Below are 56,670 nucleotides of genomic sequence, written 5' to 3'. Positions count from 1 at the left end.
CCGGGTGGCGGTGCCCGCGGACGCCGATCTGCACTCCCGGGCGACCGAGCTCGCGCGCACCGTCACCCTGCGCCCCGAGGACGGCGAGATGGTGCGGGCGGTGTGGCTCGACCCCGGCCCGGACCGGCCCGGTGCCCTGCTGCTGACCGTGCACCACCTGGCCGTGGACGGGTTCTCCTGGCGGGTGCTCGGGCAGGAGCTCGCCGCGGCGCTGGACGGCGGACCCGGGAGCGACGCCGCACCCGCGAGGACCGCCTCGTTCACCCGGTGGGCCCGGCTGCTCTCCCAGGAGGCCGGGCTAAGGATCGGCGAACTCCACTGGTGGGAACGGCAGTTGGCGGATGATACGGCCCGGCTCACCGATGGCCGGGGAGCGGCTGGCCGGCGGGAGACCCTCACCTTCGATCTGAACCCCGGGCTCACCCGCAGTGTGCTCCTCACCCTGCCGGGCGCCTTCAACTGCCGCCCCGACGCGGTGATGCTGACCGCCCTGACCGCCGCGGCCGTCCAGCGGCGCGGCACCGGTTCCTCGCTCGTCGTCCATCTGGAGGGCCACGGCCGCGAGGCCGTCTCCACCCCAGTTGACGTGTCCGGCACCGTCGGCTGGTTCACCACGCAGTACCCGGTCCGCCTGGACATCGGTGCGGCGGCGGTGGCTCCCGGCGGCCGGCCGGGAGAGGCCCTGAAGTGCGTCAAGGAGCAGCTGCGGGCGGTGCCCGCCGGCGGGCTCGGCTGGGGTCTGCTGCGCTACCTCCACCCGGAGACCGGCCCGGCACTCGCCGCGCTCCCCGCGCCCGATGTGCGCTTCAACTATCTGGGCCGGTTCGCCGGGACCGACGCGGCGGGCGGGCGGCTGCTGGAACCCGGCCCGGACGCCGTGCCGCTGGCGCACGCCCTGGAGGTGGATGTGCTGGCCCGTGAGGAGAACGGTGAGCCCGTGCTGGAGGCGAGCTTCTCCTACCCGTCCGGGGTGTTCACCGAGGACGAGGTGCTCGCGCTGGCCGGGGCGTGGTCCGAGGCGCTCGGCGTCCTCGCCGACCACTGCGGGCCGGACGGCGCGGCCTCCCACGCCCCGTCCGACTTCCCGCTCGTCGACCTGACCGGGGACCAGCTCGAACTGCTGGCGCAGGAGATGGACTTCGGCGACCTCGACGCGACCGACGGGGAGGGACGGCGATGAACGCGCGCATCGCGGACGTGCTGCCGCTCTCCCCGCTCCAGGAGGGCCTGCTGTTCCACTCCGCCCGGCAGACCGAGGGCCCGGACCCGTACCTGGTGCAGGCCCGCTTCCTGGTCGGCCCCGCGATCGCCGGGGACACGGTACGGGCCTCGGTCGCCGCGCTCCTGGACCGGCATCCGAATCTGCGCGCCTGCTTCCGGCACGAGCGCCTGGACCGGCCGGTCCAGGTCGTGCCGAAGGCGGTCAGGGTGCCGTGGACCGAGGTGGACCTGACGGGTCTCACCCCCGACGGGGCGGCCACGCGGACCGAGGAGGTGCTGCGGAAGGACGCGGCGCTCCGCTTCGACGTGGCCCGCCCGCCCCTGGTCCGTGCCACGTTCCTGCGTCACGACACCGGCGCCGAACTGATCGTGTCCTTCCACCACATCCTGCTGGACGGCTGGTCGATGCCGGTCGTCGAGCGGGACCTCGCCGCCCTCGTGGCGGGCCGGCCGCTGCCGCCCGCCGCGCCCTACCGGGACTACCTGGTGTGGCTGGGCGGTCAGGACCGGCAGAAGGCCGAAGCGGCGTGGTGCGAGTCGCTGGAGGGCCTGGGACGGCCCGCGCTGCTGGCCCCGGCCGGACCGGACACGGCGCCCGACCGCTCGCGGCTGTGGCTGACCACCGGCCTCACCGAGCGGCTGGTCCGGCGGGCCGCCGAGGCGGGCGTCACCCTCAACACCCTGGTGCAGGTCTCCTGGGCGCTGGTCCTGGCCCGGCTGACCGGCTCCCGCGACCTGGTCTTCGGCGCGGTCGTCTCGGGGCGCCCGCACGATTTGCCGGGTGTCGAGTCCATGGTGGGCCTGTTCATCAACACCCTGCCGGTACGGGTCCGGCTGCGGGACGGCGAGCAGGTGGACGAGTTGCTCCGCCGGATCCAGGACGAGCAGTCCCGGCTGCTGGAACACCACCACGCCCGCGCCGCCGAGGTGCAGCGCGCCGTGGGGGCCGGTGAGCTCTTCGACTCGATCATCGCCTTCGAGAACTTCCCGCGCGGTTCCGGGAGCGACGACGGTCCCGGTGCCGTCCGCCTGGTGAGCGTGAACGACGCCACGCACTACCCGGTCACGATCGCGGCGGTCGCCGAGGACCGGCTGCTGCTGTCGGTGAGCTGCCGCCGGGGCATCCCGGCGGCCGCCGTCACCGAGCGCCTCGCGCACGTGCTGGAGCAGCTGGCCGGCTCGCCGCGGACCCCGGTGGCGGACATCGACGCCCTGCCCGTGGCGGAGCGGCACCACCTGCGGGCCCTGGCCGACGGCCCGGCCCGCACCCCCGCCGGACCCGCCACGCTGACCGGGCGGTTCGCCGACCGGGTGGCCCGCACCCCGGACGCACCGGCTGTCGACACCGACGGCGAGACGCTCAGCTACGCCGGGCTCGACGCCGCTTCGGACCGGCTGGCCGGCCGTCTGATCCGGGCCGGGGTGGCGCCCGGCGACACCGTGGCCCTGCTGCTGCCCCGCTCGGCGTCCCTGGTCGTGGCCCAGCTCGCGGTCCTCAAGGCGGGCGCCTGCTGGCTCCCGCTGGACCCGGCGCACCCGACGGAGCGGCTGGCCCGGCTGATGGCTGCGGTGGGACCCGCCCTGGTCCTCACCGGGGGGACGGCCCCGGCCGCCGCCCGGCTGCCCGCCGGTGTCGCGGTGCTGGACATCACCGAGGAGTCCGCCCCCGCACCCTTCGGCCGGGTCGACAACCAGCCCGGGTCCGCCGCCTGCGCGATCTACACCTCCGGCTCCACCGGAGAGCCCAAGGGGGTGGTCGTCCCGCACCGGGCGATCACCGAACTCGCCGCCGACGGCCGCTTCGCGGGCGGTGCCCACGACCGGGTGCTGCTGCACAACCCGTACACGTTCGACGCCTCGACCTACGAGGTGTGGGTCCCGCTCCTGAACGGCGGGACCGTGGTCGTCGCTCCCGCCGAGGCGGTCACCCCCGAACTGCTGGAGCGGGTGGTACGGGAACGGTGGGTCACCGCGCTCATGCTCACCCCCGAACTGCTGCGCACCGTCGCGGAGATCGCGCCCGGCGCGCTGTCCGGACTGCGCGAGGTGTGGTCCGGCGGCGACGTCCTGGCGCCCGACACCGTGCTCCGGATCCGGGAGCACTGCCCGGACACGGTGGTCGTCAACGGCTACGGCCCCACCGAGACGACGGTGTTCGCCACCGCGTACACGGCCGCCGGCCCCTCCGCGGGCCGTCCGGGTGCCGTCCCCATCGGGCGGCCCCTGGACAACACCCGCGCCCATGTCCTGGACGCCCGGCTGCGCCCCGTCCCGGTGGGCTCCACCGGCGAGCTCTACATCGGCGGCAGCGGTCTCGCCCAGGGTTATCTCGGCCGGCCGGCCGCCACCGCGGAGCGGTTCGTCGCCGATCCGTACGGGCCGCCCGGCAGCCGCATGTACCGCACCGGGGACCTGGCCCGCTGGACGGCGGACGGTGTCCTGGAGTTCGCGGGCCGGGCCGACGACCAGGTCAAGGTACGCGGCTTCCGGGTGGAGCCCGCCGAGGTCGAGGCCGCGCTCGCGGGCTGCCCCGGGGTGGCGCGGGCCGTGGTCGGCGCCCGGCGGGACGCGGCAGGCGGCAAGCTGCTGGCCGCCTGGCTGGTGCCGGCCGGGGGCGGGGGCGGGGGCGGGGAGGAGCAGTGGCAGCGGACCCTCACCGGGGTGCGCGCCCATGCCGCCCGGCAGCTGCCCGCGCACCTGGTGCCGTCCCTGTGGGCCCGGATCGACGAGGTGCCGCTCACCCGCCACGGCAAGGCGGACCGGGCCGCGCTCCCCGCCCCCGGACCCACCGGGGAACCGGTGGCCCACCGGGCGCCGCGCACCCCGCGCGAGCGGGAGCTGTGCGCCCTGTTCGGCACGGTGCTCGGGGTCCCCGCGGTCGGGCCCGACACCGACTTCTTCCAGGCGGGCGGCCATTCGCTGACCGCGCTGCGCCTGAAGTCGAAGATCGAGACGGTGCTCGGCGTACGGATCCCGGTGTCCGCCCTGTTCGACGCGCCGACCCCGGCCGGTCTCGCCGCCCGGCTCGACGCGCCGCAGTCCGCCGACGGCCCCGCCGCGCGGACACCGCTGCGCCGCACCCGCGAACGCCCCGGGTCCGCAACCGCGCCGGACGGGCCGCACCACAACAGCCTGGAGCATGTGCTCACCCTGCGGACCGGCGGCGACCGCACCCCGCTGATCTGCGTGCACCCGGGGCTCGGGCTCAGCTGGTCGTACGTGAACCTGCTGCCGCACCTCGCTCCGGACCGCCCGGTGCACACCCTGCAGAGCCCGGCACTGCTGACCGGGGTCGATCAACTCCCGTCCACGATGGGCGAGATGGCGGATCTTTATCTGCGCAGTGTGCGTGAGCTCCGGCCGCACGGACCGTATCTGCTGCTCGGCCGATCCTTCGGCGGTCCGCTCGTCCACGAACTCGCGGTGCGGCTGCGCCGGGCCGGCGAGGAGGTCCGGATGCTCGCCGTGGTGGACGCCATGCCGATGCCGGAAGAGATCAGGGGCACACCGCTGGACCCGGCCGCCGTCGAGGACGAGATGCTGCGCATCCTGCACCGCTCCCATGCGCCGGAACTGCCGTTGCCCAACGGCCCGTTGAAGCGCTCCACATTGTTCGCCCAGGCCCGCGCGGACACCTTCGACGGTCTCTCCCAGGCGCAGCTCCACACCCTCGTCGACGCCGGGATTCATCACACCCGGCTCGTTCGGGACTGGCACCCGTCCCCCTACGACGGGGCGACGACGCTCTTCTCCGCGACGCACGACGACTGGCCGACGACTGCAGAGAAGACCGAGGCATGGCAGCGCGTGACCGCCGCGCTCGATGTGCACGAACTGGACTGCGGTCACAGCGACGTACTCACTCCGGGCCCGGCGGCCGAGATCGCCGCGGTCCTCGAAACCGCCCTCCGAGGGGACTGAGAACCATGACCGTCGACGCCGTCGAGCTCATCGACCTCTACGCCGGGGAGGGCTGCGGGGACGAGGAGTACGAGTTCCCCGCCTCCGACGCCCAGAGCCGCCTGCTCGTCCTCGACCAGCTGAATCCGGGCTCCGCCCAGTACAACGTGCCGGTCGCCTTCGCGGTGCACGGCCCCTTCGACACCGACGCGTTCGGCCGCGCGCTGGACGCGCTGGTCGCCCGCCACGAGGCGCTGCGGACCGTGTTCCGGACCGCCGACGACGGCACCCCGGCGCAGCGCGTCTCGGCCCTCGGGCGGGTGCGGCTCACCGTCCGGCGGGACGTGCCGGCCGCCGACGCGGAGGCCCTGGTGCGCGCCGAGGCCGCCCTCCCCTTCGACACGGCCGCGGGTCCGCTGCTGCGCTGCACCGTGTACGCCGTGGCGGACGGCAGCCACCGGGTGCTCCTCGTCGCCCATCACCTGGTCTGCGACGGCTGGTCGCTCGGCCTGATGCTGGACGAACTGTCCGAGGGGTACCGGCACGAGGCCCGTGGGCTGACGTACCGGCCGGCCGAACTCCCGCTCCAGTTCCCCGACTACGCTGCCTGGCAGCGGGAGCGCGCCGCGGACGGCGCGTTCGAGGCGTCCGTGGAGCACTGGACCGACCGGCTGCGCGGCGCGCCCACCACCATGGAGCTGCCGCTGGACCGCCCGCGCCCGCCGGTCCGCACGGCCGCGGGCGGCACCGAGCGCTTCCTGCTCGGCACCGAGGTCAGGGAGCGGCTGGCCGAGGTGGCCGCGGCCTCGGGCGCCACCCCGTTCATGACGATGTTCGCCGCGTACGCCGCGTTCCTCTCCCGGCTCACGGGCGGCGAGGACCTGGTCGTCGGCTATCCGTCGTCGGGGCGCGAGCGGCCCGAACTCCAGGAGATGGTCGGGATGCTGACCAACACCCTGGCGATGCGGGTGGACCTGTCCGGCGACCCGTCGCTCGACGAGCTCACCCGCCGCGTCCGGGCCTCGATGATGGCGGCACAGCCCTTCCAGGACGCTCCGTTCGAGGCGGTGGTCGACACCCTGGCCCCGGTCCGTGAGACCAGCCACGACCCGGTGGTGCAGGTGGCGCTCAGCTACGAGGACGAGGCCGCATCGGAGCTGCGGCTGACCGGCGCCGTCACCGAACGGCTGGCGCTGACGCTGGACACCGCGAAGTTCGACTTCCACCTGTTCGTGGAGCGGTGGGGCGCCGGACTCGCCGCCCAGTTCATCTACCGCAGCAAGCTGTTCGACGCCGCGACGGTCCGCCGCTGGACAGAGAACTTCCGCACGCTGCTGGCCGGTCTCCTCGCGGACCCGTCCGCACCGCTGTCCTGCGTGGAGCTGGTGCCTGCCGACGAGGCCCGCCGCACCATCGCCGGTGCGGACCGCCTCGCCGAGGCCGCGCCGCTGGACCGCCTGGTGCCCGACCTGATCGCCGACCGGGCGGCCGAACGCCCCGATGCCACCGCGCTGGTCTGCGGCGACCTCCGCCTCAGCTACGCCGAACTGCTCTCCCGGGCCGACGCCCTGGCGGCCCGGCTGCGCGCCGCCGGGGTGCGGCCCGGCTTCCGGGTCGGTCTGCTCCTGCCCCGCTCGGCCGACCAGGGCATCGCGGCGCTCGCCGTGCTGCGCGCGGGCGGCGCGTACGTACCGCTGGACCAGGCCCACCCGGAGGCCAGGCTCCGGCACATGGTGGACAGTTCGGGCACCGGGCTCCTGCTGACCTCGCGGGAGACCGCCGAGAAGGCGGCGGGCCTGGAGGTGCCGTGCATCCGGGTCGACCGGCCGGCCGTCACGGACCCCGTCGCACCGGGTGCCGTCACGACCGGCGGGACACCGGCCCCCGAGGACCTCGCCTACGTCCTGTTCACCTCGGGCTCCACCGGCGTCCCCAAGGGCGTCGCCATCGAGCACCGGGCGCTGATCAATCTCACCCGGGCGGTCCGGCACTCCTTCCCGGTGAACGCCGACGACCGGGTGCTGCAGTTCGTCTCGTTCGGTTTCGACGTCGCCGTCTCCGACCTCTTCTTCCCCTGGGTGGCCGGAGCGGAGCTGCACATACCGGACGAGGACGAACGGATCGGCGAGGCCCTCCTGGACCGGCTGCGGGACTCCCGCATCACCTATGTCTTCCTGCCGCCGTCCGCCGCGATGCTGCTGCCCGACCTGACCGGGCAGCTGCCCGAGCTGCGGACCGTCGCGGTCGGCGGCGAGGCGTGCCCGGCCGAGCTGGTCGAGCGGCTCAGCGCGCCCGGACGGCGGATCGTGAACGCGTACGGCCCCAGCGAGGTGACCGTCTACGCGACCACCGGGGACCTCTCCCCCGGTGAGCCCGTGGTGCTCGGCGGCACCGTGCCCGGGGCCCGGGTCTATGTGCTCGACGAGCGGCTCCGGCCGGTCCCCGCCGGGGTCGCCGGTGAGATCTACGTGGCCGGTGCCTCGCTGGGGCGCGGCTACATCGGCCGGCCCTCCCTGACCGCCGAACGGTTCGTCGCCGACCCGCACGGCGCACCGGGCACCCGGATGTACCGCACCGGCGACCTCGGCCGGATCGACGCGCGGGGGCTCATCCACTACCTCGGGCGCTCCGACCTCCAGGTCAAGCTGCGCGGCGTACGCATCGAGCTCGGCGAGATCGAGACCCTGCTGGCCGGTGCGCCGGGCGTCGCGCTGGCGGCGGCCACCGTCCGCGGCACGGGCACCGCGCAGCGGCTGGTGGCGTACGTGGTGGGCCGGGACGGGGCGGCGCCACCGGACGCGGAGCTGCGCGCCCATCTCGCCCGGCGGCTGCCGGGGTCCATGGTGCCCGAGGTGTTCGTGCGGCTGGACGAGATGCCGCTGAGCAGCAACGGCAAGATCGACCGGGCCCGGCTGCCGGAACCCGCCACCGTGCGGTGCCGGCCGGACGGCTCGACCACCGTCGCGGGCACCGCGACCGAGCAGCTGGTGGCCGGTCTGTGGGCCCGGGTGCTCAATCTCGAACTCGTCGCCGTCACCGACCACTTCTTCGACCTGGGCGGCAATTCGATCCGGCTGCTGAGCGTCCTGTCCGCCCTGCGCGAGATGGGTACGTACGGCGAACTCGGCCTGGTCGACCTGTTCCGTCACCCCACCGTCAGCGCCCTGGCCGCCCACCTGGACCGGGCGGCCCTCGGGGCCGCCGCCGCGGCTCCGGCCACCGGCACTCCCGCCGACACGGCCGCCGCGCGCGGCAGTGACCGGCACGCACGACGCACCGCCGCCGCCCGACGACTCAGCTACCGGAAAGGCACCACACGATGACCGAGAACGCAAGCGCCGCCGAGCCCCTCGCAGCCGACTCCGCGATCGCGGTCGTCGGGATGAGCGGCCGCTTCCCCGGCGCCCCCGACCTGGACACCTACTGGGAGAACCTGCTCGGCGGGCTCTGCTCGGTGACCGACTTCACCGAGGAGGAGCTGATCGCCGACGGCGCCGACCCGCAGGAGGTGCGCGGCCGTGACCACATACCGGCCAAGGGCCATCTCGCGGACGCGGACCGCTTCGACGCGGAGCTCTTCGGCTTCAACCGCACCGAGGCCGCGGCCCTGGACCCCCAGCACCGGCTGCTCCTGCAGACGGCCTGGTCCGCGCTGGAGGACGCCGGCCGCAGCCCGCTGGGCGGGCAGGCCCGTACCGGCGTGTACGTCGGCGGCGGCCCCACCGAGCACATGCTGGCCGCGCAGACCGACCCGCGGCTCGCCGCGTCCCTCGGGGCGCTCCAGGTGCGGATCCTCACCGACCGCGAGTTCCTCGCCCCGTGGATCTCCTACCGGCTGGGCCTGGAGGGTCCGAGCCTGACGGTGCAGACGGCCTGCTCGACCTCGCTGACGGCGGTGCACCTCGCGGTGCAGTCCCTGCTGCTCGGCGAGTGCGACACGGCGCTGGCCGGGGGCGTCGCCGTGGACACGGTGCGCAAGCGGGGCTACGTCCACCAGCAGGGCGGCATCTACTCGCCGGACGGCCGCTGCCGGCCCTTCGACGAGCGGGCCGGCGGGACCGTGCCCGGCAACGGGGTGGGCGTGGTGGTGCTGCGCCGGCTGTCCGACGCGCTCGCCGACAACGACCCGGTCAGGGCTGTCATCCGGGGCAGCGCCGTCACCAACGACGGTGCCACCAAGGTCGGGTTCACGGCGCCCGGCGTCGACCAGCAGACCGCCGCGATCGTGGAGGCCTGGGCGGCGGCCGGTCTCGACCCGGCCGATGCCCAGTACCTGGAGGCGCACGGCACGGCCACCGCGCTCGGCGACCGCATCGAGGCGGCGGCGGCCACCGCCGCGTTCAAGGGCGCGCTCGGCACCGGGCGGATCGGCATCGGCTCGGTGAAGTCGAACATCGGTCACCTGGACGCGGCGGCGGGCGTGGCGGCGCTGATCAAATCGGTGCTCATGCTGGAGCACGCGACGCTGGTGCCGAACGCCGACGCCGGCCGCCCGCACCCCGAACTGGGCTTCGACGACTCGCCGTTCCACCTGATCGGGCGGGCGACCGACTGGCCGGAGCCCGAGCACGGTCCCCGGCGGTCCGGGGTGAGCTCGGTCGGCATCGGCGGCACCAACGTGCACGTGGTCCTGGAGGAGGCGCCGCGGCGTATCGAGGCCGGACCGCCGGAGGCCGGGGGTGCGCCGGAGGTCCTGCTGCTGTCCGCCCGTACCCGGGAGGACCTCGATGCGGTGGCCGGCCGGCTGGCCGGGGCGCTGCGGGCCCCGGGCGCCCCGTCCCTCGCCGACACCGCTCACACGCTCCGCGTGGGCCGTGCCCCGCTGGCCGTGCGCGGTTATGTGCGGGCCGGGGGCCGGGCCGAGGCGGCGGAGCTGCTGGCCGGGCTGGCCTCGGGCGGTGCAGTGGGCCTGGGCGGGCCGAACCCGCTCGGCGAGGCCTGGCTGGCGGGTGAGCAGGTGGTACGGGAGGGGGCCGGCCGACGGGTCGCGCTGCCGACGTATCCCTTCGCCGGTGAGAGCCATGGCGCCTACCGCCTCGTACCCGTCGCGCCGGTCGCACCGGGCGGGGAGCAGCCGGAGCCGGGCGGCCGCTCCGCCGGCCTGGAGCGGGACGTCCGCGCGCTGATCGCCGAGGCGCTGGGGCTGGAGGCCGCCGACGACCCGGAGATGACGTACTTCGCGGCCGGCGGCGACTCCCTGACCGCCGTCCACCTGGTCGGCTGCCTCCGGGACGACTTCGACCTCGATGTCCCGATCACGCTGTTCCTGGAGCAGCTGACGCTGCACGAGATGGCCCGCCGGATCGTCGCGGCACGGGACGGCGACGACTCCCTCGACGCCCTGCTCTCGGAGTTCGAGGCGGAGTGAGTCGACGAGGCACAGGGCTCGGGCCCCGCCCCCGGAGGTTTCCGGGGGCGGGGCCCGAGCCCTGTGCCTCGTGCGGTGTCAGACGCCCGTACGCACCGTTCGTCCGGGCACGTGCGCGGCGATGAGATCCGCGACGCGGGGCAGGTGGTCGCCCAGGAAGAAGTGCCCGCCGGGCAGTACGTGCCGCTCGAAGGGCCCTTCGGTCTCCCGCTCCCACACCTGTACGGCGTCGACGTCGACCCGGGGGTCGTTGTCACCCGTCAGCGCGACGAGGGGGCAGCGCAGCGGCGGCCCGGGAACGTGGACGCGTCGGGACAGCATGGCGTAGTCGGCGCGCAGCGGCGGCAGTGCGAGTTCGAGGATCTCCGGTTGGGCCAGCAGCTCCTCGTCCGTGCCGGACAGCAGCCGCATCTCCCGGATCAGGTCGTCGTCGCCGGGCTGTTCGGGCAGCCGCACGCGCCGCGGCAGCGACGGGGCCTCGCTGCCCGAGACGAACAGCGCCGCGGGCTCCCGCCCCACTGCCGCGAGGCGCCGTGCGGTCTCGTACGCCAGGAGCGCGCCCATGCTGTGGCCGAACAGAATCAGCGGCCGGCCGCCGCTCGCGGGGAGCGAGGCCAGTACCGCGTGCACGACATCGCCGAACCGTTCGGCGAACGGTTCGGCGATGCGGTCGTGCCGCCCGGGGTACTGCACGACCAGTGCTTCCGCGACCCCCGCGACCTGCGTCGACAGCGGGACGTAGGCACTGGCCGAACCACCTGCGTGCGGGAAGCACAGCAACTGTGCCGCGGCGTCGGGGGCCGGGCGGAAACACCGTATCCAGTTGTCCACGACATCCCTTCTCTCATGTTCTCGGTCCGGCCACGGGCCGGCTCCGTGAACGGTATCGGCTCATTGTGCGTCGGCGATCCAGTTCTCCAGTTGTTCACGGGTGGTCGCCGGGTCCGCGACGAGAACGGCGAGTTCGTTGTCGCGGGGTTCCAGTGTCGTCAGGGCCGGACAGCGGTGGCAGGCCTCGACACCGACCTGGTTCCACCACTTGCAGTGCGGGCGGAGGTGGCACCGCGGCACCGCGGCCGGACCGGGCTCGGCCGGTACGGTCGTGATGCGTCCGATCAGCCCGCAGGCCTCGCCGACCCGGTTCGCGCAGTCCGACACGCAGTGCGAGGCGAACCGCAGCACCCGATTGGGGGCGATCCCCTCCGGGATGCTGCCGAGAACATCGGCGGCGGGCACGGGTTCGGCCAGGTAGGCGACCTGGCCGTGCTCCCCGGACCGTACGCCGAGAACAACGCTCTCCGGGCGGCTCGCATCGCCGCTCGGACACCATCTGAGGGGGCTTTCCCGCCCGTCCCGGGCAGGGTCCGCAGTGCTGTCCACGGTGCTCACCTCCGATTCGTCAGCAGGAACGCAGGCTGGTCGGGTTGATCACTATGCCGCCGATGACGCCGTCGGTGACGGCGCCCTTCTGCTGCTCGGCCGCGACCGCCTGCGCGATGCTTCTGGCGAGCTGCTCCTGGCTGGTGATCCGCTCCGGACGCTCGGCGGCGGCAGCACCGGTGGTGCCGCCCACCGTGACGAGACCGGCAACGAGGGCTGCGACGGCGGCCGCGGTACGCATGCTGTTGTTCATCCCTGTCCTCCATGGCATCGGTGATGGCTTGCAGGAAACGACGCTAGGGTCCGCCGCCCGCCGCGATCGGCAGTTGCGGCGGCGGCTCGGAGGCTTGTTCCGCGGACCTTCGGGGCCTGTTCCGCGGCCTGCGGGCACCGGTCCACCCACTGGTTGCCCATTGGTCGCGGCGTCAATAGCATCGCGGTATGTCGTCAAGCCCTCAGCGGAAGCGGATCCGGAAGTCCCCGTCGGACCGGCGTGCGGAAATCGTCGACGCGGCGGCGGCCGTCGCCCTGACCGAAGGGCTGGAGTGCATCACGCTGCGCCGGATCGGCGAGCAGCTCGGCGTACGCCCCGGTCTCATCAGCCACTATTTCCCGGCGGTCGAGGACCTCGTGGCCGAGGCGTTCGGCACCGCCGCCCATGCCGAACTGAACACACTGCTCCCGGCGGAGCCGGAAGCCAAGTCGCCCACGGACCGGCTCGCCCGCTTCTTCGCGCTCGCGACGGGCGCCGCGTACGACGACATCAGCCGGCTGTGGATCAACGCCCGGCACCTCAGCCGCTACCGCCCCGCGCTCCGCGACCGGGTCGGCCACCAGGAGACGCTGTGGCGGGGCCGTCTGGAGGACCTCGTCCGTGACGGCGTCCGCTGCGGCGAGTTCCGCACCGCCGACCCGTATGTGACGACGATTCAGATCCTGGTCGTCATCGACGGCCTGGGCGCCCACGCCAATACCGAAGCCGCCGACCGCCCCGAGGCGGTCAAGCGGATGGCCGTCAGCACGGCCGAACGCGAACTCGGCCTGGAGAACGGCACGCTCACCAGGCGCAGCGCCGCGCTCGACGCCGAGCGCGACGACCCCGCGGACCCGGCCGAGTCGTCAGAGGCGGATCGTAAAGTCCTGCCATGAGCGACTCGTTGAACAGAACCCCCCTCGGGACCGCCACTCCCGCCGCCGTCGCGGTGGAGGGCGGGCCGCTGCCCATCGATTTGGCGGCCGCCCGCCGGTCGCGGAGGCAATGCGCGTCACGCTGTCCGAAGCCTGCTGGGCCGCCGGGGTCCCGGACGACAGCGGCTGGCTGACGGAGTACACCCGGCCGGACTTCGACAGCTTCCAGGACTTCGTCGCGGGACTGCGCGACGATCCCGATCCCGACCACGTGCCGCTGATACCGCAGTTGTGCGGGCGCCTGCTCGGCGACGACACCCGTACGGAGCGCGCGCTGACCGGCGACCAGGAGATCCGCGAGCCGTTCTTCCACCACGGCGACCTCCTGGTGCGGGGCCACCTGGACGTGGCGGCCCCCTTCGTGGTCACCGGTTCGCTCGTCGTCGAGGGCTGCCTGACCGACTGCGGCCCCGACTCCGTCATCGCCGTCCGCGGCGATGTCACGGCCCGCGCGGTGAACACCGACGGGGAGATGTCCGTCGGCGGTGACATCGAGGCCGGGATCGTCTACGGCCACTACAACGACCAGACGCTCCAGGCACGCACCATCCGCGCCCGGCTGGTCATCGAGGACGAGCACAGCACGATCGCCGCGGTGGAGGCGGACACCCACTTCGATCTGGACGATTTCCAGCAGGGGTACGGCGAGGGCGTGCAGGAGCGGCTGCGCGAACTGCTGGTGGACGAGGTGTTCTCCCATGAGGAGGACGAAGAAGAGGAGGAACAGCTGGACCGGGCGCTCCTCTTCGCCCGCCTGCGCGAGGGACGGGCGGTCTTCCGCGCGGACGACGGCTCGTCGGCGAACTGATCCGGCCCGGCGCCCGTGGACAGCCACGGGCGCCGGACGGCCCGGGGCGCCGGCCGCTACCGGCTCAGACCGGCCGGCAGCCGGCGGGCGGCGTCGCGCCGGCCGGTCTCAGCTCCGCCAGGACTCTGTCGCGCAGCAGCTCGTACTCCTCGCGCAGCCGCACGATCTCCGCCGGCCGTACGATCACCTCCCCGCCGACGACGATCTCCTCCGGGCGGAACTGCTCGCGGGTGAGATCGACTTCGACGCCCATGCCCAGCCGGTTCCACCAGTGGTAGTCGACCCGCTCACCGTCCACGTGGACCTCGCCGCGGATCAGATCGCCGCCCAGGAGGTCGTGCACCACGAGCGCGGTCACTCCGCACTGATCGCGCGCCGGGTTGTCCGGGGTCCACTCCGCCCGGTGTACCGGTGTCGTGGTGTCCGCGCCCCAACTCCGGCGAACGGCCTGCTCAAGGTCGCTGAAACTACTCAGTGTCATACCGCTCAGCGTCGCAGACGCCACTGACAGTCCACGCCCCTCGCTCCGCCGCCGGGAGAACCACCTGTCATGGTGTCGCCATGATTCCTACCAGCGATGCCGAGACCGACGCCCCGACGGACGACACCCAGCGGTTCCCGGAGCAGTTCGGGCGGACCCACCGGTTCTCGCTCGGGGTGCCCCGCGGCTTCACCGTCTCGCCGGACGGCGCACGGGTGCTCTTCGTGCGTTCCGCGTCCGGCACGGACCGGGTCAGCCGGCTCTGGCTGTACGAGGACGGGAAGGAGCGGCTGCTCGCCGATCCGCTCGGGGCCGGGCACGGCGACCCGGCGGGCGGCCGGGTGCCGCCGGAGGAACTGGCCCGCCGCGAACGGGCGAGGGAGACGTCGTCGGGTGTGGTGTCCTACGCGACCGACGCACAGGTGCGGCTCGCGGCCTTCGCCCTCGACGGCGAACTCTGGGTGGTGCGGACGGACGGCGGCGCGCCGCGCCGGATCCGGACCACCGGTCCGGTGGTCGATCCCCGGCCCTCGCCGGACGGCACGCTGATCGCGTACGTCTCCGGCGGCGCGCTGCGGACCGTCACGGCTCAGGGGACGGACGACCGGGTGCTCGCCGCTCCGGACGGCGACTGGGTGACGTACGGGCTGTCCGACCATGTGTCGGCCGAGTCGATCGGCCGCTCGCGCGGCTACTGGTGGTCGCCCCGCGGTGATGCGCTGCTGGTGGCGCGGGTGGACACCTCGATGGTGGCGCGCCGTTACATCAGCGATCCGGCCCGCCCGGAACGGCCCGCGCGCGAGATGGCGTATCCGGCGGCGGGCACCGCGAACGCGGAGGTCTCGCTCCACCTGGTGCGGGTGTCCGGGGAGCGGCTCGCGGTCCGGCTGCCGCGCGAGGCGGACGCGGACCATCCCGAGGGCGTGTGGACGGACCGGTCGTTCGAGTACGTGGTGTCGGCGGCGTGGGACGGTCACGGGCCGCTGGTCTCCGTGCAGACGCGCGACCAGCGTTCGGTGTACGTGCTCGCGGTCGATCCCGGCACGGGCGGGACGAGCGTCCTGAGCCGAGCCCACGACCGGGCGTGGGTCGCCCTGCGGCCCGGGACACCGTCGCGGCTCCCCTGCGGTGCGCTCGTCGTTCCCGCGCGTCCTGGCGGCGACACCCAGGGGCTGGAGGTCGGCGGCGCGCCGACGCCCCCGGGGCTGGAGGTCCGCGAGGTGGTCGGATCGAGCGGCGGGAGAGTTTTCTTCACCGCGAGCGAGGAGCCGACCGAGGTCCATGTCTGGTCGTACGAAGCGGCGGCCCCCGGTAGTGGCGCCGCCGCTCCCGTGCGTGTCAGCGAGGCCCCTGGCGTGCACACGGCCGCGGTCGGCGGGCCCACCGTGGTGCTGGACAGCAGGACCCCGGACGGTCAGACGGTGACCGTGCTGCGGGACGGAACGCCCGTGGGCCGGATCGCGGTCCTCGCCGAGACCCCGCTGGTCGTCCCGCGGCCCGCGGCGCTGAGCCTGGGGAAGCGGGAGCTGCGCAGCCGGCTGTACCTGCCGTCGTGGCACCGGCCGGGCGACGCCCCGCTGCCGGTGCTGCTCAACCCGTACGCCGGCCACGGCATGCAGGTCGTCCTCAAGGTGCGTACCTGGTGGGTGGCGGTCGCCCAGTGGTTCGCCGAGCAGGGCTTCGCGGTGCTGGTCACGGACGGCCGGGGCACTCCGGGACGGGGGGAGGCCTGGGAGAAGTCGGTGCACGGAGACCGGCTGACGGCTGTGCTCGACGACCAGATCGACGCACTGCACGCGGCCGCCGCGCGGTGTTCCGCTCTGGACCCGGCCCGGGTCGCCATGCGCGGCTGGTCGTTCAGCGGGTATCTCGCCGCTGCCGCCGTGCTGCGGCATCCGGAGATCTTCCACGCCGCGGTGGCCGGAGCCGCGCCGGCCGACCGGCGGCTCTACGACACCCACTGGGAGGAGCGGTTCCTGGGCCACCCGGACGTGCTGCCGGAGAACTACGAGCGCAACTCGCTGCTCGCGGAGGCGGCCGGGCTGACCCGCCCGCTCATGCTGGTGCACGGACTTGCCGATGACAATGTGGCCGTCGCCCACATGCTGCGGTTCTCCGCCGCGCTGCTGGCCGCGGGCCGGCCGCACACGGTGCTGCCGTTGTCCGGGGCCGGTCATCTGGTCACCCGGGAGGCGGCAGGCAATCTGTTGCTGCTGGAGCGGGACTTCCTCCGGAAGTCCCTGGGTGTTGAACGCGGGAGTCCCGCCGCGCGTACACCTGGTCGTACACCGAAGCCGTGAATCGCGGAGTCGTGAACTCCGCGGAAGGGAAGCACCAGTATGAGCACAACGCAGAACCATGAGGGCCGTCCCGGGCGGCGCGCCGTTGTCGCCGCGGCCGGGGCCGTGTCGGTGACCGCCGTACTCGCCGCCTGCGGCAACCAGAAGGAATCGGACGGTGCGGACGTGGTCAAGCCCGCCGTCGAGGGAAGGGACGGCGGCGGCGCCGTTCTGGCCCAAACGGCGGACATCCCCGAGGGCGGCGGGAAGGTCTTCGCCGACCGGGGTGTCGTGGTGACGCAGCCGAAGGCGGGCGAGTTCAAGGCGTTCTCGTCGAAGTGCACCCACCAGGGGTGCGCGGTGTCGCGCGTCGCGGACGGCACCATCGACTGCCCCTGTCACGACAGCAGGTTCGACGCGTCGACGGGCGCCGTGGCGCACGGCCCCGCCACCGAACCGCTGCCCGCCAGGACGATCACGGTCTCGGGCGGCACGATCAAGCTCGCACCCTGATCGCACCGCCCCGGTGGTGTCAGGCTTCCACCGCCTGCTCCGGCCTCTCCCCGGCCGTGTCCTCCGGACCGTCGCTCAGGCTCAGTTCCGGGGTCGGCCGCCGGAATCCCCGGGTGAGCCGGAGGAGGTGGCTGAATCCAAGGGCGAGCCAGCATCCTCCGATGACGAGGGCCGTAGCACTGAGCTGCGTCAGCAGATAGATCGTCACGCAGGCCGCGAGTGCCGGTACGACGACGTAGCCGAACACCTTGACGCCACCGGTGCCGCGGTTACGGACGAAGTAGACGATCACGCAGACGTTGACGGCGGTGAACGCGAGGAACGCACCGAAGTTGATGAACGAGGTCGCGGTCTCCAGGGAGAGGTTGAGACCGACGAGGCACATCGCTCCGGTCAGCAGCACGCAGAACACCGGGGTCCTGGTGCGCCGGTGGAGTGTTCCGAAGAGCCGCTGGGGCAGCACCCCGTCGCGGCCCATGATGTACAGCAGCCGGCTGGAGCTGAGCTGCACGGCCAGCCCCGAGCCGAATCCGGCGACGATGCCGGCCATGTTGGTCCAGTCGGCGAAGGTCTGGCCGCCGACCTGGACCGACATGGTGTAGCCGACCGTCTCGGGGTCGTCGAACACGCCCCCCGGGTGGACCAGTTGCATGATGTGGGCGACGGCGGCGAAGAGGATGCCGCCGATCGCGACCACCAGCACCACGGCACGTGGGATGGTCCGCCGGGCGTCGCGCGTCTCCTCGGACAGGGTGGTGACCGCGTCGAAACCGAGGTAGGAGTACGCGGCGACGGCCGCGGCGGCCGGGATCGCGGTGAGGCTGCTGCCGGTGTTCCAGAGCGGCTCGGCGTAGGACTTCGGCGTCCGGTGCCCGAGATGGACCAGACAGTAGGCGACGAAGAGCAGTACGAGGAAGACGGCCAGGCCGGTCAGGACCTTGTTGACCCGGTCGGTCAGGGCCAGACCGATGATGTTGACGAGCGTGGTCAGTCCGGCGTTGACGAGCATCCACGCCCAGACCGGAATCGCCGGGAACTGGGCATTGAGGTACACCGACTGGACGAGCCAGGCGACCATCGGCAGGAACAGGTAGTCGAGCAGCACCACCCAGCCGACGAGGAAACCGGCCGGGGCGCCGATCAGTCTCCTGGAGTAGACGTACGCCGAGCCGGAGACGGGGAAGTGCCGGGCCATCTTCGCGTAGCTCAGCGCGGTCAGGAACATCGCTCCGGTGGCGACGAGGAACGCGGTCGGCGCGGTGCCCCCGCTGGCCGCGGAGATCACGCCGAAGATCACCATCACCAGGCTGGGGGCCATGTAGGAGAGCCCGAAGGCGACCACGGAGGTGAGCGAGAGCCGGCCGCTGAGCTCGACCCGGGTGCCGGTCATGACGCCTCGCGATCCGGGGCCGGGCGGTGGTGGACGACGGGCGCGTCCGGGCGCAGGCCGGCCGGGGTCTCCGGGGAGATGGCCGGGCGCCAGGTCGCGGGGTCGATGCGACCGTTGTAGAGCGGGAGTTCCAGAGGTGTGTCGCCGGACGCGAAGTGGTCCCAGGGCCAGGAGTCGCCGCCCGTGCCGTACTTCCTCGCCGCCGGAACGCGGTCGAAGTCGATGACGCTGAGCAGCGTGGTGTCCTCCATCCCCGTGGCGGCGACGCGGATGCCGCCCTCCGGGTCGATCAGGAGGCTCTGCCCCTGGGCCGTCGGTCCCGCGCCGTTCACGCTGGCCACCCAGATCTGGTTGACGATCGCGTTGGCCTGGTTGACCGGGATCTCCTGCGCCCGGCCCGACGTCGAGGTCTGCACCAGGTTCACGACCAGTTCGGCGCCCATCCAGGCGAGGTGCCGGGTGACCTCCGGATACCAGCTGTCGTAACAGATGGAGAGGCCGATCCGGCCGGTGCCCGGCATGTCGAGGACGACGAACTCGCGGCCGACGCACATCGGCTCGTAGGGCCGCCAGGTGAAGATCTTCCGATAGCTCGCCACGAGTTCGCCCCGCGGGTCGTAGACGACGGCGGTGTTGTGGACGCTGCCGTCGGCGCCGCGTTCGAGCACGGTGCCCGGGATGAGCCAGATCCCGAGTTCGCGCGCCAGGCCGGACAAGGCCTGGCCACGCGGTCCGTCGAGGGGTTCCGCGTAGGCGGCGTAGTACTCCTCGACGCTCATCGTGTCCGCGTCCACCGAGCAGAGGTGGAGCTCCGGATAGACGACGAGTTCGGCGGCGTTGGGCGACTTCATGCGCGAACGCAGTCCGTCGGCGAAGTCCTGGAACGACTCGGCGGGGGCCTGGACGAGGGCCAGACGTAGATAGCGGCTCATGGATTCCTGACATTCGTGAACGGACGGGCACGGGCGCACACGGCGCGATGCAGCGTCGGGCCGGGGGCGACGGGCGCGGCGCCGGTCGGCGTGACCGAGAACACGGAACCCGATCCGAAACACTGTTGTCAACGGTGTTGGCACTTTTGCGTCCGCCCCCGTTGTAGGGTCGTCACACGGCGGACGGGGGGCGCGGCGCCGGAGCCACCGTCCGGGTGCCGACCCGACCGAGAGGCCCTAGGAGATCCATGGCGAAGAACACGGCGGCCGCTGCCGCGAGGGCGTCCGGGGGCGGTGTCACCCGGCAGGAGCGCAGGAGTCTGCGCCAGGAGGCCGCCGTCAACGCGGCGGTCCGGCTCGCGGAGCGGGACGGGGCCGCCGGGCTCTCCATGCGCAAGCTCGCCCAGGAGCTCGATCTGGACGTGACCGTCCTGTACCGGCTGTTCCGCGACAAGGACGAACTGCTGCTCGCCCTGTGCGAGCGCACCATCGAGCTCGCGCTCGACGAGATCGGCGAGGTCCCCGGCGCGGAGCCCTGGCAGGACACCGTGCGCCGCGTCGCGGAGGCGACCTGGGAGGTCCAGAACCGTCTCCCGGTCACCACCGCGCTGACCTTCGCGCGCACCACCGGCGGCCCCGCGGAACGCCGGATGGTGGAGCTGCTGCTCTCGTGTTTCACGCGCTCGGGACTGGCTCCCGAGCGGGCCGTGCTGTTCTACCTGACCTTCATCGACACCGCCCTCGGGCTCTGTGCCCACGCGGCCTCGCTCAGCTCGCTCAATCCCGAGAACCGGGCCAAGGATGACACCACCTGGACCCGCGTCTACGCCCGGCTCCCGGAGGGCGACCACCCCATCACCCGCACGCACGCCGACGAGCTGGCCCGGGTGAGCCGGAAGGCGATCTACGACACCGCCGTCGAGGCGATCCTGACGGCTGCCGAACGAGCCGCGACGGGTTGACCGTTGCGCGGGTAGGGGCCGGGTCCGTCAGGAACCGGTCCTGCAGGATGCGCGGTTCAGCCAGCAGCCCAGTACCTCGTCGGTGGTCGTGATGGTGGCGACGAGGGCGAGCGTGTTGCGGATCATCGCGGGGGTGTAGTCGGCCGGCACCCCCGCGATGGCGTCGGACGGCACCACGGCGGTGTAGCCGAGGTTCACCGCGTCGAACACGGCGTTGGGAATGGCGACATTGGCCGAGACCCCGGTGACGACGAGGGTCCGGCAGCCGAGGTTGCGCAGCAGCGCGTCCACATCGGTGCCGGCGATGGGCGAGAGGCCGTGCAGCCTGCGCACGACGAGGTCCTCGTCGGCCACTTCGATCGGTGCGGCGATCCGTACCGCCGTGGTGCCGCGGTGCTGTTGCACGGGCAGCCGGCCGGCGGCCCGGAAGAGCCGGGCGTTGTTGTTGGCACCCCGCCCGTCCGGGCGGCGTTCGGCCACCGCGTGCAGCACCTGGACCCCGGCCTCGTGCGCGGCCGCGACCAGCTGGGCGACCCGGTCCAGGGCGCCGGAGGAGCGGGCCTGGTCGGCCAGTTCGGGCAGTGCGCTCCCCGGGCCGACGACCCCCTGTTGGCATTCGACTGTCAGCAGCACGGTGGTGGCCGGATCGAGCTGCTCGGCGAGCTGGTTCTTCGAGGGCACGGCTGACCTTTCTGCGGCGGACGGGGCGCGCGAGGCTAACCGGCATTGCGCGACGAGGGAAGAGACCCCATGATTTCTGACACACAGTCAGACAATGGGAGGGGGCGCCCCCATGGCCGCCATTCAGCGACGGGGCCGTCGGATCATGATGACGGACGACGAACGCGACGCCTATCTCGCCGAGCAGCGCACCTGCCGGGTCGCCACCGTGTCCGCGGACGGCCGCCCGCACGTCGGCGCCCTCTGGTTCGCCTGGGACGGGACCTCGCTCTGGCTGTACTCGATCACCCGCAGCCTGCGCTGGTCCCAGCTGCGCCGGGACCCGAGGATCGCGGTGGTCGTGGACGACGGGGTGGAGTACGCGGAGCTGCGCGGCATCGAACTCTCCGGCGATGCCGTACCCGTGGGCGAGGCCCCCCGCACCGGCGAGCCGTGCCCCGAACTCGCCGCCCCGGAGCGGCTGTTCGCGGCGAAGTACTTCGGGATGGACACCATGCCGCACGACGGCCGCCATGCCTGGCTGCGGCTGACCCCGCAGGCCATCACCTCCTGGGACTTCCGCAAACTCGCGGACCCGCCCACGGCGTGAGAGCCGCCCTTCCGCGACCGCGCCCACGATCCGGCGCGTCCGGCCAGTTCCGCCGCGTCTTCAGGGGCGTCTCAGCAGCCCCCGTTCCATGGCCACCACCACCGCCCGCGTCCGGTCGCTCACGTCGAGCTTGGCGAACAGGCGCAGGAGGTGGGTCTTGACCGTGGCCTCCGCGATGACGAGGCGCCTGCCGATCTCGGCGTTGGTCAGCCCGTCGGCCACCGCGTCGAGCACGTCGGTCTCGCGGGCGGTGAGCGGCTCCTGGGCCGGGCGCCGCATCCGCGCGATCAGCTTCTCGGCCACCCGGGGCGCGAGGACGGTCTCGCCGCGCGCCGCCGAGCGGATGGCGTCGGCGAGCTGTTCGCGGGTGGCGTCCTTCAGGAGGTAGCCGATGGCGCCCGCCTCGACCCCGCGCTCGATGTCCTGATCGGTGTCGTAGGTCGTCAGGATCAGGACCCGGGTGCGCGGGTACCGGGCGACGATCTCGGTGGTCGCCCCCACCCCGTCCAGCACCGGCATCCGCAGGTCGACCAGGGCGACGTCGGGGTCGTGCCGTGCCACCAGGTCGAGGGCGTCCCTGCCGTCCCCCGCCTCCCCGACGATCTCGATCCCGTCCTCACCGGCGAGCAGGGCGACGACACCCGCCCGCATGACGGTGTGGTCGTCCACCACGACCACCCTGATCCGGCCGCCGGTCATCGCGTCCCCCCGCTCTCCGCGTCGTTCGCCACATCGCCGTCCCCAGGCGCCGGTTCCAACGGGATCACCCCCAGGACCCTGGTGCCGTCGCCGACCGAGCTGGTGACCGTGAGCCGGCCGCCCAGTTCCGCCAGGCGTTTGCGCATCCCGTCGAGCCCGAAACCCTTCGACTTCCCCGGTACGAATCCGATGCCGTCGTCGGTGACCTCCAGCTCCACCGCGTGCGGCCCTCGGGTCAGCATCACGCCGACCGTGGAGGCGCGCGCGTGCTTGCGCACGTTGGCCAGGGATTCCTGCGTACAGCGCAGCAGCGCGATCCGGGTCTGCTGGTCGCACTCGACGTCCGCCAGATCGCCGGCCACCGCTAGCCCGGTGTCCTCCGCGAAGCGGTCCAGGATACGGCGCAGCGTCTGTGCCACCGACCCGGCATCCGGACCACCCCGCTGCTGGGCCGAGCCGACCAGCTCCCGGGCCTCGGCGAGGTTCTCCCTGGCCGTGGACTCGATCGAGCGCAGCTGCTGGGCGCTGCGGACCGGCTCCGCGTCGAGTCCCGCCCGCGCCGCCTCCGCCAGTACGACGATCGACGCGAGGCCCTGCGCGAGGGTGTCGTGGATGTCCCGCGCCATCCGCTCCCGTTCGTCCGCCGCCCCCTGGCGCTGGTGCGCCTCGGACAGTTCCGCCTGGGTCCGTTCCAACTCGACGATCAGCCGGGCGCGTTCGGTGCTCTGTGCGACCACCGAGTGCGCCCACAGTCCGATCAGGACCCCCACGGCGACGACGATCAGGGTGGACACCATGGTCTCGGCGAAGAACTGCAGCGACCCGCCCTCCCGGTACCAGCTCCCCGCCAGCGTCGCCGCCGTCGCCAGCCCCAGGAACCCCATCGAGGTCCTGGGCGTCCGCCCGAACATCCAGTAGTGCGGCAGCGTCACCATGAACAGCGCCGCGTAGCTGCCGCCCAGATGGGCGAGCCCGCCGAGCGCGAGCACCAGCACACAGAGGTAGCCGTGCGGCCGTACGACGGGGTTGTCGGGGAAGCGGTCGAGGAGCGCGTAGCAGAGCACCACGCAGCCGAGCAGCGCGAGCGACGCGTACCGGTCCCGGACGGATCCGTCCATGGCGGCGAGCCCGGCGGCCATCGCGGCGAACAGCAACCAGCACACGGCGTTCCAGCGGCGCAGCGATGTGGTCCAGAAGGCATCGGCCGAGGTTCCGGCGAGAACGGTCATGCCGATCAACGTACTTCGGCCAGTGGCTCGTCGCGTACGGTCCGGTCCGATCCGGCCGGGGCCGGACGCGACGGCCACCAGGTCGCCTCGCCCAGCAGGAGCAGTGCCGCCGGAAGGATCATGATGCGGACCACGAAGGCGTCCAGCAGCACGGCCACCGCGAGTACGAAACCGATCTGCTTCATCTCGATGATGTGCAGCAGGACGAAGCTCACGAAGACGGTCGTCATCACGACCGCGGCGCTGGTGACCACGCTCGCCGACGTGCGGAGCCCGTCCAGGACCGCCTGCCGCGTGGGGACACCGGCGAGCACGGCCTCCCTGATCCGGCTCACCACGAACACCTGGTAGTCCATGGAGAGTCCGAAGAGGATCACAAAGAGGAAGAGCGGGACGCGCGAGCCGATCGAGCCGGTGGAGTCGAAGCCCAGCAGCCCCTCGGCCCAGGTGCCCTGGAAGACGAGGACGAGCAGTCCGAGCGCGGCGGCGGCGGAGAGCAGGTTGAGTACGACCCCGATCAGGCCGAGCACGACGGAACGGAAGGCGTACACGGTCATCGCGAAGGTCACCAGCAGCAGCGCCCCGAGGACGAGCGGGATCCTGCTGTTCTGATGGGCCGGGTAGTCCGCGTACCGGGCGACATCCCCGCTGACGCCGTACTCCGCGCCCCGGACCCGTCCGACGGTGGCGGGCAGGTACTCGTCTCTCAGATGGCCGAGGGAGTCGCGGGCTTGTGCGGAGTTGCCGAGGTGCGGCACCTTCAGCCGCAGCACACTGATCCGGTGGTCGGCCGAGGTCTCGATGCGCGGGCCGTCGGTGAACAGCGGGTCCCCGTCGGTGAGCCGGGCCAGTTCGCGCAGCGCGCCGGTGACCTCCCCGCTGCGCGAGGCATCGGCGCGCACGACGACGTCGTGCGTCACCCGCTGCTCGGGGAACGCCTCGTTGAGGCGGTCGTACACCCGCATCGCGGGAATCTCGCGGGAGTGCGTGTCCCGGCTCATCTCCGTGATGTTCAGTCCGGCCAGTGGCAGTGCGAGTGCGATCAGGGCGAGGACCGGGACGCAGAGCGTGGCGAGGGGGTGCCGGGCCGCGGGCCGCAGCAGCGCCGTCCAGATCCGGCCGCCACCCTCGCGGCGGGGGCGCGGGGCGGGCTTCCCGTGCTCTGTGCGGCGCCGTGCCCGTCGCTCCGCCCGCTTCCCGAGCACGGTCAACAGCGCGGGCAGCACCGTCAGGGAACTGGCCACGGCGACCAGTGTGACCACGATGGTGCCGGTGGCCAGCGAGGAGAAGATCACGTCGGAGGCCAGATACAGCGTCGCGGTGGAGATGACGACCGCCAGCCCCGACACCACGACCGCCCGGCCCGACGTGGCCGCGGCCAGTTCGACCAGCGCCTCGGTGCTCAGCCGGCCGCAGCTGCGGGCCCGTTCCTCGCGCTCCCGTTTGAGGTAGAAGAGCGTGTAGTCGACTCCGACGGCGAGACCGATCATCAGGATGACGTTCGTGCCCACCCCGGCGTCGGGTGAGACGTGCGAGACCACCATCGACAGGCCGATGGCCGCCGCGATCGACGTGAGGGCGAGCAGCAGCGGCACCGCGGCCATGACGACCGATCCGAAGACGACCAGCAAGGTGACCAGGGTGACGGGAAGGGTGCTCTTCTCGGACAGCGCCAGGTCGTCGCCGCGCTGCTGGTCGACCCCCTTGCTGATGGAGGGGCTGCCCGTCTCTTCCAGCAGCAGCCCGGGACGGGTCTTCTGAACGGCCGAGGTCTGCGCCGCGACGGCGTCGGCCTTGTCCTTCGCGTCCCGCTCCTCGCCCTTCAGGGCCACCTCGACCATGAGGATCCGGCCGTCGCCGGACCAGAGCGGCGCGGCCACGTCCGCGACCTCCGGCAGCTTCCTCATCCGGTCCGTGAGATCCCGCGCGGCCTCCTCGGCCGAGTGCCTGTCGGGGGTGCCCGACCGGGTGGAGATCAGCACCTGCTCGGTGGAACGGCGCTCCAGGTGGCCCTCGGCCGCCATCGCCTCGGCCCGGCCCGCCTCGCCGACGCGGAAGTCGGCCGTCTTCGCGTTGTTGGTGCCGACGGCTCCGCCGACGACCAGGCAGAGCACCACGAACACCAGCCAACCGACGACCGCCCGCCAGGGGTGCCGCGCGCTTCGGCGCGCCATGCGCACAGTGAATGAATTCATGCCCGAAAGCCTTGTTGAACAGGGCAGTTGAAGGACAGAGGTGTCAGGTTGAACTTGCCGTCCACCGATCGGTGGACCCTGATGCTGGGGTAATCCCCCGCACACCGGGCCGATGACCGTGGCTCACTGCGCGTCCAGCTCCAGCCCCGCCGCGCGCAGCGCGGCCACCGCGGCCCTGATCGACGGACGCCGGTCCGCGTCGGTACGCCAGACGGCGTGGACGTGACGTCGCATCTTCTGCCGTACGGGCACGAGCCGCACCCCGTCGGGTACCGGACCGCGGCCCAGCCTCGGCGCCACACAGACGCCCATCCCGGCAGCGATCAGGGCGAGTTGGGTGTGGTGCTCGCCCGCCAGGTGCGCGATGCGCGGTTCGATGCCCTTGGAACGGAGGGTGAACATCAGCCAGTCGTAACAGAATTCGCCCTCGGGCCAGGAGACCCAGTCGTCGTCGGCGAACTCCTCCAGGTCCACCTGGTCCCGGTCGGCGAGCCGATGACCGGACGGCATCGCGATGTCCGGTGCGTCGTCCAGGAGTTCGGCCTTGGCCAGGCCGGCGGGCACGGGCAGCCGCTTGTTGCTCCAGTCCAGCACCACCGCGAGGTCGATGTCGCCTCTGATCACCGCACGGATTCCGTCCTCGGGCTCCAGTTCCCGGGTACGTACGCGCAGTTCGGGGTGGTCCCCGCGCAGCGCGCGGAGCGCGGAGGGGAAGAGTCCGCGTGCCGCGGTCGGAAAGGCGGAAAGCCGGACCTCGCCCACCACCTCACCGCGTTGCGCCTCGATGTCGGACTGGGCGAGCTCGACCTGGGACAGGATCCGGGCCGCGTGGTCGGCGAGCAGCCGGCCGGCGTCGGTGAGCCGGACCCCGCGCCCGTTCCTGGCCAGCAGCTGCTGCCCCACCTCCCGCTCCAGCTTCGCCATCTGCTGGGAGACCGCCGACGTGGTCACGTGCAGCCCCTCGGCGGCGCCGCCCACGGAACCGTGCCGGGCCAGTGCGTCCAGGGTGCGCAGGCGCTCCAGATTCAACATATAAGCAATGCTACGCAGACACCCGCACAAAGTCTCGCTTGTCCTACGCGGTTGGGGCCTCCATCGTTGACCCCATGAGCGCCACCGCCGCACCGGAAACCATGCCCGCCACCGAGTCCGCCGCCTTGAGCCCGCCTGCGGCGCCCGCCGCCCGCCCGGCGCTGGACTGGCGGATCCGCTTCGGGGCGCTCTCGCTCATCTGGGGCTTCAGCTTCCTGCTGATCAAGGTCGGCACCGAGGGGTACGCCCCGTTCCAGGTCACCCTGGGCCGTCTGCTCTCCGGCACCGCGGTGCTGGCCGTCGCGATGGCGGTCCGGCGCGAGCGGCTGCCCCGGGGTGCCCGCACATGGGGGCACCTGGCGGTCGCCGCGTTCTTCCTGAACGCGCTTCCGTTCTCGCTCTTCGCCTATGCCGAGCTGACCATTCCGTCGACGCTGGCGGGCATCTGCAACGCGACATCGCCCCTGTGGGGCATGGCGCTGTCGCTCGTCGCGCTCTCCGAGGACCGGCCGACCCGCCGCCGGGTCGCCGGGCTCGGGCTGGGCTTCCTCGGCGTGCTGACCGTGCTGGGCGCCTGGCAGGGCTTCTCCGGGCTGGACTTCGGCGGCACGGCGATGGCTCTGCTCGCCTCCCTCAGCTATCCGATCGGCTGGATCTACGTCCGCCGGACGCTGGCGGGCAGCGGCTCGTCGACGCTGGCGCTCACCGGCAGCCAGCTCTTCCTGGGCACGGCGCAGATCGCCCTGGTGACCCCGCTGTTCACCTCGGCACCCGACGGGTTCCCGCTGCTCCCGACCCTGGCCGTGGTCGCCCTCGGGGCGCTCGGCACCGGCCTCGCGGTCCTGCTGCAGTACGGCCTGGTGGCGGAGGTCGGGCCGACGACCGCGCAGATGGTCACCTACTTCATCCCGGTCATCGCCACCGCCGCCGGAGTGATCGTGCTCGGCGAGCAGCTGAGCTGGAACACTCCGGTGGGCGCCCTCGTGGTCCTGGCGGGCGCCGCCCTCACCCAGAGCAGGGCCCGGGGCGGCCGGGCATCCACCGGCCGGACACCCAGCGGCGGAGCCGGGACCGGTTCCGGGACCAGGACCGAAGCCGGGTCCGGGTCCAAGACCGGCGCCAGGACCGGAATCGGAGCCGGGGATCACCCGTAGGTCAGCGGCTTCACCGGTCCCGCCGCTGCCGCCACCGCGTCCGCGAGTGATCCGATCTCGTCCTCGGCGAGCGACGAGACGGTGAGCCGGATCCCCTGGGGCGCGGCCAGCCGGAACCGCGCCCCGGGCGCCACGGCCCAGCCGGCGTGCAGCAGCCTCGCCACGACACCGGTCTCGTCGCCGACCGGCACCCACACATTCATCCCGCTGCGCCCGTGGGCCGCCACGCCCCGCTCCGCCAGCGCCCGCACGAGACCGTCCCGCCGCTTCGCGTATGCCCGCGCCACCTCCCCCGGATCGACCGCACCCGTGGTCCACAGGTGCACCACGGCCCGTTGCAGCAGCCTGCTGACCCAGCCGGGGCCCAGCCGCTGGCGCCCCGCCACCCGGTCGGCCGTGACCCGGTCACCGGTCAGCACGGCGACCCGCAAGTCCGGCCCGTACGCCTTGGCCACGGACCGCACGAAGGCCCAGCGGTCCGTGGCACCGGACAGGGGATGGAGCGGCAGATCGACGATGCCGTGTCCGTGGTCGTCCTCGATCAGGAGTACGCCGCGGTGTCCGGCGAGGACTCCGCGCAGCTCGAAGGCGCGTCCGGCGGTGATGGCCGCCCCGGTCGGATTCTGCGCGCGGCCGGTGACCACGAGCGCGCGGGCACCGGCCTTCAGCGCGTTCTCCACGGCGTCGGGCAACGGCCCGTCGTCGTCGACCGCGACGGGCACCGGACGCAGCCCCAGCGCCGGTACGAGATCCAGCATGCTGCCCCAGCCGGGGTCCTCGACGGCCACCGCGTCGCCTGGTCTGAGGTGCGCGACGAGAACGCGCTCGATCGCGTCCAGCGACCCCGAGGTCGCGACCACGGGCCCGGCCGGCACCCCGTCCGCGTCCAGCGCGGCACGGGCGAGCGCGGCGAACTCCGGATCCACCGGCGCCTGCCCGTACATCCCGGGCTGCTGCGCATACTCCTGCGCGACCGCCGCGAAGGCATCACCCAGCGCGGGCAGCAGCCCCGGATCGGGGTTGCCCGCGCCCAGGTCCCGGACGCCCGCCGGCGCCTCGACCCGGAGCGAACCGCGCGCCGTACTCGCGGGACGCGGCCGCACCCTGCTGCCCCGGCGCCCCGCCGTCTCGATCACCCCGCGCTCGCGGAGCGTGCGGTAGGCGGCCGCCACCGTATTCGGGTTGACCCCCAGCTGATCCGCCAACTCCCGCATGGGAGGCAGCACTTGGCCTGGTTCGAGCTCACCGGAACCGACCCCGCGCTCCACACTGGCGGCAATCTCCGATGCACGCCGCCCAACAATCCGATACTCTCCTAGCACAAACAGGATTATGCACTAGTGCAATGGAGTACGCAATGTCGGACACCGCATCGCCGCAGACCACGACCCCTGACGCCGCAGCAGCCGGTTACGAGCCGACCGAGCGCACCATCCCGACCCGTTCCCGTGAACGGGCGTCATACGACCGGGAGGTGGTCCACTCGATACTCGACGAGGCGTACCTCTGCCACCTCGGCTTCGTCCGTGACGGCGCGCCCGTCGTCCTGCCGACGCTCTTCGGCCGGATCGGCGACCGGCTCTACGTACACGGCTCGACGGGCTCCCGTCCGCTGCGCGAGGCGGGCCGCACCGACCCCGGTCTGCCCGTGTGCCTCACGGTGACCCATGTCGACGGGCTGGTCCTGGCCCGCTCCGCCTTCCACCACTCGATCAACTACCGCTCCGTGGTGGTCCACGGCGTCGCACACACGGTCACCGACCCCCAGGAGCGGCGGACCGCACTCGACGCCATCGTCGACCATGTGGTGCCCGGCCGGTCCACCGATTCCCGGCCCGCCGACGAGAAGGAGCTCGCCGCGACCGCGGTGATCCGGCTGGACCTGCGGGAGGTGTCCGCGAAGATCCGCACGGGCGGCCCCAACGACGAGCCCCGCGACCTCGCGCTCCCCCATTGGGCAGGCGTCGTCCCGCTCGCCCGCGGCTACGCGGCGCCGCTGCCCTCGGACGACCTCGACCCCGCGATCGGCGTGCCGGACTACATCACCGCACTCTGACGCACACCGGGTGACGTGCGGGCCCGCCACCGGGTGGCGGGCCGCCCATCACCCGCCATCACAGGTGGGACGTCACGTAGCGGCACGACCGGCGGACAACTCCCCCTCGGCAGCAGTCCGGCCGCTGTCCGGACCTTCGGCAGCGGTCAGGCCGACGTCCGGCCCGGCGGCCCCCGTGCCCGGTCCCGACGCGACGGGCCCCGAGGGCGTCCTCGGTGTCGACGACTGGGCGATGAAGGCACCGATCAGCACCATGGCACCGCCGATGAGCTGGGGCGCCGACAGGTGCTCGCCGAGCATCACCCAGGCGAGCACCGTGGCGATGACCGCCTCAAGACAGGCGACCACGCCCGCCACCGCGGGTGAGAGCAGCCGCACCGAGATCACCCCGGTGACATACGCGATCACGGTCGCCAGCAGCACGATCCAGACGAGCAGCAGCCAGGCCGGAACATCCGTGCCGTCCATGCCCGCCGTGCCGCCCAGGACCGACCAGTCCATGCCCCAGGGCTGTGCGACCACGGTGAGGACGGCCGCGCCGATCAGCAGCCCGTACGCGATGACCCCGACCGGATGCGGCGGTTCGACACCGTCCGCGCCGTCCGCGCTGCCCTGGTCCGACAGAACGAAGTAGCCGACCTGACAACAGGCGGCACCGAGCGCCAGCAGCAGCCCGACCACGTCGAAGCTCAGCCCCGACCAGACCTCGACCACGCACGTCAGTCCGCCGACGGCGAGCACCACGCCGACCGCGGCCCGCCGGGTGACCGGCCTGCGCTGGACGAACCGGACCCAACCGAGCACGAGCGCGGGCGCCAGGTACTCGACGAGAAGCGCGACCCCGACCGGGATCCTGGAGAGCGCGGCGAAGTAGAATGCCTGCACACCCGCGACGGCGAGCAGCCCGAAGCCGAGCAGCAGAACCGGCCGGCTGCGCACCAGATCCCGGTGGCGCCAGGCCACCGGCAGCATGACCAGCGCCGCGCCCGCCACCCGCAGCCACACCACATGGAGCGGATCGAGCCCTGCCTCGATCAGCGGCTTGGCCGCCACCCCTGAACCACCGAATGCGAACGCCGAAGCCAGGGCTAGTCCCAGGCTGGCGCTTCTCCCCTGAGACGCGTGCATCGGCCCATCATGACAGCTGCGGTCAGGGGCGTCACCCCCGGTCACCCCTGACAGGCCCGCTGCCGGGCGGACGACTCCACACCGCCCGTCCGGACAGCTCCACACCGGCCGTCCGAGCAACTCCCACACCGCCACCCCCGTCGGCGCCCGGGACCGGACGCTCAGACTCCGCCCTCCGGAACGCCCTGCCCGGCAACATCCGCGACCCGGGCGGCAAGCCGGTCCGCGTCGACCCCGCCCCGTACCAGCACCTCCACGGCCCGGCACTCGTGGTCCGAGGCCAGTGCCGCGAGCAGATCGATCCCTCGCGCCCGTACGTCGCCGCGCGACTCCGCCCGGTCGAGCGCCCCGGCCATCGCGGAAGCGGCCGAGGGCGACCAGCCCTCCATCCCCATGTCCCGCACGACGGGATCCGTGCCCCGCACGACGGCCCCCGGGTCCGGGACGACCGGGACGGCGCCGGAGTCCTCGACCGAACCCTGCCAGCGGAGTCCGTATCCGATACTGCGCTGGACGAGGTAGCCGAGCACCCTGGCCAGCTGAGGTCCGCCCTCGAAGGCCGCCCGCACCGCGGGGTCCGATTCGATGAGGGAGTGCAGCAGATGCGCCGTGTCGATCTGCCGGTCGCCGTCGCGCAGCGCACGCCTGCGGGCGCCCGTCACCACGGCGGCCAGCTCCACGGTGAGTCTGGCGTCGAGCTCGGCGCGGTTCGGTACGGGTTGCTGGGGGATCCGCGGCGTCCGGTTCTGCACATCTCTCACCCCATCAGGCCCGGAGCGCGAGTACATCCCCGGATGGGCCCATCCAGGCATCCCACGCAAGTTGGGCACACCCGAACGGTTTCTCCTCCTTGCGGATGAGATCTCGCCATTTCCGGATCCGATCGGCGAAAAGGGCGCGCGCCGCCTTGCCACGCGCTCCCCGGGCAACCGGAAACCACCCCTGGACGTCCCACAGGCCATACCCCCCACGCGACAGCCGGAAGGGAGCCCGCGTACGTGTCCTGGTTGGTCGCCCTGCCGGCACTCGACGGACGGGAGTACGTGTACCGGGTCCACGCCCCGGCCGACGCGCTGCGCGCCGACCTCTTCTGGGCCGCGTTCCACTGCCACGACGACGGTCCGCACCCCCGCGCCTTCGACCGGTTCGACGCCGCTCTGATCTGGCGCGCGGGAGCGGACGGGAACGGCCACATGGATCTGACAGTTCATCAGTATTGAATGTTCCGGCCACTGCGGCTACGTTCCGCGACACCGTAACCCGCCGAGAAGGGGTGGTCACATGGCCGAAGTCAGTGCAGAGGCACGCATCGAAGCACCGGCCGAGAAGGTGTGGGCCCAGCTGACGGACTTCACCACGTACGGTCAGTGGAACGCCACCCACACCAGCTTCCCCAAGGGCGGTCCGGCGACACTCGAACTCGCCGCCACCTACGAGGAGAACATGAAGCTCATGGGCTTCCCGGCCGAGGTGACCTGGACGGTGGCGGAACTGGAGACCGCGCGCCTGCTGGCCACCAAGGGCAAGGGCCCGATGGGCGTCAACCTGGCCATGCGCTACTCGCTGACCCCCGACGGGGACGCGACCACGGTCCGCATCGACGGGGAGTTCACCGGCGCCGCGGTCTCCCTGATGGCCGGGAAGCTCAAGGACTCGGCGACGGCCGCGCTCGTCGAGTCACTGCGCAAACTGGGCGGCCTCATCGCCGCCTGACACCACCCGGCCGACGGAAAGGGCCTCGCGGCTCGGCCGCGAGGCCCTTGGCACCGCACCCACGGGCAACCACACCCATGGACTCAGTGCTCGTCGGCAAGGATCAGGTACAGCTTCTTCCGGGCGTCATTGATGACCGTGAGAGCCTTCTCCCGCTGATCGGCCGAGCCGGTCTTCCAGACCTGGCCGAACGCCTCCATCAGACCGAATCCGGCCTGCCGGATCTCGTTGACGCTCTCCCAGTCGACACCGCGCCCGGCCTCCTCCCAAGGCGCCTCGGGCCCCGACTCCGCCTCGGCTCGCCCGGTGTCGGTGAGCGTGAACAGCTTCTTGCCGCCCTCGCTCGCGCTGACGATCAGGCCCTCGTCCTCCAGCAGTTGAAGGGTCGGATAGACCGAGCCCGGACTGGGCCGCCAGGCCCCGCCGCTGCGCTCGCCGATCTCCTGGATCATCTCGTACCCGTGCATCGACCGGTCCTTGAGCAGCGCCAGGATCGAAGCGCGTACGTCACCGCGCCGCGCCCTCCCCCGACCGCCGCCCCGACCACGCCCACCCCCGAAGGGGCCACCGCCGAAGGGGCCACCCCCGAACGGCGGCCCGAACTGCCCGAAGGCCGCCCGCCGCCCCTCGAACTCACCACGCCCCTGATGACCGGGCCCGCAGTGCCCGTGTCCACGCCCGTACCCGAACTCTTGCTCGTGCCCATGCGAACGCATCGCTGTACTCCTTCTATCGTTGATCTGTCGCGATGCTTCAACGATATATCGGAACCGATCGCCTGACAATCCCCGCAGCGACGTGGCCCCGCCCCGGGTCCACTCCATCGAGATCAAGCCGCACAGAGTGCTGTGCGTCACAAACGGCCGGCCGTCGTCCGACTAGCCTGGCTTCGCATGACCCACTCCGAGATCGAAATAACCGCGGATCTGATCCTGGAACTGCTGCACGACCAACACCCCGACCTGGCCGATCACCCTGTGCAGCTCGGCGCACGCGGCTGGGACAACCAGCTGTGGCGGCTCGGCGACGACCTCGCCGTCCGGCTGCCCTGGGCAACGGAGTCGGCGGACGAGCTGCTGCGCAAGGAGTACGACTGGCTGCCCGGTCTCGCCCCGCACCTTCCCCTTCCGGTCCCCGTCCCACAGCGCATCGGTGAGCCCTCGGCACGCTTTCCGCGGCCCTGGATCGTCACCACCTGGGTGCCCGGAACGCCCGCCGACCGCGCCCCCGCCACACGCGTCGCGGAATCGGCCGACGCCCTGGCCGCCTTCCTGACGGCCCTTCACAGGCCCGCCCCCGACGGCGCTCCGGCCGGCCGTGGCCGCGGAGGGCCGCTGGCCGACCACGCCGAGGGGTTCACCCAGCAGCTCGCCTCGGCCACCGAGCAGGGACTGATCCCCGACCCGGACGCCGTCCGCGCGGTCTGGGAAGACGCCGTCGCCGCTCCCGACTGGTCAGGCCCGGCGCTGTGGCTCCACGGCGACCTGCACCCCGCCAACGTCCTGACCGAGGACGGGACTTTCTGCGGTGTGATCGACTTCGGCGACCTCTTCGCGGGCGACCCGGCCTGCGATCTCGCCGCTGCTTGGCTCCTGCTGCCGGACGGCGCCGTCGACCGCTTCCATGACGCCTACCGGCCGGCCGCGGACCCCGCGACCCTGCGCCGCGCCCGCGGCTGGGCGGTGGTGAAAGCCCTCGTCTGCATCCTCATCGGAGAGGCAGGCGTCCACGGCCGCCCCGGCGGCAAACCCACCTGGGGCCCGCCCGGACACGCCTCGCTGAGACGCCTCATCGCTTGAAGAATGCGTTGGCCGGTCGCCGCCGGGCTGCGACGATGCCCCTGTTTCTCAAGTGGAGGGCATTTGTTCGTATTCGAGTGTGCGGGGTGCGGCGCCGCGCTGACCGCACCGCTGTCCGAGGTCGCCCTGCCGGCCCACGCCCATCAGACGTACGGGAACGGGAATCAGCTCCCCGTCCTCATGGAGTCGGGCACGTTCGCGGTGGAACCGGAGCCCTGGGGGCCGCCGTGGCGGAAGTGGGAGGAGATCGATCCGGACGAAGCGGAGGCCCGCGGCATCCACGCACCGGTCCACGGCCTGTCCGACGGCCCACCCGGCATGGTCGTCATCGCCCCCGGGGACATCCGCGGCACCATGGATCGAATCCCAGGACGCTGCCCATGCCACTCCCCCATGCTGCGGACGGGCCCGCAGATTACCGCCGAGTAGGCCGGTGGCGACAGGGCCCTCGTGGACCCGAGCCGCCGCGCCGTCGCACCGCTCAGGCGTGATGTGCCCCGACCGTCATCCGAGGAAGAGCGGGAACTTCGCGGCCCGTTCGCCCAGTGCCGCCTGCTCCGCGCCGGTCGGCGCACGCCGTCCCGTGCCGACCAGCAGCGCGTCCTTGTCGGAGAACGACGCGGGGAACGCCGCCCCGGCGATGGTCTCCAGCATCTCCCGCGCCCCGGCGAGCCCCTCCGCAGGCGGTTCGGCCGCGCCCGGAACGTACGCGCCGAGGTCGAGGTGGTGCAGCGTCCACTCCAGGACGTACGCACGGAGGTAGTCGCCCGCGGTGAGAACCACATCACGGGTGCCGACCCGGAGAGCCGGGTCGGCGAGTGCGGCGGCGCGGCCGGCGGCGGAGCCGACGTCGTCGAGGTGGAACTTGAGCAGGCGCGGCTCCTCGTACGCCGCGGCCAGCCGGACGATCAGCGCATCCAGCGGATCGTCGCCGGTCGGCGGCGTCCTCGAGACGTTCCAGTAGGTCACCGCGTCGCGGGTCGGTTCCGTCCCTGCGGGCGTCGCAAGGGTGATCAGGACGTCCTGGGCATCGATGACCAGATGGCACACCAGGTCCCTCACCAGCCAGCCGGAACAGCCGGACGGCCGCGCGAAGTCCTCGTCCGGAAGTTCGGCGACCGCCGTACGCAGCGCGGTCCAGGAGCGTGAGAAGAGATCCACATCGGCAAGGTAGTGCGGTGCGGCGAGGACGGTCCAGTTCCACAGAGGTCCAAGGACACGGAATTGGCCTTGGCGTACGGCTCCGCACCGTACGTATGGTCGCGGCATGAGGATTCGAATCGTCGACACGTTCACCGACCGCCCCTTCACCGGCAACCCGGCGGGGGTCCTGGTCCTGGATTCCGACACCTTCGCCGACGACGATCGCCTCCAGCGGATCGCCATGGAAGTGAACCTCTCCGAGACCGCCTTCGCCCATCCACTGCCTCCGGGCGGCGAGGCCGACTGGGCGCTTCGCTGGTTCACCCCGACCACGGAGGTCGACATGTGCGGGCACGCCACCCTCGCCACCGCGCACGTCCTGCACACCACCGGGACGGCGAGCGGCACGGTGCGCTTCGCGGCCCGCTGCGGGATCCTCACCGCGACCGCCCGCCCGGACGGCGCGATCACCCTCGACTTCCCCACGTCCCCGTTGACCCCCGAGGCCACCCCGGCCGGGCTGGCCGCCGCCCTGGGCGCGGAACCGCTCTCCGTCCACGACACCGGCCCGCACATCGGCGACCTGCTCGTCGAACTGTCCGACGAGGCGACCGTACGAGGGCTGACCCCCGATATCACCAGGCTGGCCGACGTGTCCCGGCGGGGCGTCATCGTCACAGCAGCCGCGCAGGACCCGGCCCGCGGCTACGACTTCGTCTCGCGCGGCTTCTTCCCTCGCGTCGGGATCGACGAGGACCCCGTGACCGGCAGCGCCCACACCGCCCTGGCACCCTTCTGGTCGGCCCGCCTCGGCCGTGACGAACTGACCGGCCTACAGGCTTCCGCCCGTTCCGGCCTGGTACGGACCGCTTTGCGCGGCGACCGTACTCTGCTGACGGGCGACGCCGTGACGGTCATCGACGGTGAACTGCTCACATCGCTCTGAATCCTCGGACGAGGGTGCGGGGTCCCGAGGACCGCTCCACCACTTCCCCGCACCCTCCCCTGCACGCGTCCCGCATCCCGCAACCTTCACGGCCTTCACGGCGTGGGCAACCAGCCCACCTTCCCCGCCAGCAGCGCGTATCCGACGAACGCCCCGATATCCAGCAGCGCGTGCGCCGCGACCAGCGGCCCTACCCGCCCCCAACGCCGGTACAGCAGTACGAAGACGACACCCATCACCATGTTCCCGATGAAGCCGCCGATCCCCTGATACAGGTGGTACGAGCCGCGCAGTACCGAACTGGCGACCAGCGCCGCCACCGGCGTCCATCCCAACTGCCCCAGTCTGCGCAGCAGATACCCGACGACGATCACTTCCTCCACGACGGAGTTCTGGATCGCGGACAGGATCAGGACCGGGAACTTCCACCACACGTCGGGCAGTGACTCCGGGACCACGGTCAGATTGAATCCGGCGGCCCTGGCCACCAGGTAGAAGGCGAGGCCGGCGCTTCCGATCCCCGCCGCGACCATCGTGCCGCGCCCCAGGTCCGGCCACGGCCTGGTGCGGTCGAAACCGATGGCCCGCAGACCGGTGCCCTCCCTGAGCAGCAGATGCGCGACCAGGGCGACGGGCACCAGGGCCGTCGTGATACCGAAGAGTTGCCAGGCGAGATCCAGCCAAGGACGTCCCGGAGCGTACGAGCTGTTGAGCGTCGCCGCCTGATCCTTCAAACCCCCTGGTTTCGTCAGCGATCCGACAAAACTGATCAGGGCAGACACCGCGCTGGCGCCCAATGAGAGAGCCAGCACGATGACCGTTTCGGACCGCAGGATCCGTCGCGAAAAAGCCTCCCGGGAGAAAGAATCAGCCATAAGCCCCGCCTCCACCTGTACACCTGCCTTGAGTTGTGCATTCACGCCCCATCCTGCTCCCCCTCCGGCTAGGGTCTCGAATGCAGGTACGAAGATCATGCGCGACAGGCCGGGGGACAACCACCATTGCCGATGGTGTGGTCCCCCTTTTTCCTTGTTCATCCTCAAGGAGGGGCACCACCGACATGGGACGTCACAGCTTGCCCGATGACTACGCGGGAGACGGAAGCGGGGACGGATCACCACCACGCCGTCGGCGTACCGTTGCGATCGCCACCACGCTCGTCCTCGCGGTGGTGGCGGGCACGGCCGTAGCGGCGCAGGGCGGCCTGTTGTCGTTCTCGAAGAGCTGCGAGGACTCCGCCGTACGTCTGTCCATGATGGCCTCCCCGGACATCGCCCCCGCCGTTCGCGCCATCGCCGACAAGGCGCGCAAGGACGAGGTGCGTTCCGACGGTCGCTGCCTGTACGTGACGGTGGTCGCCCGCGACTCCTACAAGGTTGCCGACGCCCTCTCCGACGGCACCCACACCCCGGACTTCCAGATCTGGCTGCCCGACTCCGACCTCTGGCCCGACCGGGCCAAGGGTTCCGGTGACGGCGTCCCGGTCACACCGGGCGACTCCATCGCGTCCTCCCCCGTGACCCTGGCCATGGTTCCGTCCGCGGCCAAGAGCCTCGGCTGGCCGAAGAAGAAGTACTCCTGGGCGGAGTTGACGGCCGCCGCCATGGAATCGGACAAAGTGCGCCTCGGCTCGGCCGACCCCGCACGCAGCGCCACCGGTCTGCTGGCGCTCACCAGCATCGGTGCGTCCTCCGAGAAGCAGGGCGGAGACAGCGACACCAGGGTCGCGGAGACCGCCAAGCTGCTCGCGCAGCGCATGTCGGACAGTGACACCCAGGTGCTGGAGACCCTGGCACAGAGCGACTCGGGCGCCGAACAGGGCAACCCGGAACGCAACCAGGCGGTGCCCCTCTCCGAGCAGGCGGCGTTCACCCACAACGCGGAGTCGACCGGCAGCGGAAAGCTCGATCTCTTCTACCCCGAGGACGGCACACCGCTGCTCAACTACCCCTACACGATGGTCGACGAGACCACTATGAGCACGGCCGAGAGCCGGGCGGCGCTGCGGTTCAGAACTCTGCTGGACGAACCCGCCTCGCAGGCCACGCTGGAAAAGCACGGCTTCAGGAACGTCGACGGCACCGCGGGCGAGTCGGTGGTCGCTCCGGCCGGCGGCAAGAAGCCCCAGCCCTACGCCACCGCGGCCGCCGCCGCACCGACCGCCGAGGAGCTCCAGCAGACCCTCGGCATGTGGACGATCACTGTCCAGAGCGCCCGGCTGACCACGGTCGTCGACGCCTCGGGGTCCATGGCCACGATCGTCCCCGGACGCAACCAGTCCCGGATGGATGTCACCAAGGCGTCCCTGATCCAGGCCCTCAACCAGTTCACCCCGAACGACGAGATCGGGCTCTGGGAGTTCGCCACCAGGCTCGACGGCGACAAGGACTACCGCAAACTGGTCCCGGCCACCAGGCTGGGCGATCCGGCGAAGGGCGGCAGCACCCACCGCGAGAAGCTCTCCGCGGCCTTCGCGGCGCTGCAACCCGTACCGGACGGCGCGACCGGTCTCTACGACACCATGCTCGCCGCCTACAAGGACGCCCAGGCGACCTATGTGAAGGGCAAGTTCAACGCGGTCGTGATCCTCACAGACGGCTCGAACCAGGACAGCGCCTCCATCTCCCGCAGTGCACTGATCGCGGAACTGAGGCGGATCGCCGATCCGGAGCGTCCGGTGCCGCTGCTCGCCATCGCGGTCGGTCCCGAGGCCGACCGCGATGAGGTGAACGAGATAGCGAAGGTGACCGGCGGCGGTGGCTACCAGGTCATCGACCCGGCCGAGATCCAGACGGTGATCCTGCAGGCCATCATGACAGCCGGCCAGAGCGGTCACTCCGGCCAGGACTAGGGCCTGTCCGACCCTGATCCGCCGGACAGGCCCTGGCCCCGGACACGGCCGGTCCCGACCGGCCGTACCGCGCGGGGAGCCGGGCCACGGCATCCGCGGTGCCCTCGTCAGGGCTTGGGAGCACCCGTCGGCCAGCTGTGCACGGGCTCCCCGCTGTGCATCAGCTCGGCGTACCGCCGGGTTGTCGCGGCCAGCGCCGCGTGCCGGTCGAGCCCTGCCTCCCGTGCCCGGTGGTAGGTGTCCGCCTGCCAGGACGCCCCGTTCACCCGTCGTTTGCAGCGCTCCTCGATCACACCGAGGTAGCGGTCGCGGTCAGCGGGCTCGATGTTCCAGGCATCGAGCCCCGCCGCGGCCAGCGGCAGCAGCTCGTCCCGTACCAGCTTGACGGCGGGCACCCGGGTGAGCCCGCCCGCGCGGCCGGGACGCGGCCAGGTCAGCTCCGCGTCGATGCCCAGCCGGCACGCGGTGTCGAAGTTCTCCTCCGCCGCGGCGAACGGCAGCCGCGTCCACACCGGACGGTGTTCCTCGGCAAGCGCCCGCACGAGCCCGTAGTACAGGGCCGCGTTGGCGATCAGATCGGTGACCGTGGGTCCCGCGGGCAGGACCCGGTTCTCCACCCGCAGATGGGGTACGCCGTCGACCAGCCCGTACACGGGCCGGTTCCAGCGGTAGACCGTGCCGTTGTGGAGCACCAGTTCCTGCAACCGCGGCACCCCGCCCTCGTCCAGGACCCGCAGCGGCTCCTCCTCGTCGCAGATCGGGAGCAGCGGCGGGAAGTAGCGCAGGTTCTCCTCGAAGAGCTCGTACGCAGAGCCGATCCACCGTTCACCGAACCAGGTCCTGGGCCGCACTCCCTGGTTCCGGAGTTCGGGCGGCCTGGTGTCGGTGGCCTGCTGGAAGAGCGGAGGCCGCGACTCCCGCCACAGCTCCCTGCCGAACAGGAACGGCGAGTTGGCGCCCAGTGCGATCTGGACCCCGGCGACGGCCTGGGCGGCGTTCCACACGGCCGCGAATCGCGCCGGTGTCACCTGCAGGTGGAGCTGGACCGAGGTGCAGGCGGCCTCCGGGGTGATCGAGGCGGAGGTGGACACCAATCGCTCCACGCCCTGGATATCGAGGGAGAAATCCTCGCCCCGGGCGGCCACGATTTGATCGTTGAGCAGTGTGTAGCGGTCCGCGTTCGAGAGGTTCGCCGCGACGAGGTCCTCGCGGCGCAGGGTGGGCAGAATACCGATCATCATGATCCCCGCGTCGACCTCGCCCGCCTTCCGGTGGGCATATCCGAGCCCGGTCCTGAGCTCTTCGGCCAACTGGTCGAAAACCTGCCCGTCCAGGCGGTGCGGGACTATGTTCACCTCCAAATTGAACATCCCGAGTTCCATCTGGAAATCACGGCTCGCGATGCGCGGGAGGACCTCCCCATTCATCATCTTCGGCATGCCGTCGGCGCCCGCGAGATTCAGCTCGATCTCCACGCCCATGAGGTTGCGCGGCCGGTCGAACCTCCGCTCCTCCAACAGCCGCTCCAGCCCCTCCAGGCACTGGTGGAGCTTCCTCCGGTACCCCTGCCGATCGGACAGGTCAAAGGCGCCCGCCACGACCTTCTCCCCCATCGGAGCGTCCCTCCCTCAAGTGGGCGGCCCGCGGCCCAGGCCGCTCGCGTCACGATCGATAATGCCCAGGCCGGGTGATCCATAACGCCCCCGCGAACGCCGCGGACCCAGTAATCTGAGTGCGCCCGCCCGGGGCACATTCCATGGGCATGGTGCAGCACCGGTTTCCCCGCCCGGCGCACGCTGAATACACGGTCGCGTTTCAGCCGTCCACGCCCGGGGAAAAATCCCAGGCGGCGGCTGCGCCGCTGACGCAAAATCAGCAGATTCTCCGCATAATAAAGTCTCGATACCGCCTTGTCGGCAATACCTGCGACGGCTAGTGGAATCACCGCGTGAACACGTGTCGTATAAACTCCGCGGACGAGGCAGAGAGTTGACGCACCGGCCCAGTCACCGGCCTCCTCTGGCCCCGCATGCCGACAGCGCCGTCTGCACCCGCCCACGCACCACCGTGTCTCCGAAGTGAGAGGCGACCCACTATGCCGCTGCATGTTCCCCCGGCTCCCGCGCCCGCTCTGCGCAGCGTTCTCGCGGCACTCGGTTCACCCACCGCAGTCCGTGAGGCCCGCACCCCAGCCCTCCGATCCGCCGAGGGACCGCTGAGCCCCGAACTCCCGCTCCCCGTCCATGTACTGGACCGGATCGGGCCGGGCGGACTCGCTCCCGCCACCAGGCTGGCCGGGTGGCGGTTCCTGATCCGCGGCTCGGAGCAGCCCGTCGCCGCGGCGGACACCATGCTCACTCCGGACGGCTGGACCTTCTCGCACTTCTTCGAGGGCCCCTACATCGCCTCGACCGAACTCGCCCTGCGCCAGGCCGAAACGGTGACCAGTCACTACCAGCCACGGCTGCTGTCCATTCCGGAGCTCTACATGCTCGCTCTGTGGCTGCACGGCGACGCCGAGGCCGACGCCGCCGGCGGGGCGCTCGCCCCCGCCGATCTACTGGTCCCGCTGGCTCCCGCCCCGCCGGGCATCGCGGCCCATCGCCCGCACCGTGTCGCCGATCTGCTGCGCGTGATGACGCTGCGCATCACCCCCGGCCCCGGCCCCCTGCTCGGATCACCGGCCTGAGGACCGGACCCCGTACGAGAACGCTGTGCCCCGCCACCGTCCCTGGTGGCGGGGCACAGCGCTGAGGGGGCGCACTTCGGTGCCCGACCGGACTAGCCCGGTCCGGCCACCCCGAACCACCCGAAGTGACAGTGCAGTTGCGGTGAACCGTCCGCGTGGGTGACGCGTCCTTCGAGTAAGGACAAGTGCTGCTGCGAAATCCCTGCGGAATGACGCCCGTGGGGCAACACTGGGACCGGACCGATCGATACGGGGGGCGGCCATGAACACCTCATCCAGCCGCAGGACATTCACTACAACGCAGCGAAAGAACCCAGCCATGTGCCAGCACCAGCCACCATGCCCGACCGCCGATTCAGCCGACCGGGAAGCCGCCCGCCTGACGGCCCACCACCCGGAGCAGGGCTGGAGCCTGCTGTGCAACGGAGTCCTGCTCTTCGAGGACACCGGTGAGCTGCTCCCCGACGGTCAGATCATCGCTCCGCACCGGCCCCTGGGGACCGACCGGGTGATGAGGGCCGCCTGACCGCGGCCGGTACGAGCTGGGGCCGGCCCGGAGAATTCTCCGAACCGGCCCCGACGCATGCCCGCGTCACTCCCCCGCGCTCATGACTCAGTTGTCGTACTCGTCCAGCGGCGGGCAGGAGCAGACGAGGTTGCGGTCGCCGAAGGCGCCGTCGATCCGGCGCACCGGCGGCCAGTACTTGTCGGCGGCCGAGACGCCGGCCGGGAAGACCGCCACCTCACGGCTGTACCCGTGCTTCCACTCCCCACCCAGCATCGCCGCGGTGTGCGGAGCGTTGTGCAGCGGGTTGTCGTCCGCGCTCCACTCACCGGAGGCCACCTTCTCGACCTCGCCGCGAATGGCGATCATCGTGTCGCAGAACCGGTCGAGCTCCGCAAGGTTCTCGCTCTCGGTCGGCTCGATCATCAGCGTCCCTGCGACCGGGAACGACATGGTCGGCGAGTGGAAGCCGTAGTCGATCAGACGCTTGGCGATGTCGTCGACGCTGACGCCGGTGGCCTTGGAGATCGGCCGCAGGTCCACGATGCACTCGTGCGCGACCAGACCGGCCGGGCCGTTGTACAGGATCGGGTAGTGCGGCTCCAGACGCTTGGCGATGTAGTTGGCCGCGAGCACGGCAACCTGCGTGGCCCGCTTCAGGCCCTCCCCGCCCATCAGCCGTACGTACGCCCAGGAAATGGGCAGGATGCCGGCCGAGCCCCACGGAGCGGCCGAGATCGGTCCGACCCCGGTCTCCGGGCCCGCGGCGGGCTGCAGCGGGTGGTTCGGCAGGTACGGCGCGAGGTGCGCGCGCACCCCGACCGGGCCGACGCCGGGGCCGCCGCCGCCGTGCGGGATGCAGAAGGTCTTGTGCAGGTTCAGGTGCGAGACGTCGCCGCCGAAGCGGCCCGGCTTCGCGAGGCCCACCAGCGCGTTGAGGTTGGCGCCGTCGACGTACACCTGACCGCCGGCGTCGTGCACCTCGGCGCAGATGTCGGCGACGTGCTCCTCGAACACACCGTGCGTCGACGGGTACGTGATCATGAGTACGGCGAGCTCGTCGCGGTGCTTCTCGATCTTGGCGCGGAGGTCCTCGACGTCCACCTCGCCGTCGTCGGCGGTCTTCACCACGACGACCTTCATGCCGGCCATGACGGCGCTGGCCGCGTTGGTGCCGTGCGCGGAGGACGGGATGAGGCAGACGGTGCGCTGGTCGTCACCGTTGGCCCGGTGGTACGCGCGTACGGCCAGCAGGCCCGCGAACTCGCCCTGCGATCCCGCGTTCGGCTGGATGGAGACCGCGTCGTAGCCGGTGACCTCGGCGAGGCGCTCCTCCAGCTCGCGGATGAGGGTGAGGAAGCCCTGGGCCTGCTCGGCCGGTGCGAAGGGGTGCAGCGCGCCGAACTCGGGCCAGGTGATCGGCTCCATCTCGGTGGTCGCGTTCAGCTTCATGGTGCAGGAGCCGAGCGGGATCATGCCGCGGTCCAGCGCGTAGTCCCGGTCGGCGAGCTTGCGCAGGTAGCGCAGCATCGCGGTCTCGGAGCGGTGCTGGTGGAAGACCGGGTGGGTGAGGATCTCGTCGCTGCGCAGCAGCGCCTCGGGCAGCGTGTCGCCGACGGTGGCGTCCAGCGCCTCGATGTCCCCGTCGGCGCCGAAGGCGGCCCAGACGGCGGCGATCTGCGTACGCGTGGTGGTCTCGTCGCAGGCGACGGAGACCAGGTCGGCGTCGACGAGCCGCAGGTTGACCCCGTGCTCACTGGCGGCGGCGACGGTCTCCGCCGCCTTGCCCGGGACGCGCACGGTGAGGGTGTCGAAGAAGGCGCCGGTCACGACGTCGACCCCGGCGGCGCGCAGGCCCTCGGCCAGGATCGTCGCGTAGCGGTGGGTGCGCCGGGCGATCGTCCGCAGCCCGTCCGGGCCGTGGTACACCGCGTACATTCCGGCCATCACGGCGAGCAGCACCTGGGCGGTACAGATGTTGCTGGTGGCCTTCTCGCGGCGGATGTGCTGCTCGCGGGTCTGCAGGGCCAGCCGGTAGGCCTTGTTGCCGTCCGCGTCGACGGAGACACCGACGAGGCGGCCCGGAAGGCTGCGGGCGAACTTCTCGCGCACGGCCATGAATCCTGCGTGCGGTCCGCCGAAGCCCATCGGCACGCCGAAGCGCTGCGTGGTGCCGACCGCGATGTCCGCGCCCAGGTCACCGGGCGAGGTGAGCAGGGTCAGGGCGAGCAGGTCGGCGGCGACCGTGACGATCGCGCCCAGCTCGTGGGCCTGATCGATGACGGGCTTGATGTCCCGGACCGCTCCGGAGGCGCCCGGGTACTGCACCAGCACGCCGAAGACACCGCGCTCGGCGAGCTCCGCCGGGATGCCCTCGGACAGGTCGGCGACGACGACCTCGACGCCGGTCGGCTCGGCGCGGGTCTCTATGACCGCGACCGTCTGCGGCAGGGCGTCGGCGTCGACCAGGAAGACGCCGTCCTTCACCTTGCCGACGCGCCGGGAGAGCGCCATGGCCTCGGCGGCCGCGGTGCCCTCGTCGAGCAGCGAGGCGCCGGAGGTGGGCAGCCCGGTCAGCTCGGCGACCATGGTCTGGAAGTTGAGCAGCGCCTCCAGGCGGCCCTGCGAGATCTCCGGCTGGTACGGGGTGTAGGCCGTGTACCAGGCGGGGTTCTCCATGACGTTGCGCAGGATCACCGGCGGGGTGAAGGTGCCGTAGTAGCCGAGCCCGATCATCGGGGCCAGCACCTGGTTGCGGTCCGCGAGCTCGCGCAGCTCGGCGAGAACCTCGGCCTCGGTGCGAGCGGACGGCAGTGCGAGCGCCTCGGCGCTCTTGATCACATCGGGCACCGCGGCGGCAGTGAGTTCGTCCAGCGAGCCGTAACCGACCTGGGCGAGCATCTTCGACTGCGCCTCGTCATCGGGACCGATGTGGCGCTGCTCGAACGGAATGCCCTGCTCCAGCTGGGAGAGCGGAGTGCGACGGGGGGTCATGGTGGAGGCCTCCTGGTCTGTCACGACCTGCGAGGGGCACCACGGCGCGGGTGCCCGAACGGCCTCCCCCTCTGTCATCTCAACCTGAGAGCTTCACCGGCGCGCCTTGCGGCGTACCGGCTTTCACCGTCGGTGAGGAAGGGAATCGCACCGGCACTCGGCCGCACGAAACCCGCCCTGCTTTCCAGAGTGACCTCGTCCGTGCGGTACGGGGGCCTGAGAGATTCCGGGGAGGATTTGCTCCTTCGGCGCCTTCGGATCAACTCCGGAGGACTCTCCCGCACGGGGTCAGCAGCCAGCACCAGCCTACCAGCGGGGTTCGTGGCTGATTTCTCGAGTGGCCAACCACCCGGATCTGCCTTTTTGTAGTGCTTGTGGAGTAGCCGCGACCAGTGGGAGGGACCGTGCAGACCGACATCGATCCGCGCCGCCTGATCGGCCGCAAGGCGTTCGACCGCAAGGGCACCAAGATCGGGACCGTGGACGAGGTGTATCTCGACGACGCGACCGGTGTGCCCGAGTGGGCAGCCGTACGTACCGGACTCTTCAGCCGGGACGCGTTCGTCCCGCTGGAACCCAGCGAATTCGTGGAGGACACGCTCCGCATCCCCTTCGACCGTGCGCTCATCAAGGACGCACCGGACTTCGGTGTCGGCCGTCATCTCTCGCCGGAACAGGAGCTCCAGCTCTACCGGCACTACGGTCTGGACTCCCCGCCCGAGGAGATCGGTCCGGACAAGGACTTCGGCAGGCTGGCCGGCCAGGACGAGTAGTCCACCGGATCCCTCACCAACGGCAGTGGATCGGCGGGCCGCAGCTCCGGGTCGTCGATCCGGAACGTACGCACCCGGCCGGGCGCCGACCCGGGCTCCTCGAACCGCACCGTCACCCGGCCGACGCCACTGCCCTGCACCCAGCCATGGCCGTACGTCCCGTGGTGTACGTCGTGTCCGGCGGGCCAGCGCCGGGCTGCGCGCTGCTCGGCGGTCTCCGGGGCCTGCGCCCGGGGACCGCCCGGCGGCTCGTCCCCGTCGTCCCCCGCCGGTACCGTCCCCTCCGCCGATTCCTCGGCCGATTGACCGGCGGCTTCCTCGGCCGCGGACCGCTCACCGGCGGCCTGGGCGAAGAGATCCTCCTGGGTGTAGTCGGCGAGCCCCGTCACGCCCACTCCCAGGAGCCGGACACCTCCGGTGGTGTCAACGGCCTCCAGGAGCCGTGCGGCGGCCTCACGGACCACCGTGGGGTCGTCCGTGGGCCCACGGAGCGTCTCGGACCGCGTGAGCGTCGAGAAGTCGTACCGGCGCACCTTCAGCACCACCGTGCGCCCGGACCGCCCCGCGCCCCGCAAGCGCTGGACGCACCGGTCGGCCAGCCGCTCGACCTCCGTCCTGATCCGCACCCGGTCGTGCAGGTCGGCGTCGAAGGTGTCCTCGACGGACACCGATTTGGCGTCCCGCTCCGCGACCACCGGCCGGTCGTCGTACCCCAACGCCATGTGGTGCAGCGAGCCGCCGTGCGCCTTCCCCAGCAGGCGTACGAGCTCGTCCTCGCCCGCCTCGACCAGGTCGTCGACCGTCGTCATCCCCGCACGGCGCAGATGATCCGCCGTCGCCGGCCCGACCCCGGGGAGAATCCGCACCGACATGGGTGCGAGCAGCGCCCGCTCCGTGCCCGGCTCTATGAGCAGCAGGCCGTCCGGCTTCGCCTCCTCCGAAGCGATCTTGGCCAGCATCTTGGAACCGGCGAGCCCGACCGAGCCGGTGAGCCCGGTGACCGCCTTGATGGCCGTGCGCAGCTGCTCACCGATCTCCCGCGCCGAAGCCGCGTCGTCGGCCGTCCCCCCTGCCTCCAGGTCCACGAAGGCCTCGTCCAGGCTGAGCGGCTCCACCAGCGGCGAGAGCCGGGCGAGCAGCTCCATCACCTGGTCGCTCACGGTCCGGTACAGCTGGAAGCGGGGCACCAGATAGGCCGCGTTGGGCGCCAGCCGCCGCGCCTGCGCCGTGGGCATCGCCGAGTGCACCCCGAAGCGACGGGCCTCGTACGACGCGGTGGCGACGACTCCGCGCGGCCCGAGCCCGCCCACCACGACCGGCTTGCCGCGCAGGCTGGGCTTTGCCGCCTGCTCGGCGGAGGCGTAGAAGGCATCCATGTCCAGATGCAGGATGGTGGGCGCGGCTCTCACATCAATCGATGCTGCCCTACGGCACTGACAATCGCCGCGCCCGGACCGCGGGCCGCGTCAGCCGGCGCGGTTGCGCCGCCGCGCGAGCTCGTCGGTGGGGTTGTTCCCGATAAGGGTCTCGCCGGTGTCCACCCGCTCGCCGTGCAGCTGCGAGAGCGCGGCGTCGACGTCCTGCCACACCACACCGACCGCAATCCCGAAGACCCCCTGGCCACCCTGGAGCAGGCTGACGACCTCGTCGGGCGAGGAGCACTCATAGACCGTCGCCCCATCGCTCATCAGCGTCATCCGCTCGAGGTCCTGGAACCCGCGGGCCCGCAGATGCTGCACCGTGGTGCGGATGTTCTGGAGTGCCACGCCGGTGTCCAGGAAGCGCTTCACGATCTTCAGCAGGACTACGTCCCGGAAGCTGTAGAGCCTCTGTGTGCCGGAACCGTACGCCGGACGCACGCTCGGCTCCACCAGCCCCGTGCGCGCCCAGTAGTCGAGCTGCCGGTAGGTGATCCCGGCCGCCGCGCAGGCGGTCGGCCCGCGGTATCCGATGTCGTTGGCCGAAGCCACTCCGTCCCCCGCCACCGCCGCCGGTTGAACCGGTTGCACGATGGTGTGGTCGGCTGTACTCCCCTGCTGCGGATACGGCCCACCCGCTGCCGTACCGTCGCCGCTGCTTCTCACGCCGACCTCCGTCCTTGACCTGCCATCTCGAAGGTAGGCAGTCACTCGGGGTGCGTCAACGATCGCCACACTCGGCACGCCGAGTGATAATCACCCTGAGGGTGGTTTCCCGTGTCTCTCGAGCGGGAAAGGCTTGCCGGATGCGCTGACGGCGACCCCGAAGAACGGTCACTGACTGTTGGTGCCGAAATCCTCCGGGGAGATCTGATCGAGGAACTCGCGGAATTTCTCCACCTCATCCTCCTGTTCGTCCGGGATGGCGATGCCTGCGTCGTCGAGCACCCCGTCACTGCCGTAGATCGGCGTTCCGGTGCGCAACGCGAGCGCTATGGCGTCGGACGGCCGCGCGCTCACCTCGACCCCGCTGGCAAAGACCAGCTCCGCGTAGAAGACCCCTTCCCGAAGGTCCGTAATGCGGACCTCGGTGAGCTCCTGGCCGACGGCCTCGAGCACGTCCTTGAAGAGATCATGGGTCAGCGGCCTGGCCGGAGCCATGCCCTGCTGGGCGAAGGCGATCGCGGTCGCCTCACCAGGACCGATCCAAATGGGGAGGTACCGGTCGCCTCCCACTTCACGCAGGAGCACGATCGGTTGGTTCGAGGGCATTTCCACCCGGACACCCACAACGTCGAGCTCGTTCACACAGCAACCCTAGGACGTGCCCGGCAGGTTTGGGTAGTCGGGCAGCCTGGCGATCAGTGGAGCCGGATGTGCAGGGCGCTCTGTACCAGGGCCGAATGAAGCCTCACGGACAGCTCCGCGAGTTCTTTCGCAGTGGCCTCCGCATGGGCTCTGGTCTGCGGATTCCGGTGCCTCCGCAGGGGTGCGACCACCTGCTCGATGAGCCCGACCTCGCGATCCGCAGCGGCCCGCATGGCACGCAGGTGACGCGGCTCCAGACCGAACCTGCCCAGATCCGCCACAAGCCTGGCCACGGTCACCATCTCGGCGTCGTAACCGCCCTCGGCGGTCGGAACCACCAGTCCGTACGACTCCCACTCGTCGAGGTCGCTCTCGGTGACCTCGGCGGCCGCCAGCAGCTCCGCACGGCCGATCCGGGCCGCGGTGGCCCGTCCCGGCTCCGCGTCCCAGCCGCCGCCGGTCAGGTCCCGCGGGCCGCCCCCGGAAGGCAGGGCGGCCTGTTCACCACGGGCGAGGGCATCCAGATGCTCGCGGATGACCTTCAGCGGGAGGTAGTGGTCCCGCTGCATGCGCAGCACCTGCGCCAGCCGCTCCACATCGGCGCCGCGGAACTTGCGATAGCCGGAAGGGGTCCGCTGCGGCTCGACGAGCCCTTCGGCCTCCAGGAAGCGAATCTTGGAGATCGTGACCTCGGGGAACTCGTCCCGCAGCCGCAGGAGCACCGTGCCGATGCTCATCGGGCGGTCGTCGGCGGAGGCGGTGCCGCTCACGGCACCGCCCGTCGGTGTTCTCAGCATGGACCTTCCCTGACGGGTCAGATACCGCGCTGGCTCGCGTAGAAGACCAGCCGGTACTTACCGATCTGGACTTCGTCGCCATTGGACAGGGCGACGGAGTCGATGCGCTCACGGTTGACGTAGGTGCCGTTGAGGCTGCCCACGTCCCCGACCGTGAAGCTGCCGTCGGGGCTCCTGCGGAACTCCACGTGCCGACGCGACACCGTCACGTCGTCGAGGAAAATGTCGCTCTGCGGGTGGCGGCCGGCCGTGGTCAGCTCACCGTCCAGCAGGAAACGGCTGCCGGAGTTCGGACCACGACGCACCACCAGGAGCGCCGAGCCGAGCGGAAGGGCATCCACGGCGGCCTGAGCCTCGGGCGAGAGCGACGGCACAGCCGTCTGCCCGGTGGCCTCCGCCTCGTACGCCTCGAGACCGGAGATGGAGATGGTCGACGTCGTCTCCGAGGCACGCTCGGGAACCCCGCCCCTCAGCGGAGCACCGCAGTTGGAGCAGAAACGGCTGGCCTCGGCATTGCGATGCCCGCACCTCGTACAGACCGGCATGGACGAACCCTCCTGCCTGGGGGCGAACTCTCCACCCGAACTCGAGGTCGACGATTCCCCGAAACCTATGCGGCCGGGACCGGCAGGGTCAACAGACGACGCGCCGGATACTCCCGAATTGTCACTGCCCGTACCCGACACCTGATCACGGAAGAGCGGGCGCTCCGTGCCCTGCTCCTCCGCCTGGCCATGGCGCGGCGCGCGATGGCGGGCGGCCTCGTCGCGAGCGCTCTTGCCGAACAACTTCCCAAACAACTTCACGGGCGATTCCCCTTGACCGAAATAGACCCGCCCGTGGGGCAGGACGAACCCTGAATGAACACACCTGCCGACCCGGACATCCTCACAACGTCCGTATCCACTCGACAGTTTCCACCACGCACCACCAATACGATGCGGCGACCCCCCGCAACCTTGCGCCCGTCTCCTCCGCCCCTTCCGCACCGCCGCCTCACGGGGACGACGACCGAGCGTAGTCAGGCTGCTTCGCCGGTCGCAAGGCGTCCACGACGATGTCGTCGGCCTGCTCCACCTGCACGGTGGCCTGCTCCTTCTCCAGCGTCTGCACCACGCCGCCGGGAATGTTCAGCGCCGGCTCCAGATCCTGGGGCTTGCCGATCACCTCGAAGACGTACGGCGCGGTGATCTTGCGGTCGTCAACCCTGACGTTGCCGCCGTCACCGGAGAAGTACGTGTTGGCCACCACGCGCACCCCGTTGACCTCGATCGCCTCGGCGCCCGCCGCCCGCAGCTCCTGGAGCGCGTCGAGCAGCATGTCCGCCTTCACCCCGTTCCCGGGGTCGTTGACGGTCAGCGTGATCCCGGGCCCGTGTGCCGCCACGGTGCCCGCGAGCACGCCGAGTTGCCGCTCCTTCTCCACCGTCTGCTTACGCGCCTCCTCGGCCTGGTCGGAGCTGTTCTCCAGCTCCGTGCGCTGAGCGTCCAGCCGCTGCTTCTCGTCCTCCAGGCGCTGGGTCCGGTCGTCCAGCTCGTCGAGGATCCTGACCAGGTCCTCCTGCCGGGCGCCCCGCAGCGCACTGTTGTCGCTGTTGGACCGCACCTGAATGGCCAGGCCGAGACCGAGGACGAACAGCAGTAGCGCGACGATGAGTTGGGCCCGCGTCACCCGCGGCGGCCAGAGTCCGGCGATCAGCCGCTGACGACCGGTGAGCTCGTTGGCTGAGCCCGCCGCAGGCTCTGCGGCGTGCTCCGTCCCCTCGGGAAGTTCTTCGTTGCTCATCGGCCTCAGGCCCGGAAGACGTGCCGGCGGATGGCCGCGGCGTTGGAGAAGATCCGGATCCCGAGCACGACCACCACACCGGTGGACAGCTGCGCACCGACGCCCAGCTTGTCGCCCAGGAACACGATCAGCGCGGCCACCACGACGTTCGAAAGGAACGACACGACGAACACCTTGTCGACAAAGATCCCGTCGAGCATGGCGCGCAGACCGCCGAAGACTGCGTCGAGGGCAGCCACGACGGCGATCGGGAGATAGGGCTCGACCACCGCCGGCACCTCGGGCCGGACCAACAGTCCGACCACGACTCCCACGACGAGGCCCAGTACGGCGATCACGATGTGCCCTTCCCTGTGTCTGCCGCACCACTGCCGGTGTCTGCGGCCTTGTAAGGCTCTGCTGTACGTACGATCAGGCTCGGCGCGACCGGAAGGCTCACCTTCTGCTGCACGGACAGGCTCGTCCGGACGTCGAAGGTGTCCTTGAGCGCCTGAAGATACTGGCCGTCCGCACTGTCCTGGAACGCGGTGCCGAGTTGCTTCCCGTTCCCCACCGCCAGCACCGTGTAGGGCGGGACGAGCGGCCTGTTGTCGACCAGTATGGCGTCGCCCGCCGCACGGATCGCCGACAGGGCTGTCAGACGCTGCCCGTTGATCGCGATCGCCTCGGCACCGGACTGCCACAGGCCGTTGACGACCCGCTGGAGGTCCCGGTCGCGGACCCGCCCGGTGTCGGCGAATCCACTGGTCTCCCGCGGTCCGCCGCCGCCCTGGTCGGTGTCCTTGGCGTCGTCGATGACGAGCTTCACGCCGGGCCCCTCCACGGGGGTCGCTCCGGCGAGGAGTGCCACTCGTTCCCCCTGGTCCCCACCGTGCTTCTCCAGCGCCTTGCGCTGGCGCCGGCCCACGTCGTCCCGGAGTTCGTCCACCTGCGACTCGAGGTCGTCGGCCGCCGCCGTCTCGTCGTCGATGCGGTCGATCAGCTCCTGGCGCTCCTTGGCGAGGACCGGCGCGGAGACGCGCGCCTCCGCGGCCCCGAGCGTGACGACGAGGGCGGCCAGCACCAGGCAAGCGGCGAGGCCGAGTTTCGACTTGAGCGTACGGGGCAGGCCCGCGGTCCCGTCGGCCTTGCGACGCGCCGAGGCCTCGGCGTATCCGTCGTCCAGGCTGTGGTCCATCACATTGGTCAGCAGCGACATGGACGCATCGGGACGCGCGGGAGGCGAGGCGGTACTCCGATCGGGGGGCTGCTGCGACATGCCGCACATCGTCGCACGTCGCCACGGCTAGCGCCGAATGGCCCCACCGGTGTGCCCGCTGACGCCGCCTGGCGCCACCGGACACACCGGGAGAACCGTCACTGACCTGCGCTGTCCACTACTGCCGCCCATTCGTCCAGCAGCGCCTGCGCGGAGGCGTCGTCCGGACCTTCGGCCCACAGATGGGTGACCGCTTCGGCCGGGTCCGGCAGCACCATCACCCACCGCCCGTCGGCCTCGACCACCCGCACCCCGTCCGTCGTATCGACGCTGCGGTCACCGGCGGCCTCCACGACCCTCCGCATGACCAGCCCCTTGACTGCCCAGGGGGTGGCGAGATCACGGCGCAGGACATGGGCACGGGGGATGCGGGCATCGATCTGGCTCAGGGTGAGCTGGGTCCTGGCCACCAGGCCGAGGAGCCGGACGAACGCAGCCGATCCGTCGAAGACGCTGCTGAATTCGGGAACGACGAAGCCCCCGCGCCCGTCTCCACCGAAGATGGTGCCTTCCTCACGTGCCACGCGGGTCAGGTCGTCGGGCGATGTCGTCGTCCATTCGACCTGCGTGCCGTGGTACGCCGCGACCTGCTCGGCGACGCGTGTCGTGGTGACCGGCAACGCCACCCGCCCGCTGCGCCGCTCGGCTGCCACGAGGTCGAGCAGCACGAGGAGCGCCCGGTCGTCCTCGACGATCCTGCCCCGCTCGTCGACCAGGGAGAGCCGCTCGCCGACCGGGTCGAACCGCACGCCGAACGCGGCCCGCGCCGAGGAGACGATCTCGCCGAGCCGTACGAGTCCCGAGCGTCGGGTCTCGGCGGACTCGGTGGGTCGCGATTCGTCGAGGCCGGGATTGATGGTCAGCGCGTCGACACCGAGGCGTCCCAGCAGGCTGGGCAGCACGAGCCCGGCACTCCCGTTGGACGCGTCGACGACCACCTTGAGACCCGCATCGGCAATCCCCGCGGTGTCCACGTTCCGCAGCAGCGCCCCGGTGTACGAGTCGAAGACGCTGGACGGGAAGTGCAGATCGCCGATCTCGCCCGGGAAGGCACGGCGGTATTCCTGACGTGCGTAGACCCGGTCCAGCTTCCGCTGCCTCGCCTGTGACAGGTCCGCTCCGCGCTCGTCGATGAACATGATGTCGACCGAGTCGGGCACGCCGGGAGACGTACGGATCATGATCCCGCCGGCGCTGCCCCGGGCGGTCTGCTGGCGCGCGACGGGCAGCGGTACGTTCTCCAGGTCCCGGACGTCGATGGCGCTGGCCTGAAGGGCCGAGATCACCGCTCGCTTCAGGGCACGGGCACCGCGGGAGTGGTCACGTGCGGTGGTGACCGTCGAGCCCTTCTTCAGGGTCGTGGCATAGGCGCCGGCGAGCCGGACGGCCAGTTCCGGGGTGATCTCGACGTTCAGGATCCCGGACACACCGCGGGCGCCGAAGAGATGAGCCTGTCCGCGCGATTCCCAGATGACCGAGGTGTTGACGAAGGCGCCGGCCTCGATGGTCTTGAACGGGTAGACGCGGACATTGCCTTGGATGATCGACTCCTCACCGATCAGGCATTCGTCCCCGATGACCGCGCCGTCCTCGATGCGGGCCGCCCGCATGACGTCGGTGTTCTTGCCGATCACGCAACCGCGCAAATTGCTGTGCTGACCGATGTAGACGTTGTCGTGCACCACGGCCTTGTGCAGGAATGCGCCGCTCTTGACGACGACGTTCGATCCGATGACCGTGTGCTCGCGAATCTCCGCTCCGGCTTCCACCTTCGCGTAGTCCCCGATGTAGAGAGGTCCGCGCAGAACCGCGTCGGGATGTACCTCCGCGCCTTCCGCGACCCATACGCCGGGCGAGATCTCGAAGCCGTCGATGTCGACATCGACCTTGCGTTCAAGAACGTCGGCCTGTGCCTTCACGTAGCTCTCGTGGGTGCCCACGTCTTCCCAGTAGCCCTCGGCCACATAGCCGTAGATGGGCTTGCCTTCCTTCATGAGCTGCGGGAAGACATCGCCGGACCAGTCCACCGAGACGTCGGCCGCGACATAGTCGAATACCTCGGGCTCCATGACGTAGATGCCGGTGTTGACGGTGTCCGAGAAAACCTGACCCCAGGTGGGCTTCTCCAGGAAACGTTCGACCTGGCCGCCCTCGTCCACAATCGTGATGCCGAATTCCAGAGGATTCGGCACACGGGTCAGACACACCGTGACGAGACCGCCCTTTTCCTTGTGGAAGGCGATCAGATCGCTGAGATCGAAATCGGTGAGAGCATCACCGGAAATGACGAGGAAGGTGTCGTCCTTCAGCGCTTCCTCGGCATTCTTCACGCTCCCCGCGGTACCGAGAGGTTTCTCCTCGTTGGCATAGCTGAGCTCCATCCCGAGCTCTTCGCCGTCCCCGAAGTAGTTCTTGACCAGCGAGGCGAGAAACTGGACCGTTACGACGGTCTCATTCAGCCCGTGCCTCTTCAACAGCCGAAGCACGTGCTCCATGATCGGCCGATTGGCGACGGGCAGAAGCGGCTTGGGCATGCTCGAGGTCATGGGGCGAAGGCGTGTGCCTTCGCCGCCAGCCATCACGACGGCCTTCATGTCGGAAACGTCCTCCTTGAAGAGACGACGGTCTAGCCGACTTCGCCCGTCGGGGCACCATCCGGGACATCAGCGGCGGGCCGGCCACACTGCACGGCATCGCATCAACGAGCTCAATCGGCTGCTACATCCGCCTTGACGAGCCGGCGGACCTGAACCACGTAGAGGATCCCTGCCCACCAATAGAGCGTTGTACCCCAACCTGCGAACGCCCATCCGAAAATAGCGGCCAGCGATGCAAGCCAACCACTTCCGTCGCTGAGCAGCAACAAGGGGAACGCGTACATCAGGTTGAACGTGGCAGCCTTGCCCAGGAAGTTCACCTGGGGCGGCGGATAGCCGTGGCGCCGCAGGATTCCTACCATCACGAGGAGCATCAGCTCACGTGCGACAAGTGCTGCGGTCAGCCACAGCGGCAGGATCTCCCGCCAGGTGAGGCCGACGAGGGTCGAAAGGATGTAGAGGCGATCCGCAGCAGGATCCAGGAGCCGGCCGAGGTTGCTGATCTGGTTCCACCGGCGGGCGAGCTTACCGTCGAGGTAATCGCTGATACCGCTGAGCATCAACACCAGCAGGGCCCAGCCGTCGCTCTCCGGACCGCCGAACACAGGGCGAAGAATCAGCCACAGGAAGAGCGGAACCCCGACAAGGCGAGCCATGCTGAGGATGTTGGGGATGGTGAGTACCCGGTCCGTCTGAACCCGAGTCTCCTGGACCTCCACCCGGGGGCCTCCTGTGAAGAAAGTGCCAATGATGCCCCCTGACCTTACCCTCAGCCACCGCTCGCGGATGCACAGGGGTGAGGCAAGGACCTCGTGAACGCAGAAAAGCCCCGTGTCCACAAGGACACGGGGCTTTCCCGTAAAAGGAGTTCGGCGGCGTCCTACTCTCCCACAGGGTCCCCCCTGCAGT

At 71.3% G+C, this 56,670-nt stretch carries 49 protein-coding genes, 1 pseudogene and 1 riboswitch (1 of these 51 only partly in view); of the genes and pseudogenes, 21 read left to right on the top strand and 29 right to left on the bottom strand.

Annotation, left to right across the window (positions count from 1 at the left end):
* The 4 genes in view from ACFYY7_RS37790 to ACFYY7_RS37775 are tightly spaced (at most 5 nt apart) and all read left to right on the top strand, a layout consistent with a single transcriptional unit that may run on beyond the window.
* Positions 1-1,180: the final stretch of an amino acid adenylation domain-containing protein gene (locus tag ACFYY7_RS37790; RefSeq protein ID WP_388668544.1), read on the top strand. 3,500 nt of this gene lie to the left of the window's left edge; only the last 1,180 of its 4,680 coding nucleotides appear in the window; the start codon falls outside the window, past its left edge; the stop codon is at positions 1,178-1,180.
* Positions 1,177-5,142, top strand: a complete 3,966-nt coding sequence (locus ACFYY7_RS37785; protein ID WP_388668541.1) for an amino acid adenylation domain-containing protein — start codon at positions 1,177-1,179, stop codon at positions 5,140-5,142. Before ACFYY7_RS37790 ends, ACFYY7_RS37785 begins: the two co-directional genes overlap by 4 nt.
* A 5-nt stretch (positions 5,143-5,147) precedes the next feature.
* Positions 5,148-8,444 (top strand): amino acid adenylation domain-containing protein, encoded by a 3,297-nt coding sequence (locus ACFYY7_RS37780; RefSeq protein WP_388668538.1) that lies wholly within the window; start codon positions 5,148-5,150, stop codon positions 8,442-8,444.
* The gene (locus ACFYY7_RS37775; protein WP_388668535.1) at positions 8,441-10,489 is read left to right on the top strand and encodes a beta-ketoacyl synthase N-terminal-like domain-containing protein; all 2,049 of its coding nucleotides are present in this window, start codon (positions 8,441-8,443) and stop codon (positions 10,487-10,489) included. The genes ACFYY7_RS37780 and ACFYY7_RS37775 overlap by 4 nt, the downstream gene beginning before the upstream one ends.
* Positions 10,490-10,567: 78 nt before the next feature.
* Here ACFYY7_RS37775 and ACFYY7_RS37770 read toward each other — a convergent pair whose 3' ends face one another.
* The 3 genes from ACFYY7_RS37770 to ACFYY7_RS37760 are packed head-to-tail and all read right to left on the bottom strand — an operon-like array spanning position 10,568 to position 12,122.
* Positions 10,568-11,320 carry a thioesterase II family protein gene (locus ACFYY7_RS37770; RefSeq protein ID WP_388668532.1) on the bottom strand — a complete coding sequence of 251 codons (753 nt, stop codon included), beginning with the start codon at positions 11,318-11,320 and terminating at the stop codon, positions 10,568-10,570.
* Positions 11,321-11,380: 60 nt separating this feature from the next.
* Entirely contained in the window at positions 11,381-11,869 is a 489-nt protein-coding gene (locus tag ACFYY7_RS37765; RefSeq protein ID WP_388668529.1) for a hypothetical protein, read from the bottom strand.
* 19 nt (positions 11,870-11,888) lie between these two features.
* Positions 11,889-12,122 (bottom strand): hypothetical protein, encoded by a 234-nt coding sequence (locus ACFYY7_RS37760; protein WP_388668526.1) that lies wholly within the window; start codon positions 12,120-12,122, stop codon positions 11,889-11,891.
* 188 nt (positions 12,123-12,310) lie between these two features.
* On the opposite strand from ACFYY7_RS37760, the gene ACFYY7_RS37755 reads away from it, so the two are divergent.
* Positions 12,311-13,018: a TetR/AcrR family transcriptional regulator gene (locus ACFYY7_RS37755; RefSeq protein ID WP_388668523.1), complete on the top strand. Its 708-nt coding sequence runs from the start codon at positions 12,311-12,313 to the stop codon at positions 13,016-13,018.
* Between the two features lie 109 nt (positions 13,019-13,127).
* Entirely contained in the window at positions 13,128-13,865 is a 738-nt protein-coding gene (locus ACFYY7_RS37750) for a hypothetical protein (RefSeq protein ID WP_388668520.1), read from the top strand.
* 64 nt (positions 13,866-13,929) lie between these two features.
* On the opposite strand, the gene ACFYY7_RS37745 is transcribed toward ACFYY7_RS37750, so the two are convergent.
* Positions 13,930-14,346, bottom strand: a complete 417-nt coding sequence (locus ACFYY7_RS37745) for a hypothetical protein (RefSeq protein ID WP_388668517.1) — start codon at positions 14,344-14,346, stop codon at positions 13,930-13,932.
* An 80-nt stretch (positions 14,347-14,426) separates the two neighbouring features.
* Between ACFYY7_RS37745 and ACFYY7_RS37740 the strand changes: the two genes are divergently transcribed.
* Both ACFYY7_RS37740 and ACFYY7_RS37735 read left to right on the top strand, forming a co-directional pair.
* Positions 14,427-16,646, top strand: coding sequence for a prolyl oligopeptidase family serine peptidase (locus ACFYY7_RS37740; protein ID WP_388668514.1), 2,220 nt, complete (start codon positions 14,427-14,429; stop codon positions 16,644-16,646).
* Positions 16,647-16,685: 39 nt separating this feature from the next.
* Positions 16,686-17,138 (top strand): Rieske (2Fe-2S) protein, encoded by a 453-nt coding sequence (locus ACFYY7_RS37735; protein ID WP_388668511.1) that lies wholly within the window; start codon positions 16,686-16,688, stop codon positions 17,136-17,138.
* A gap of 19 nt (positions 17,139-17,157) precedes the next feature.
* Here the strand turns inward: ACFYY7_RS37735 and ACFYY7_RS37730 are convergent, their stop codons facing one another.
* Entirely contained in the window at positions 17,158-18,528 is a 1,371-nt protein-coding gene (locus tag ACFYY7_RS37730; RefSeq protein WP_388668508.1) for an APC family permease, read from the bottom strand.
* A complete protein-coding gene (locus ACFYY7_RS37725) occupies positions 18,525-19,460 on the bottom strand; it encodes a carbon-nitrogen hydrolase family protein (protein ID WP_388668505.1) in 936 nt (311 codons plus the stop codon). Before ACFYY7_RS37725 ends, ACFYY7_RS37730 begins: the two co-directional genes overlap by 4 nt.
* A 248-nt stretch (positions 19,461-19,708) precedes the next feature.
* Here ACFYY7_RS37725 and ACFYY7_RS37720 point away from each other — a divergent pair, with 248 nt between their 5' ends.
* Complete coding sequence (locus ACFYY7_RS37720; protein ID WP_388668503.1) at positions 19,709-20,422, top strand: TetR/AcrR family transcriptional regulator; 714 nt, start codon at positions 19,709-19,711, stop codon at positions 20,420-20,422.
* Between the two features lie 27 nt (positions 20,423-20,449).
* On the opposite strand, the gene ACFYY7_RS37715 is transcribed toward ACFYY7_RS37720, so the two are convergent.
* A complete protein-coding gene (locus ACFYY7_RS37715; protein WP_388668500.1) occupies positions 20,450-21,103 on the bottom strand; it encodes a cysteine hydrolase in 654 nt (217 codons plus the stop codon).
* 112 nt (positions 21,104-21,215) lie between these two features.
* On the opposite strand from ACFYY7_RS37715, the gene ACFYY7_RS37710 reads away from it, so the two are divergent.
* A complete protein-coding gene (locus ACFYY7_RS37710; protein WP_388668497.1) occupies positions 21,216-21,692 on the top strand; it encodes a pyridoxamine 5'-phosphate oxidase family protein in 477 nt (158 codons plus the stop codon).
* 60 nt (positions 21,693-21,752) lie between these two features.
* On the opposite strand, the gene ACFYY7_RS37705 is transcribed toward ACFYY7_RS37710, so the two are convergent.
* The 4 genes from ACFYY7_RS37705 to ACFYY7_RS37690 all read right to left on the bottom strand — a co-directional run bounded on the left by ACFYY7_RS37705 (position 21,753) and on the right by ACFYY7_RS37690 (position 26,847).
* Positions 21,753-22,391 carry a response regulator transcription factor gene (locus tag ACFYY7_RS37705; RefSeq protein ID WP_358943331.1) on the bottom strand — a complete coding sequence of 213 codons (639 nt, stop codon included), beginning with the start codon at positions 22,389-22,391 and terminating at the stop codon, positions 21,753-21,755.
* Positions 22,388-23,620: a sensor histidine kinase gene (locus ACFYY7_RS37700; protein ID WP_388668493.1), complete on the bottom strand. Its 1,233-nt coding sequence runs from the start codon at positions 23,618-23,620 to the stop codon at positions 22,388-22,390. Before ACFYY7_RS37700 ends, ACFYY7_RS37705 begins: the two co-directional genes overlap by 4 nt.
* Before the next feature lie 5 nt (positions 23,621-23,625).
* Positions 23,626-25,815 carry an MMPL family transporter gene (locus tag ACFYY7_RS37695; RefSeq protein WP_388668491.1) on the bottom strand — a complete coding sequence of 730 codons (2,190 nt, stop codon included), beginning with the start codon at positions 25,813-25,815 and terminating at the stop codon, positions 23,626-23,628.
* Between the two features lie 123 nt (positions 25,816-25,938).
* Entirely contained in the window at positions 25,939-26,847 is a 909-nt protein-coding gene (locus ACFYY7_RS37690; protein WP_388668488.1) for a LysR family transcriptional regulator, read from the bottom strand.
* Positions 26,848-26,921: 74 nt separating this feature from the next.
* Between ACFYY7_RS37690 and ACFYY7_RS37685 the strand changes: the two genes are divergently transcribed.
* Positions 26,922-28,001 carry a DMT family transporter gene (locus tag ACFYY7_RS37685; protein ID WP_388668485.1) on the top strand — a complete coding sequence of 360 codons (1,080 nt, stop codon included), beginning with the start codon at positions 26,922-26,924 and terminating at the stop codon, positions 27,999-28,001.
* On the opposite strand, the gene ACFYY7_RS37680 is transcribed toward ACFYY7_RS37685, so the two are convergent.
* The gene (locus ACFYY7_RS37680; RefSeq protein WP_388668483.1) at positions 27,992-29,323 is read right to left on the bottom strand and encodes an aminotransferase class I/II-fold pyridoxal phosphate-dependent enzyme; all 1,332 of its coding nucleotides are present in this window, start codon (positions 29,321-29,323) and stop codon (positions 27,992-27,994) included. The two genes, ACFYY7_RS37685 and ACFYY7_RS37680, sit on opposite strands and share 10 nt — an antisense overlap.
* A 35-nt stretch (positions 29,324-29,358) precedes the next feature.
* Between ACFYY7_RS37680 and ACFYY7_RS37675 the strand changes: the two genes are divergently transcribed.
* Entirely contained in the window at positions 29,359-30,057 is a 699-nt protein-coding gene (locus tag ACFYY7_RS37675) for a pyridoxamine 5'-phosphate oxidase family protein (RefSeq protein ID WP_388668480.1), read from the top strand.
* A gap of 72 nt (positions 30,058-30,129) precedes the next feature.
* Here ACFYY7_RS37675 and ACFYY7_RS37670 read toward each other — a convergent pair whose 3' ends face one another.
* Together ACFYY7_RS37670 and ACFYY7_RS37665 are read right to left on the bottom strand one after the other, a co-directional pair.
* On the bottom strand, positions 30,130-31,185 hold the full coding sequence (locus tag ACFYY7_RS37670; RefSeq protein WP_388668477.1) for a DMT family transporter: 1,056 nt from the start codon (positions 31,183-31,185) through the stop codon (positions 30,130-30,132).
* 161 nt (positions 31,186-31,346) lie between these two features.
* Positions 31,347-31,937 (bottom strand): Clp protease N-terminal domain-containing protein, encoded by a 591-nt coding sequence (locus ACFYY7_RS37665; RefSeq protein ID WP_388668474.1) that lies wholly within the window; start codon positions 31,935-31,937, stop codon positions 31,347-31,349.
* A gap of 246 nt (positions 31,938-32,183) precedes the next feature.
* Here ACFYY7_RS37665 and ACFYY7_RS37660 point away from each other — a divergent pair, with 246 nt between their 5' ends.
* Both ACFYY7_RS37660 and ACFYY7_RS37655 read left to right on the top strand, forming a co-directional pair.
* Complete coding sequence (locus ACFYY7_RS37660) at positions 32,184-32,405, top strand: hypothetical protein (RefSeq protein ID WP_358943321.1); 222 nt, start codon at positions 32,184-32,186, stop codon at positions 32,403-32,405.
* 61 nt (positions 32,406-32,466) lie between these two features.
* Positions 32,467-32,898, top strand: a complete 432-nt coding sequence (locus ACFYY7_RS37655; protein ID WP_351264622.1) for an SRPBCC family protein — start codon at positions 32,467-32,469, stop codon at positions 32,896-32,898.
* An 83-nt stretch (positions 32,899-32,981) separates the two neighbouring features.
* Here the strand turns inward: ACFYY7_RS37655 and ACFYY7_RS37650 are convergent, their stop codons facing one another.
* Positions 32,982-33,614, bottom strand: coding sequence for a PadR family transcriptional regulator (locus ACFYY7_RS37650; protein ID WP_388668471.1), 633 nt, complete (start codon positions 33,612-33,614; stop codon positions 32,982-32,984).
* A gap of 177 nt (positions 33,615-33,791) precedes the next feature.
* On the opposite strand from ACFYY7_RS37650, the gene ACFYY7_RS37645 reads away from it, so the two are divergent.
* Positions 33,792-34,697, top strand: a complete 906-nt coding sequence (locus ACFYY7_RS37645; protein ID WP_388668468.1) for an aminoglycoside phosphotransferase family protein — start codon at positions 33,792-33,794, stop codon at positions 34,695-34,697.
* A 63-nt stretch (positions 34,698-34,760) separates the two neighbouring features.
* Positions 34,761-35,054: pseudogene (locus ACFYY7_RS37640) on the top strand (hypothetical protein); the annotation flags it as partial.
* A gap of 147 nt (positions 35,055-35,201) precedes the next feature.
* Here the strand turns inward: ACFYY7_RS37640 and ACFYY7_RS37635 are convergent.
* Positions 35,202-35,858 (bottom strand): maleylpyruvate isomerase N-terminal domain-containing protein, encoded by a 657-nt coding sequence (locus tag ACFYY7_RS37635; protein ID WP_388668465.1) that lies wholly within the window; start codon positions 35,856-35,858, stop codon positions 35,202-35,204.
* A gap of 106 nt (positions 35,859-35,964) precedes the next feature.
* On the opposite strand from ACFYY7_RS37635, the gene ACFYY7_RS37630 reads away from it, so the two are divergent.
* The gene (locus ACFYY7_RS37630) at positions 35,965-36,786 is read left to right on the top strand and encodes a PhzF family phenazine biosynthesis protein (protein WP_388668462.1); all 822 of its coding nucleotides are present in this window, start codon (positions 35,965-35,967) and stop codon (positions 36,784-36,786) included.
* 95 nt (positions 36,787-36,881) lie between these two features.
* Here ACFYY7_RS37630 and ACFYY7_RS37625 read toward each other — a convergent pair whose 3' ends face one another.
* Positions 36,882-37,661 (bottom strand): CPBP family intramembrane glutamic endopeptidase, encoded by a 780-nt coding sequence (locus tag ACFYY7_RS37625; protein ID WP_388668588.1) that lies wholly within the window; start codon positions 37,659-37,661, stop codon positions 36,882-36,884.
* 185 nt (positions 37,662-37,846) lie between these two features.
* Between ACFYY7_RS37625 and ACFYY7_RS37620 the strand changes: the two genes are divergently transcribed.
* Positions 37,847-39,637 carry a substrate-binding and VWA domain-containing protein gene (locus ACFYY7_RS37620; RefSeq protein ID WP_388668459.1) on the top strand — a complete coding sequence of 597 codons (1,791 nt, stop codon included), beginning with the start codon at positions 37,847-37,849 and terminating at the stop codon, positions 39,635-39,637.
* A gap of 107 nt (positions 39,638-39,744) precedes the next feature.
* Here the strand turns inward: ACFYY7_RS37620 and ACFYY7_RS37615 are convergent, their stop codons facing one another.
* Positions 39,745-41,250 (bottom strand): glutamate-cysteine ligase family protein, encoded by a 1,506-nt coding sequence (locus tag ACFYY7_RS37615; RefSeq protein WP_388668456.1) that lies wholly within the window; start codon positions 41,248-41,250, stop codon positions 39,745-39,747.
* Between the two features lie 482 nt (positions 41,251-41,732).
* On the opposite strand from ACFYY7_RS37615, the gene ACFYY7_RS37610 reads away from it, so the two are divergent.
* Together ACFYY7_RS37610 and ACFYY7_RS37605 are read left to right on the top strand one after the other, a co-directional pair.
* Positions 41,733-42,326, top strand: a complete 594-nt coding sequence (locus ACFYY7_RS37610) for a hypothetical protein (protein WP_266735537.1) — start codon at positions 41,733-41,735, stop codon at positions 42,324-42,326.
* 319 nt (positions 42,327-42,645) lie between these two features.
* Complete coding sequence (locus tag ACFYY7_RS37605; protein ID WP_311203086.1) at positions 42,646-42,852, top strand: DUF5999 family protein; 207 nt, start codon at positions 42,646-42,648, stop codon at positions 42,850-42,852.
* A gap of 87 nt (positions 42,853-42,939) precedes the next feature.
* On the opposite strand, the gene gcvP is transcribed toward ACFYY7_RS37605, so the two are convergent.
* Entirely contained in the window at positions 42,940-45,825 is a 2,886-nt protein-coding gene (gene gcvP / locus ACFYY7_RS37600) for an aminomethyl-transferring glycine dehydrogenase (RefSeq protein ID WP_388668452.1), read from the bottom strand.
* 194 nt (positions 45,826-46,019) lie between these two features.
* A riboswitch (glycine riboswitch) is annotated at positions 46,020-46,116 on the bottom strand.
* A gap of 113 nt (positions 46,117-46,229) precedes the next feature.
* Between gcvP and ACFYY7_RS37595 the strand changes: the two genes are divergently transcribed.
* Positions 46,230-46,598, top strand: a complete 369-nt coding sequence (locus tag ACFYY7_RS37595; protein WP_388668449.1) for a PRC-barrel domain-containing protein — start codon at positions 46,230-46,232, stop codon at positions 46,596-46,598.
* Here the strand turns inward: ACFYY7_RS37595 and ACFYY7_RS37590 are convergent.
* The 10 genes from ACFYY7_RS37590 to ACFYY7_RS37545 all read right to left on the bottom strand — a co-directional run bounded on the left by ACFYY7_RS37590 (position 46,523) and on the right by ACFYY7_RS37545 (position 56,480).
* Positions 46,523-48,007 carry a DNA polymerase IV gene (locus ACFYY7_RS37590; protein ID WP_388668446.1) on the bottom strand — a complete coding sequence of 495 codons (1,485 nt, stop codon included), beginning with the start codon at positions 48,005-48,007 and terminating at the stop codon, positions 46,523-46,525. The two genes, ACFYY7_RS37595 and ACFYY7_RS37590, sit on opposite strands and share 76 nt — an antisense overlap.
* Before the next feature lie 57 nt (positions 48,008-48,064).
* Positions 48,065-48,682 carry a MerR family transcriptional regulator gene (locus ACFYY7_RS37585; protein ID WP_266735544.1) on the bottom strand — a complete coding sequence of 206 codons (618 nt, stop codon included), beginning with the start codon at positions 48,680-48,682 and terminating at the stop codon, positions 48,065-48,067.
* A gap of 168 nt (positions 48,683-48,850) precedes the next feature.
* Positions 48,851-49,324: a bifunctional nuclease family protein gene (locus tag ACFYY7_RS37580; RefSeq protein ID WP_006123076.1), complete on the bottom strand. Its 474-nt coding sequence runs from the start codon at positions 49,322-49,324 to the stop codon at positions 48,851-48,853.
* A 53-nt stretch (positions 49,325-49,377) separates the two neighbouring features.
* Entirely contained in the window at positions 49,378-50,121 is a 744-nt protein-coding gene (locus tag ACFYY7_RS37575; RefSeq protein WP_388668443.1) for a MerR family transcriptional regulator, read from the bottom strand.
* 17 nt (positions 50,122-50,138) lie between these two features.
* Complete coding sequence (locus tag ACFYY7_RS37570; RefSeq protein ID WP_266735547.1) at positions 50,139-50,927, bottom strand: FHA domain-containing protein; 789 nt, start codon at positions 50,925-50,927, stop codon at positions 50,139-50,141.
* Between the two features lie 190 nt (positions 50,928-51,117).
* Positions 51,118-51,906, bottom strand: coding sequence for a DUF881 domain-containing protein (locus ACFYY7_RS37565; RefSeq protein ID WP_388668440.1), 789 nt, complete (start codon positions 51,904-51,906; stop codon positions 51,118-51,120).
* A gap of 5 nt (positions 51,907-51,911) precedes the next feature.
* On the bottom strand, positions 51,912-52,244 hold the full coding sequence (locus tag ACFYY7_RS37560; RefSeq protein ID WP_003970459.1) for a small basic family protein: 333 nt from the start codon (positions 52,242-52,244) through the stop codon (positions 51,912-51,914).
* Entirely contained in the window at positions 52,241-53,164 is a 924-nt protein-coding gene (locus ACFYY7_RS37555; RefSeq protein WP_266735551.1) for a DUF881 domain-containing protein, read from the bottom strand. The genes ACFYY7_RS37560 and ACFYY7_RS37555 overlap by 4 nt, the downstream gene beginning before the upstream one ends.
* A gap of 98 nt (positions 53,165-53,262) precedes the next feature.
* Positions 53,263-55,758, bottom strand: coding sequence for a sugar phosphate nucleotidyltransferase (locus ACFYY7_RS37550; protein WP_388668437.1), 2,496 nt, complete (start codon positions 55,756-55,758; stop codon positions 53,263-53,265).
* Positions 55,759-55,871: 113 nt separating this feature from the next.
* Positions 55,872-56,480 carry a CDP-alcohol phosphatidyltransferase family protein gene (locus tag ACFYY7_RS37545; RefSeq protein WP_351264670.1) on the bottom strand — a complete coding sequence of 203 codons (609 nt, stop codon included), beginning with the start codon at positions 56,478-56,480 and terminating at the stop codon, positions 55,872-55,874.
* Between the last annotated feature and the right edge of the window lie 190 nt (positions 56,481-56,670).

It is taken from the genome of Streptomyces sp. NPDC001933, from assembly GCF_042890955.1.
Classification (GTDB): Bacteria; Actinomycetota; Actinomycetes; order Streptomycetales; family Streptomycetaceae; genus Streptomyces.
Note: the sequence above shows the minus strand (reverse complement) of the source record. Positions and strands in the feature narration are given on the sequence as shown.

What these genes read in the sequence shown, in the direction of transcription:
- ACFYY7_RS37785 (WP_388668541.1), top strand. Translation starts at nt 1,177, where the DNA reads ATGAACGCGCGCATCGCGGACGTGCTGCCGCTCTCCCCGCTCCAGGAG.
- ACFYY7_RS37780 (WP_388668538.1), top strand. Translation starts at nt 5,148, where the DNA reads ATGACCGTCGACGCCGTCGAGCTCATCGACCTCTACGCCGGGGAGGGC.
- ACFYY7_RS37775 (WP_388668535.1), top strand. Translation starts at nt 8,441, where the DNA reads ATGACCGAGAACGCAAGCGCCGCCGAGCCCCTCGCAGCCGACTCCGCG.
- ACFYY7_RS37760 (WP_388668526.1), bottom strand. Translation starts at nt 12,122, where the DNA reads ATGAACAACAGCATGCGTACCGCGGCCGCCGTCGCAGCCCTCGTTGCC.
- ACFYY7_RS37755 (WP_388668523.1), top strand. Translation starts at nt 12,311, where the DNA reads ATGTCGTCAAGCCCTCAGCGGAAGCGGATCCGGAAGTCCCCGTCGGAC.
- ACFYY7_RS37750 (WP_388668520.1), top strand. Translation starts at nt 13,128, where the DNA reads ATGCGCGTCACGCTGTCCGAAGCCTGCTGGGCCGCCGGGGTCCCGGAC.
- ACFYY7_RS37745 (WP_388668517.1), bottom strand. Translation starts at nt 14,346, where the DNA reads ATGACACTGAGTAGTTTCAGCGACCTTGAGCAGGCCGTTCGCCGGAGT.
- ACFYY7_RS37740 (WP_388668514.1), top strand. Translation starts at nt 14,427, where the DNA reads ATGATTCCTACCAGCGATGCCGAGACCGACGCCCCGACGGACGACACC.
- ACFYY7_RS37735 (WP_388668511.1), top strand. Translation starts at nt 16,686, where the DNA reads ATGAGCACAACGCAGAACCATGAGGGCCGTCCCGGGCGGCGCGCCGTT.
- ACFYY7_RS37730 (WP_388668508.1), bottom strand. Translation starts at nt 18,528, where the DNA reads ATGACCGGCACCCGGGTCGAGCTCAGCGGCCGGCTCTCGCTCACCTCC.
- ACFYY7_RS37725 (WP_388668505.1), bottom strand. Translation starts at nt 19,460, where the DNA reads ATGAGCCGCTATCTACGTCTGGCCCTCGTCCAGGCCCCCGCCGAGTCG.
- ACFYY7_RS37720 (WP_388668503.1), top strand. Translation starts at nt 19,709, where the DNA reads ATGGCGAAGAACACGGCGGCCGCTGCCGCGAGGGCGTCCGGGGGCGGT.
- ACFYY7_RS37710 (WP_388668497.1), top strand. Translation starts at nt 21,216, where the DNA reads ATGGCCGCCATTCAGCGACGGGGCCGTCGGATCATGATGACGGACGAC.
- ACFYY7_RS37705 (WP_358943331.1), bottom strand. Translation starts at nt 22,391, where the DNA reads ATGACCGGCGGCCGGATCAGGGTGGTCGTGGTGGACGACCACACCGTC.
- ACFYY7_RS37700 (WP_388668493.1), bottom strand. Translation starts at nt 23,620, where the DNA reads ATGACCGTTCTCGCCGGAACCTCGGCCGATGCCTTCTGGACCACATCG.
- ACFYY7_RS37695 (WP_388668491.1), bottom strand. Translation starts at nt 25,815, where the DNA reads ATGAATTCATTCACTGTGCGCATGGCGCGCCGAAGCGCGCGGCACCCC.
- ACFYY7_RS37690 (WP_388668488.1), bottom strand. Translation starts at nt 26,847, where the DNA reads ATGTTGAATCTGGAGCGCCTGCGCACCCTGGACGCACTGGCCCGGCAC.
- ACFYY7_RS37685 (WP_388668485.1), top strand. Translation starts at nt 26,922, where the DNA reads ATGAGCGCCACCGCCGCACCGGAAACCATGCCCGCCACCGAGTCCGCC.
- ACFYY7_RS37675 (WP_388668480.1), top strand. Translation starts at nt 29,359, where the DNA reads ATGTCGGACACCGCATCGCCGCAGACCACGACCCCTGACGCCGCAGCA.
- ACFYY7_RS37670 (WP_388668477.1), bottom strand. Translation starts at nt 31,185, where the DNA reads ATGCACGCGTCTCAGGGGAGAAGCGCCAGCCTGGGACTAGCCCTGGCT.
- ACFYY7_RS37655 (WP_351264622.1), top strand. Translation starts at nt 32,467, where the DNA reads ATGGCCGAAGTCAGTGCAGAGGCACGCATCGAAGCACCGGCCGAGAAG.
- ACFYY7_RS37650 (WP_388668471.1), bottom strand. Translation starts at nt 33,614, where the DNA reads ATGCGTTCGCATGGGCACGAGCAAGAGTTCGGGTACGGGCGTGGACAC.
- ACFYY7_RS37645 (WP_388668468.1), top strand. Translation starts at nt 33,792, where the DNA reads ATGACCCACTCCGAGATCGAAATAACCGCGGATCTGATCCTGGAACTG.
- ACFYY7_RS37630 (WP_388668462.1), top strand. Translation starts at nt 35,965, where the DNA reads ATGAGGATTCGAATCGTCGACACGTTCACCGACCGCCCCTTCACCGGC.
- ACFYY7_RS37625 (WP_388668588.1), bottom strand. Translation starts at nt 37,661, where the DNA reads ATGGCTGATTCTTTCTCCCGGGAGGCTTTTTCGCGACGGATCCTGCGG.
- ACFYY7_RS37620 (WP_388668459.1), top strand. Translation starts at nt 37,847, where the DNA reads ATGGGACGTCACAGCTTGCCCGATGACTACGCGGGAGACGGAAGCGGG.
- ACFYY7_RS37615 (WP_388668456.1), bottom strand. Translation starts at nt 41,250, where the DNA reads ATGGGGGAGAAGGTCGTGGCGGGCGCCTTTGACCTGTCCGATCGGCAG.
- ACFYY7_RS37610 (WP_266735537.1), top strand. Translation starts at nt 41,733, where the DNA reads ATGCCGCTGCATGTTCCCCCGGCTCCCGCGCCCGCTCTGCGCAGCGTT.
- ACFYY7_RS37605 (WP_311203086.1), top strand. Translation starts at nt 42,646, where the DNA reads ATGTGCCAGCACCAGCCACCATGCCCGACCGCCGATTCAGCCGACCGG.
- gcvP (WP_388668452.1), bottom strand. Translation starts at nt 45,825, where the DNA reads ATGACCCCCCGTCGCACTCCGCTCTCCCAGCTGGAGCAGGGCATTCCG.
- ACFYY7_RS37575 (WP_388668443.1), bottom strand. Translation starts at nt 50,121, where the DNA reads ATGCTGAGAACACCGACGGGCGGTGCCGTGAGCGGCACCGCCTCCGCC.
- ACFYY7_RS37565 (WP_388668440.1), bottom strand. Translation starts at nt 51,906, where the DNA reads ATGAGCAACGAAGAACTTCCCGAGGGGACGGAGCACGCCGCAGAGCCT.
- ACFYY7_RS37555 (WP_266735551.1), bottom strand. Translation starts at nt 53,164, where the DNA reads ATGTCGCAGCAGCCCCCCGATCGGAGTACCGCCTCGCCTCCCGCGCGT.
- ACFYY7_RS37550 (WP_388668437.1), bottom strand. Translation starts at nt 55,758, where the DNA reads ATGAAGGCCGTCGTGATGGCTGGCGGCGAAGGCACACGCCTTCGCCCC.